The following is a 57671-nucleotide window of genomic DNA, read 5'->3' as shown; positions in this document are numbered from 1 at the left end:
CTCGATAGCCAATTTAACCAGTTTCGCGGCTGTGTGCTGTTGTCGGAATATACCTTCAGCGACAACTGGGCGTCCTATGAGATACATCCGGCCGGTGATGAAGTGTTGTATTTATTATCCGGCTGCTGTGAATTGCTGCTGGAACAACAGGGCCAGTTGCTGCGGATCCCTTTTGACACACCCGGGCAAGTGCAGGTGATCCCCAAAGGCTGCTGGCATAGCGCAGATATCATCCCTGGGGAAACCTGCCGCATCTTATTTGTCACGCCGGGTGAGGGCTCACAACAACGGCCGCGCTAATGTGTAATGTTAAGCATAAACGCTGGCAAAATTCGCCAGTCATTGTTGGCTACACTGCTAGAGACCGATGGTCACTAAGGGTGGGGCAGGCTGCTCACCTCGGACAGGCGCGGCGTGACAGTCTTAGCATTCATCGCCACTTGATTGATGAACCCGACAATATGGAAGCAAGATCAATGAAAAATTGGCAAAAATTCTGGCGGCTGGCGCTTTTTTACTGTTGTTCTGTGACTGCAGCGGATATCACAGCGGCGCAGGCGGTGAAAGTGACAACTCTGTCGACGATGCTGGCGGATGCCGGTCTTGGCGAATGGGGATATGCCGCGCTGGTCGAGGTGGATGGCCGGCGTATTTTATTTGATAGCGGCGCCAGCACTGATGTGGTGCTAAAGAATGCCAAAACGTTAGACATCGATTTATCGACCGTTGAAGATGTGGTGATTTCGCATTTTCACGGCGATCACACCGGCGGGCTGCTGACCCTGCGCCAGACCTTGCTTGCGACAAATCCCAAAGCATTGTCGCGTTTGCATGTCGGCGCCGGCATTTTAACGCCACGTTTTAACCTGCAGCACCAACAACGCAATAGTTTTATTGACCTCGCCAGCGCCTACCGGGCGACAGGCGGCCAGATCATTGAACATGCCGCACCCAGCCAAATATTACCCGGCGTCTGGTTCAGTGGGCCGGTTGCGCGCAAGTATGATGAAACCAACTGGAACCCCGGGTTGCTGGTGCAGCGCGATGGCAAATATGTCGCCGACAATTTGTCAGAAGACAGCTCGCTGTTTATTCCGACCAAAGACGGCACTGTGATTGTCACCGGTTGTGGCCATGCCGGCATTATGAATATCGCCGATGCTGCCAAACAGGTGACGAAATCCGCCGGTCTGCTGGCGGTGATCGGTGGTATTCATTTATACGCCAAACCGGACCCGGTGCTGGTGCGCACAGCGCAGCATTTAGCCGGCCTGCGCTATTTGGTGGGTGGGCATTGCACTGGTATCGAAGCCTTGTTCCGCCTGCGTGAACTGCTGGGGCTGAGCCGGAAAACTGCAGTGGTCGAAAGCGTAGGTACTAGCTTTACGCTCGGCAGTGGTATCAAGCCAGGGGATATCGCGGGCTGGGTCGGGCCGGACAGATGAATCCGGGCAGATAAAAAAATTTCACTTTTCTGCTTGGGTATTGTTGATTCTTAAACGTTTAAGATGTATACCTTGGCATCACTGTGGGTTCAAGACCTACAGACCACCGGGATCCCTGCAACAGAGCTTTGTTGGACTGCAGTGCTCCGGTTTTCGCAGCGCGAACGGAAGAGGCAGCCATGATCAAAAGCGATACCATGCAGTTAGAAGCCACAGCGCAACAAGCGCAGCAAAGGCAACTGAGTCAGGTCAAGTGGATGACTTGCCTGATGTTTTTTGTCTTTGCCATGACCACAGACGCCGTCGGTGTGATCATTCCCAAAGTGGTACAGCAGTTTAATTTAAGCCTGACCGAAGCCGCCGCCTTTCATTATGTGCCAATGGTGCTGATTGGCTTGTCGGGTTTATTGCTCGGCCGGCTGGCCGATTCGATTGGCCGCAAAACCGTGATTATGGCTGGCCTGGCGATTTACACCCTGGCCTGTATTGCCTTTGCCTTTGGCGATACCTTTTTGTTTTATTTAGGTTTATTAGGCGTTTCTGGCCTGGCGATTGGTTTATTTAAAACCGGCGCTTTGGCGCTGATTGGTGACATCAGTCCGGACAATCAGCAGCACACCCGGTTGATGAACCGCGTTGAAGGCTTTTTTGGTCTGGGCGCTATCGCCGGTCCGTTATTGGTCACTTTATTAATCAGTTATGAGCTGGACTGGACCCAGCTGTATCTGCTGGCCGGGCTGATTTGTGGTTTGTTGCTGGCTTTAGCGGCGATGCTGCAATACCCCGACTACGAACCGGCCTCACAGGAAGCGGATTTATGGCAAAGCCTGAAGCTGGTGCGCGACCCTTATGCGCTGGGTTTTTCGATTGCCATTGCCTGTTATGTCGCGGTCGAAGTGGCAGTGTTTGTCTGGCTGCCGACTTTGCTGCAAAGTTATCAGGGTGAATATCAGTATCTGGCGCTGCATGCCATTACCATCTTTTTTGTGCTGCGCACTTTAGGCCGTTTTCTCGCGGAATGGATTTTAAGCAAACTGGAGTGGAGCCTGGTGCTGGCATTGTTCAGCAGCGCGATTTTGCTTTGTTATGTCGCCAGCATGTTGGGTGGCGTCGATGTTGCGGTCTGGCTGATGCCATTGTCGGGGCTTTTTATGTCGATGATGTATCCGACCATTAATTCCAAAGGCATCAGTTGTTTCCCACGCGCTCAGCACGGTGCGGTCGCCGGCTTGTTGTTGGCGTTTACCGCGCTCGCTGCCGCAGTTGGCCCTTTGTTGATGGGCATTGTCGGCGACTTTTTTGGTGAAGTGCGTTACGGCTTTTACCTCGCGACCGGCATTGCCGGCGCATTATGCCTGCTGATGTGGCTCAATACTTTGTTAAAACCTGCGGCTGACCGGCTGGCGGCACAGGACCAATCCGGCTCTTCGGTTTCCCATTGATGTAAGCACTGCAGGCTCTGTGCCTGTCTTCCCTGTTGCGGCGGCCATTGGTCGCCGTTTTTTTTCTTGCATGCCCGCCAGCTTTGCGCGACAGTGGTTAAAATTTAGTTGCTGTTTGTCTTTGCTAGTCAGTGAAATCAAGGAGTTAAGATGACCGGAATTATTCTGCTGGTACTGCTCGGTGTTTTAGTGTTTGTGGTGATTGGCGTGTATAACCGCCTGGTGGCGCTGAAAAACCGCTGGCAAAATGCCTTTGCCCAGATTGAAGTGCAGTTAAAACGCCGTTACGACCTGATTCCTAATCTGGTGGAAACCGCCAAAGGTTATATGGCGCATGAACGCGAAACTTTAGAAGCGGTAATCGCGGCGCGCAACAGCGCTGTGTCTGGCCTCGCAGCCGCCGCCGCCGCGCCTACAGATGGTGCTGCTGTGCAGGCGTTGGCTGGTGCTGAAAACGCTGTGCAGCAGGCAATGAGCCGCTTCAGCGTGGTGATGGAAGCCTACCCGGATTTAAAAGCCAACCAGAATATGCTGCAACTGAGCGAAGAGCTCAGCAGCACCGAAAACCGCGTCGCTTTTGCCCGTCAGGCCTTTAATGATGCGGTGATGGACTACAACAGTTATAAACAAAGCTTCCCGGCCGTGGCCTTTGCCGGCAGTTTTGGCCATGCCAAAGATGCGACCTTGCTGGAATTTGCTGACAGCGCCGCCATTCAGGCCGCCCCAGTGATTAAATTCTGAGGCCACGCCGGTGGCGATGAACTTCTTTGAAGCGCAGCAACAAGCCCGCAGCCGCACCCGGCTGCTGGTGTTGTTGTTCTCTCTGGCAGTGTTGCTGCTGGTGGCGCTGACGGACTTCGTGGTGCTGATTGCTTTGGCATTTTTACAGGCTGATCAGGTTGACACCAATACCACCCCGCAATTTCCCTGGGGTTATCTGGCGGTCAGTAGTCTGGCGGTGGTCTCTGTGATTGGGGCTGTGGTGCTGTTTCGCCTGGCGCAATTAAAAAAAGGCGGCAAAGTGGTAGCCGAAGCGCTGGGCGGGCGGCGGCTGAAAAGCGACGAAACCGACCCCAAAGTACGGGTGCTGCAAAATGTGGTCAGTGAAATGGCCATCGCCGCCGGTGTGCCGGCGCCGCCGCTGTATGTGCTGCCAGACCAGAGTATCAATGCCTTTGCCGCCGGTTTTTCGCCAGCCGATGCGGTGATTGGCGTGACTGAGGGCACATTAAACTTACTCAGTCGTGACGAATTACAAGGCGTGATTGCACATGAATTCAGCCATATTCTGAACGGCGATATGCGGCTGAATTTACGCTTGCTGGCGCTTCTGCATGGCATTTTATTTATCAGTGAAGCCGGGCAACAGCTGCTGCAGGTGCGCAGTGGCGGCCGCGACCGCAACGGCGGTTTTCTGGTGGTGTTGGGGGTGGGCCTTAGTTTTATTATCATCGGTTACATTGGTGTGTTATTTGGCCAGCTGATTAAAGCGGCGGTGAGCCGCCAACGGGAATTTCTGGCCGACGCCAGCGCTGTGCAGTTCACCCGTAATCCGGCCGGTATTGGCGGCGCGTTAAAACGCATTGCCGCATTGCAGCAGGGGGGGCGGGTCAAACACCCGCAGGCCAGCGAGATGAGCCATTTGTTTTTTGCCGATGCGCTGTCGCGCTGGCAAATGGGCTTTATCGGCGGCTGGTTTGCTACGCACCCGCCGCTGACTGAACGGATTAAACGGATAGAACCACACTGGATTGGCGGTTTGCCGGATGCGACAACAGCCGCCACGCCGGCCGGTGCCAGCACTGACACCGGCAATGAAACGCCGGTGTCTAAACCTTTAGAGCAGCGCATGGCGCTATTGCAAGCGGCGTTGCTGGCTACGCAAACCGGTGCACAAAAAGCCGGCGCACAGCTGGCCGGAACTCAAACTGCCGGAGCTGCTGCTGTATTGCCGGGCGCGCCAGATGCTTTACTGGCACAAGACCTCACCATACAGCGCCGTCAGTTGCAGGCCGAATTCGACAGTCTGCCGGCCGCAGTGCGTCACGCCAGCCAGCATGAATTACCGGCGCAAGCGTTGTTATGTTGTTGCCTGATGAGTGAACAGGATTTACCCCGTCAGCTGAAACTGGTGCAGGGGCTGGGCATGCCGGGTTTACTCAGTGAAGTCGACCGGTTATTTGATTTGGTACAACCGCTGCAGGCTTTGACCCGGCTGACGCTGTTACAGCAACTGGTGCCAACCTTAAAACAGCTGAGTCAGAACAGATTTACTCACCTGCAACAGCTATGTCGCGCGCTGATTGACCTCGACGGCCATTGCGACACTTTTGAAGCCTTGGTCTGGTTGTGGCTTGATCATGTTATCGCCGCTGAATTTGAACCGGCAGCGCAGACCAAAGCGCGGCATGGCCGGCTGGCGCAAATATTGCCGGCGTTTTTGCCGCTGCTGCATTGGGTTAGTCAACAAGCCGCTGATGCAACAGCGCAACAACACAGCTGGCAGGCCGGTGTGCAGGCGCTGGGGCTAGACCCGACGTCCACCGTTCAACCGCAACCTCAGCCGCTCGGCAGCCTGCAGTTGCTGCCGCTGATTAACAGCACGCCGCTGCTAAAACAACAAATCTGGCTGGCGCTGCGCGCCGCAGTCGCCGCCGATGGTCAGTTGTTGTTAGATGAACTGCTGGTGCTGCAGGGCGTAGCGTTATTACTCGAGATCCCCATCGACAGCGCCCCGGCCGCCAGTGGATATTAATGCAAGGCATTGGCCTGCTGTGGCTTTAATTACGCCGCGCCACTAACTCCCGCACCTGAGCCGGCAGCAGCTGTTGCAACGCCGCTGACCAGCGGGCTTCATGGCGTTGCCACAACACACCCGCATAAATCACCGCAAAACCGATAGCGCACAGCACCAGCGGAAACCAGTTGCTGTCTTCGAACAAATCAAAGGCCAGATGGCTTAAATAAATCAGCACGCCAAGGCCACCAAACACGGCAAAAATACGGCGCACCAGTGCGACGCCAATCAACAACAAACCGATATTGATTGCGGCATAAATGGCTTTACCCAGTTCGCTGTCAGAATTCATTGCGCTCAGGCCGCCCCAAAAACTCAGCAAGCCGGACAGATACAACCAAAAGGCAAAATCTGCCGGCCGGCGGTTGCGTAAATCGACATAAAACGCCAGCGCTAACGTCAGCAAACCCCAGCCGACCGCCACCCATTTACGTTGTTGCCAGTCCGGGTCTAAGTCCTGTAACAGCAACGGGGCGAGGTCCATACCGAGATACCACAAGGTCACCGCGACCGGCAGTAATAAAAACGGCAGCCGGTAACGATACAGAGCTACCGCAGAAGTGAATAAAGTCGCCAGTTCCAGCCAGAGCCAGCGCGCGTCAATCCATTGATGGTAATGCTGGTAGTCGCGGTTATCCCACAGGCCATAACCCAGTAATAACCCAAACACCAGCAGCGGGGTCTGTACCAGCGCAAAAGTGGCAAAGATGCCGGTCAGTAACGGCTGTTGGCGGCCGCGTTGTTGTTCGGCCAGCATCAGGCCCAGTAACGCATAAAAAAATGCCAGCGCGGCGAGGCCCAGGCCGCCATAAAATTCATGGCTTAAGCTCATAAATAACGACATGGCAGCAATTGCCAGCACACCGCCAAAGTAATACAACAAATGCGCGGCTTTAAACTGCGCCACACCCTGCTGTTGCTGCTGCAAAAACTGCCAGAGCTGTAAGTCTTGCCCCTGCTGCAATATGCCGGCGGTAACGGCGGCTTGTAATTGTGTGGTGGTAATTTTCATCGGGCCTTCCTGGCTGCACTGATTTTGGAACAGTGGTTTTACTGAACTGTCGGTCAGTTTAAGTTACCACGCGGCAGATAATAATCCAGACTCAAATACCGGCCGCCGCCAAACCACAGCAGACACAGCAACATCACAAAATAGGTGGCGGCAAACTCGATACCATTATTCAGCACCACCAGATTGCCACTTTCAGTCAGCCAGTCGTAGTTACCGTGTTCCTGCAGTAAATCACGCGCGCGCTGCAGTTTTTCCGGCGCCGCCAGAATACGCTCTGAGTGCAAAAGAGTACCGTCGGCCAGCCAGCTGGACGCATCGCTAATCGCCAGCCAGCCGTTTTTAGCATGCACGGTTGCCATTGCAACCAGCATAGTGATCGCTAGCGTAAAAGCCGCGAGACGGGTAAATAAACCGAATAATAACAACAGGCTGCCGCCGATTTCAGCACCTATGGCCAGTGCAGCCAATAGCGTTGGAAAGGGCAGGCCAAGGCCATAATCAACGTCGCCAAACCAGGCCACAGTGTCGGCAAAATGCAGGTATTTATTCCAGCCGGCCTGTAGCAGCACCGGGGTTAAATAGAGGCGTAACAACAATAACGGCAAGCCTTCGGTATGGTGAAGACTTGCCTGCAGACGGGAATACCAGGCAAACATAAACAGGTCTCGGTGAGGGTTAAGTCCTCACAGAGACCTGTGTGTGGCGCAGATTCTTTCAGCTACGGGCTGAAAAAAATCATCAGAACTGTTCACTGACGTTCAGGCTGTCATAGGCCTGAACCTTGAGTTTGTTATTGGAAGTTAAATTGTTGCTGATACAGCTTTTCACCATTCAGGTTAAACACTTGTAAGCGCCATATCGCCGCTTGCTGATCAGGTGCCATGCTGAGCAAAGCATGCAGCTGCAGCCGGTCCGGCAAAGCTACAGCCATCGGCATATTTACCAGTTGCTGAGTCTGGCCGTTTGCTAACTGCCGCTCCCACCGCAGCAATATCCAGCCGGCTGGATGGGCCGAATCATCGGCACGGGCAATCTTCAGGGTGCTGCCAAATTCTGCTTTGCTTTTGAGCGGGTAAGTGTCGGCAGCGGCATATTTCACGCCAGTGCCGCTATATAAACCACTACGATACTCACTGACTTCAGCCGAGATATCCAAAGGCTTTGGCATGGTGTGTTGCAACATCTGGATCAGTCTTTTTCTTGCTTCTGGCGGTGGCGCAGCATCGATCAGCAGCTCAGCGACAATTTCCTGCATGGTCTGTTGCAATAATTTGCTGTGCTGGTCGTTTTCATGCTGATGATAGCGCCGCAGATGTTGCACTATTTGGTCCAGACAGCCGGTCCATTGTGCTTTCTGGGCAAAACCGCGGCAGGTCGCGCGCGCTAGGTATAAGATCGCGACATTGTTGGGTTCGAGCTTGGACGCCGCTTTGAAATGTTGATTGGCTTTTACGTGGTCTACTTTGAGGTATAAACCTGAGCTGTAGAGCGTGCCGAGCATGAATTCGGCGTCTGCGTTTTGTTGGACGCTGGCCATTTCTAAATGTTTGGTTGCCTCAGCAACATTTTTGGGCAGACCTTCGCCGGTCAGGGCGGCTTTAGCCAGCGCCACCATCGCAGCAGAATGCCCTGCCGCTGCCGCCTGTTGATAGAGTTTGATTGCCGCAGGTAAGTCTTTGGTCAGCGTATCACCGCTACTGAGTAACTGTGCCTGACGATACCATTGCTCGGCTTGCTCGGTTTGAGACAACCCGCCGCTGCCTGGTAGGTGTTTGTTGAGGAATTGTTCAATCAAACCAATCTGATGATGTTCTAAATTCCAGCGAGTATGGCCATGTCCGGTGTCTTGATAAAACATCTGCTCCACTGGTTTTCCGGCGCGTTTTAATGCATCCACCATGCGGTGGCTTTGCTCAAAACCGGCAATATCGTCTTCCATCCCGGCGATAATTAAGGCCGGAGCCTGCAGCATTGCAGCTTTGTAGACTGGGGAGCGTAACTTCAGATCGGCACTTTGCGGACCCACAACTTTTTCGACCCGTTTTTGTTGCTCCGGCTGTACTTTTAAATTGCTGGCATTAAATAACAATGGCAAATCATAAATACCGTAACCGGAGACCACACAACGATAAAATTGCGGCTGATGCATCGCCAACATCATCGCCGAATATCCGCCGTAGCTGTAGCCCATGGCGCAAGCGCGAGTGATACCATATTGCTGCCGGACTTGTTGCACGGCATGATTGATATCTTGTTCTATGCCCTCGCCGAGCTCCGCGACGCCACGCTGACTAAAGCTCTTGCCATAACCGGAGGACCCGCGAAAGTTGGTGCGAAGGACGGCGTAACCGCGACTGGCCAGAAATTGCACTGTCGGGTCAAATTCATCGGTATCCTGCACGCCAATAGGCCCGCCATGTGGCATCACAATCAACGGCGGTGGCATTTTTGCCGCGCCAGCCGGTAAAGTAAGCAGCGATTCAATAGCCATCCCATCGGCAGATTTGGCTTGTAATTTGATGGTGTCAGCCATTGAATAAGGTGCCAGTTCAGGCAAAAGGTCACCGATCAGCTGCGGTTTTTGCTTCGGTGTATAAAAATAATATTGGCCGGGGTTGCTGGCGGAAAACACCAGCAGCAAATGCCTGCCGGCGTCGCTGGCGACAACTTTCCATTGTTGTCCCTTAAACAGCCCAGTCAGTTGTTGCTGCAGTTGTTGCTGCTCGTCAGTAAAAAACTGCTGCTCCAGCCGGCCATGCGCCAGATAACTGACCGAGGCCAGTTTACCAGCGACAAAATCGGCACTGATCAAGTCATAACGGGGATGTTCAAACAGCAATTCACCGAATTGCTGGCTGACCAGATCAAAGCGATACAAGGCCATTTTGTCGCTGTTTTTATCGCTCAGCACGGCCAGGCTGGTGTCGTTGATAAACGCCAGCGGCAGGAAACTAAATTCGGCAGGGTTATACCGAAACAGCGGTTGCCATTTGGTTTGGTCCAGTGCGCGATACTGTAAATCAAACTGCTGCGCGTCCCGGTCCATCCGGATACTGATTAAGCGATTTGACGCCGTGTCATAATGCAGTCGAGTTGCCGCATCGGTATGTAACAGCCCTTTGATCCGTCCTGCCGGTGGAAACTTGCTCGCCAACAATTCGGCAATACTAAGTTGATACAACTGAAATTCAACCTCGTGCCGGCCCACGTTGGTGGCAAATAACAACTGTGTCGGCTGACCGGCCAATTGCCCGACCAGATAACCGTTAGCAGGGATGGCCGTCACAGTGGCTTTGATTCGGCCTTGTGTTTGTTCCAACCGCACAATCGAATGGATCCACAGGTTGCCGCGACCAGAGATGAGGTACAGATGCTGATCATCGAGCCAACGGTAGTGACGGATCCAGTCGGTTTGCGCCACCATGGCGATGAGTTGAAAGTTGTTACTTTTCTGGTCAAATAACGCCAGGCCTTTGCCGTCGGCAAAATTCACAAACAAGGATATATGCTGACCATTTGGTGAAAATTGTAGTTGAGACAGTGTGCTGTCCCGAAACAATTCTGCTGCAGGAATAGGTTTGGCATGGGCTGCATCCAACGCGGAGATGATCAGGATAAAAAGCGTCAGCAGCTTAATGAGTAACTTCATTTGGCGGCTCCCGGCGCTGCGACGTATTCAAAATAATGGTCACTGCCCGGGCCGGAATAACGCACCTGATAACTGCGCAGCAAGGCAGCATGCTCTTTTTCCAGATACTGCAAGGCCATAGACGCGCGATTCTCCAGTTCAGGCGCCTGGCCTTTCAATTGCAGCTCGCCGATGTAACTGATTTGGCCGGGATGGACGCTGAAATTCCAATAGCCGGGTTTTAATTGCAGCCGCCACCAATGGCTCAGTTTGACCGAGTCAATCTGATATTCGCCGGCGGGCAGGTCGACTAAAAGGTAATGGTTGCCTTTTGCCAGGTCGGCGGCGCCGAGGAAAATGCTTTTTTTGCCACTGATGTTCAGCTGTTCCAAATTGACCGAGCTGTCCACGCTCAGTAACAGATAGCCATTATTCACGGCTAAAGCGGTATTCGGCGCATGTTTGATCGTTCTGACTTGCTGGCTACAGGCAAACAATACCGATGTGCTCAGCAATAAGGCACACTTCCATATGGACATTATTCATTCCCTAATTAGGTAAAAAAGTATCTATTTTGTTGATTTCCTCAAAACTTTGCCCGTGAGTAATCAAAATTGCAAGGATTAAACATTGTGGCTGTGTTGTCCGCCGGATAAAGCGCAAGGGGCAGGTATGACGTCAGTGCTTGCGATGGCGCGTTGCGGGATTTGGCAGATTTCAGGTTGGGGGGGATTGCCGGGCGAGCATCATCGGGTCTCTGTAAGAGGAATAGCTCCTACAGAGACCCGGATCCAGCACCCGGCGTAAGTCAAATCAGAACTGATAACTGACGCTTAAGCTGTAATTGGCCGGCGCGCCGTAATAGGCCTGGGCCCAATACAGACTGTTGAGGTAAGTCTCGTCAGTGACGTTATTGGCGTTGGCCTGAATTTGCCATTGGCCGTTGATGTCATAACTGGCCATCAGGCCAAGCAAACCATAGGCCTTTTGCGTGGTGACAATGTCCTGACCGGCATTGGCGTACACCGCGGCTACTGTGCCTTGTTTGCGCGAAATCTCCGACTGCCAGCGATAATTCAGGCCAACGCGGGCACCTGGTAATTGCGGCAGCTGATACACGGCAGCAAACTTCGCCACACGCTCGGGTGTGTAGTCTTTGACTAACTCGTTGCCGTCGATGTCGATGCTGGTCAGCGAGCCGCTTAATTGCAACTGCTCGGTCAGACTACCGGCCAGTTCCAGTTCAAAGCCTTTGCTCTGAATGCCGTCGGCCGCTTTGTACACTTTGTACAGGCCAAGCTGTGGATCTGCCACGTCTTTTTCAAATACCGCCAGGTTCTGCTGGTCGATGTCAAACGCCGCAAACGACAGCAGCGCTTTGTCGTCGAACAGGCTGGCTTTAAGGCCGAGCTCCAGCGCTTTGCCGTCGATGGCCGGTAATAACTGACGGTTTTCATCACGCTCTTTTTGCATTTGGAAAATCGCCGTGTGGCTGGCGTACAGGCTGACTTGTGGCGTCAGTTCATACACAGCGCCGATGTAAGGCACCACACCGTCGTCGGCCATGGTCTGGTCGACACTATAAGAAGTACCGGCCACTTCGGCATCAATCCAGCGCGCGCCGGTGATAAGTTTCAGGCTGTCGGCTAAGTCCCAGCGCACTACGCTGTACAATGCTTTTTGGTCGGCGTCGACGTCGCTGCCACTTTGGCCGTCTTTAAAACTCGGCAGTGGTGTGTTGCCATCCCAGCTGGTCAGCGCCGGCATCGCCGGGAAACCCAGGCCAGTGCTGAAATCATACAAAGAAATGTCGGTGTATTCGCGGTCGGCGATATTGATGCCAGTGACTAATTCATGCTGACGGCCGCCGAGGCTGAATTTACCCTGCAGATAAACATCACCAAACTGGGTGTTTTCGTCTTTGCCATAAAAACTACCGTAACCGGTGCTGCCTAAACCTGTTGTCGGGTCAATGCCATTCGGCGCGCTGACATAGACATAAAACAAATCGCCGGCTTCTTCGACTTTCATCAGCTGATACGAGGTCACCAGCTTCCAGTCGTCATTGAGCTGATGCGCCAGTTCGACAAAAGAGCGGTTGTCTTTGACCTGCCAGTAGGACCAGTTGGCGGATGTACTGTCCGAGCGGTCGTAGTTGATGCGGCTGCCATCACCATAATGCAGCGTTAATGCGCCCCACATACCGCCGTTACCCTGGCTGTCCTGTGCGCTGTGGCCAAAGGTCAGCTGGGTGTTGTCGCCAAGGGCGGCGCTCGCCACCACGTAACCAACCGTTTTGTCGTGGTTATAGCGGTCAAGGTATGAATCTTTGTCTTCTTTGACCAGTACAGCGCGGGCATTCAGGCCTTCAGTTAAAGCGCCTTGTACATCGCCTTCAAGGCGCGTGTTGGCCCAGGAACCGTAGCTGGCCTTGACGTTGGCGGCGAAATCCGCGCCCGGGCGTTTGCGAATCATATTCACCGTGGCAGAAGGATTACCAACGCCGGACATTAAACCATTGGCGCCGCGGATAATTTCGATGCGCTCAAACAGCGCTGTGTCCAAATCACCTTCAATACCGCCGCCGGTGAACGGCAGGCCGAGGCCATCAACCTGAAAGTTAGTGATATCAAAACCGCGCGCGTTGTAATAAGTACGGTCGGTTTCAATGCGTTCCACATTGACGCCGGTCGCCTGATCCAGCGCCAGGTTGATGTTAGTCAGGCCAAAATCCTGCAGCTGTTCCGCTGACAAAATGCTGATGGCCTGCGGCGTGTCTTTTAAGGCTAAATCGAGTTTGGTGGCGCTGCTGTTCTGATTGACCAGATAGCCCTGAGTGCGGCTGCCGGTCACTTCAATCCGTTCGACATTGCGATCATCCGCCATGGCGCTGTCGTCGGCTGCCAGCAATTGCGGGCTTAAAAGTGCAGCGCTGATAGCAAGCGCCAGGGTCGTTGGGGATTTCATTGCGCCAAGCGCAGCGGGGTTCTGAAACTTGATAACAGCAGACTGAGACATGATAAAAACCTATGTTAACTACGCAAATAAGAATCATTATCACATTTGTTTTTACTAAATTCGACAATTTATTTTTCGAGTAATGATTAAGGTATTGTTTTTAAATAATATTATTTGATGTGATTTGCAAATCTTAACGCGAATAGTTCTCAGATATGTTTGAGCTGTGCTGAAAATTCAGGTACATTGCAGTTTTTTCGCGGTTGTTACCTTGTTCAAGGTTGCAGCCGTGAAGGTGACGTACCACAGATCAGCTGCAGGTAGGGCTCGATGAAAATCTCGCAAAAATTCTGGTTTCAGTTGCATGGCTGGTGTTCGTTACCGGTCTGGCTGATTTTTACAGCGGTCTGCCTGACCGGCACTATCGCGGTGTTAAGCCATGAACTGACCTGGTTATTTAACGAAAATGCCCGGGCTTATAATCCAGAGAACCTGCCGGCAAAACCACTGGCCGAACTGGTGGCTGCTGTGCAGCAGGCCGAGCCGTCTGCAGCTGTCACCTCAGTGATGGTGCTGGAGCCTTATCTGGTCACAGCGGTTGTGTTCACCACTGAAACCATGCCAGCGGCTATTGCTTATGTGAACCCCTACACCGGCGTAGTGCAGGAGATTAACCCCGGCATTAATTTCATCACTTTTATGCGCAGCTTACACGGCTGGTTATTGTTCCCGTGGCAGCATAGCTACAGCGTGGGGTATTACCTGGTCAGCGCTATGTCGCTGCTGATGCTCGGCGCTTTAATCACCGGCCTCATCATCTACAAGCGTTTCTGGCAGTCATTTACTGCGCCAAAGCTGCGGCTGCATCAGGGCAAAAAAACCGTGCTGGCGGATTTGCACCGGCTAGCGGGCGTCTGGTCGCTGTGGTTTTTATTGCTGATGTCGCTGACCGGTTTGTGGTATTTGATTCAGGCGGTGCTGTGGCACAACGATGTCGAGTTTTATTATGAAACCGAGCCGATGAGTGCCTTGTATGTGCCAAAACCGGGCGCGGAATCAACAGCGGCCCCAGCGATGATCCCGCTGGCGCAGGCGGTCGAACGGGCACAGCAATTTCTGCCTGAACTCAAACCAGCTTTTGTCATGATGCCGGAGCATCCGCGCGATTATTACCGCATCTCAGGTTATGGCGATTCAGTGTGGTTTGATCAGTATTCCTATAACGTCTGGATCAACCCCTGGACCGGCGAAGTGGCCGACAGCCGGGTGCCGGCACAAATGGGCGGGCTGGAAACCGTGATGTCGGTGGCGGACCCGCTGCATTACGGCACTATTGGCGGGCTTTGGACTAAGGCCATCTGGTTTGTATTTGGGCTTGTGGTCAGTGGCATGGCGATCACCGGTTTTATGATTTGGGGCAGCAGGACCATTCGTGGTGCTGCCGGTCGCGAAGCAAGGGCGCGCGTGGAACAAGCTATGGCAAACACGCAGCCAATTCAGACTTTATCTGGCGCAACCGACAACACCTTAGGAGCCAAGCAATGACGCAGCTAAATGCATTGAAGCAGTTTTGGGCCAGGCACAAATTTAAATTCAATGGTCTGGTGCTGGTGCTGCCATTCTGGTTTTTATATCAGTCGCTGAATCTGCAGTTCCCGCCGGCGCTGCCTAAAGCCCAGCTTGGGCCATATGAGGTCACGGCAATGCCGCTAAGTAGCGACGGCCCTTATGCCCATCACGGCGAATGGGTGAAAGATTATTACCTGCAGTGGTGTGCCGGTTGTGTCGAAAAAATCCGTCAGGGCTTTTTACTGGTCAGCGAGCAGGAGCCGGATTTAGCCAGTTTAAGCCGAGACCACAGCAGCCTGCTGCACGGCAATAAACACGGCCTGCACGTGCATGCGCGCACCCCGCAGCAACTCAAAACCGGCGACAAACTCTGGCTGATTATCGAAGACTGGCAAGGCCGGGTTTATAGCCACCATTGGGTGTTATAAGGCGCTTGCTCTGAGGTTGCGCTGCCGTTAATCTGTTGTTTCAGGAGAATAACAGCAGGGAAATCAGGGAGTTCAGATGCAAAAGCCAGTGGTTTTTATTGCCGGGGTGGTGGTTGGGGCTGTCGTAGCGGTTACCTTGTCAGCCTGGTGGGCGCCAACACAGGTTGTCACGGCAGAAGCGGCTCCCCCAGCTGCGAAACTTCCCGCTGGACAGCCTGATCTGACAGACGGCAACACAGCAACAGCGGCCACCTTACCCACAGTCCCTCAGCCCTCAGTTGCTACAACTGCCAATCACGAAGTCATCGAATTTACCCCGGCACAGCTGGATGAACTGGCGGAACAACGCCGGGAACGACAAGAACGGGCCAATCTCAGCAATATGCATCTGCGCTATCCGGCTGCTTATGCCGGAAAATATGCGGCTTTTCAGGGCAATGAGTTTTATGCCAACGCAGTTGAAAGCTTTGAAAGCGGTGAAATGACCAGTGATTGGGCCGAGAAAGCCCAGCAGGTTATCCAGCAATTTTTTGATCAGCGGCCACAAGAGTTTTCTGCCGTTCGGGTCGAATGCCGTGCCGCCATGTGTCGGATCGAGGGGCAGGCCATGTCACTTGAAGCCTACGATCGCTATTTCGACAATCCGAGAAATAACATTTGGCCGACACTGGGCATGAGTGCCTGGGGTGTGGGCCAGCATATGGTGCCAAATGACAGTTCAAATGCTTTTGTCTATTTCAAATACAAAAACGACGATGATTTCAAGCAGAAATAACCGCAGCAGACTGAAGCGCAGTCCGCGATAAAACACAAAAGGTTATTGTATTCTCGCGTTTAATTCTCAGGGATAGAAGAGTGTCGATGATGGGGAAGAACAAAATTGCCTGGCTGGCACTGACGGTCACGGTTGTAGCAGTAAGTTGGTTGTTGCAACCGCCTCAGACAGAAAATCTCCAGGCTGGTGTGCAGCAGCGGTCTGCGGGGCAATCAACAAAGCAGTCAGCTGGGCCGACAGAGCAAGCTAATACTGTCGTAAAAAACAACTCACACCAACTCAGCCCTTACGCGCACTGTGCTGAGACCGACACTCATCCTGTTGATAATCAACAAAATCTCTCCGAACAATTGCTGCCTTTGCTGCATGCCGGTAAAACACCTGCGGAGCTGCTGCAATACGATGTGACAGCAGCAATTTGGTACATGCAGTACGCAGAAAGTATCGCAGAGGCGATGCATATCATCGGCGCGACGGTTTTAGATATCCGCAAGCCGAGTGTACTGGACGCATTGGCTGAACGAATCAAGCAAGAACTGAGCGACAACCCGGCCGATTTTGCCCGCTCTCTGGTTGCGGCTGATGATTTTCAGGTATTTGTACCGGTTGGGCTCGGTACATTAAATGGCAGCACACTGATTTCACCCTCGCTGCTGTTTTTGCAGCTCAGTAATAGAATCCCGGCGCCTGAATTTCAACAGCTCATCGCCGGCAAAAGCTTTTCACCATTAGAAATTGCCGTGGCTATGCAATTGCGTTTGCCTGAAACCCATCTGTTGCAACTGGTGGCGCAAGGCCGTGATTTGGCGAAGTTTCCTGTTGGTTATCATCATTATCAGAGCAGAACCCCGGTCTGGAACCTGGCGGATATTGCCGCCATGCTGTGGCAGCCGGCGGTGTTAAAGGCGCTGAAGCAGCAAGATGTAGCGCCAACCCGCTTAGAAGGAGTGGTGACCGGGCTCGATTTCGCGTTATTTACTGAGCCGCCCCGCCACTTAGATGCTGAGAAGAATCCTGATCTGCTGCAGCAATTTAAACAAGCGCAGCGCGACACAGTTGCCTATTTACTGAACGAAGGTTATTGGGCGCATGGTTATCAAACCGCAGACGGTAGCTGGTTCTTTGGTAACAACTTTTTGAATGCCGGTCGCTTTCGTGCGGAAGACATTCTGGCGCTGTTACCCGCCGGCGCGCCTGCAACTATGTTCCGTCGGGTCGAAGTCAAGCCTCAGCCGGTGCCGGCAGGCACTGCGCTGGCAGACTGGGTTGCGAAACAAATTCAGCGAAAAGCGCAAGGCAAACAGGCGCGACAACAATGTCTGGCGCAGCAAAATCAGTTGCTGACGCAGGAAGCTTTGTTAAGCCGAAATGCCATTCAGGAACAAATTTTTTTATGGCGTGATGCTAAGCCGATGGACGAGCTGAGGTTAGCGCCATTACATCAACGCGACCCGGCCTGGTTGGCGTGGCACTGGCAAATGGGCGGGGCACCGCAACAAGATGCGGACGCGACGCTCAGAGACCGGTTGACAGATTTGTTACATGACCCGGTCGAGCTGATGGCGTTTTTGCAAAAAACTGAACTCGACAGTGGCACCACAGCCTGGTTGTTGATGGAAGTGATGACTAAACCGGAGTTGGTGCCGGCGTTTGAGCAGCGCTTTGCCGCCAAAGCACCCGCTTATCTGTATCCGGGATATGGTTTTAAGCCTGAACAAGATTTGAAAGTACTGCTGGAAGCTGGTTTTGAGCTCGGCATCGAGGATCTCTATGGCCGCAACCTGTTTCACTGGGCGTTTCGGACTTCGCCGGAGGCGGTGTTATTTTTGCTGACCCATGGCTTGTCGCCATTTGCTCAGGCCTTAGGCCCGGATGCGCTGGATCTGGCGCTGGAGCACAGTTATCTGCAACGCGAGTTACATCCGGCCTTGCCGCTCATTCTGTCGCAGCTGACCGACCCTGAACCTTCGCATCTGGCCCGACTGAAGCGCTTGCAGTTGTACCGGCCTGATTTGTATCAGGCCGTGCTGAAGCTCAAACCGGATTTAAAACTGCCGCCAGAAACCACGCCTAATGAACTGTTGGGCCCGCCGCAGCTGTAAAGCTGCTGCGGACAATGCGATTCTGGTCTTGTGGCTGCGGGTCTGTCGCACAGTGCAATAAAGCTTCGTGTAAATCGGCCTGCAGGTTGAGCAGGCTGGCGTAGAGCGCTGGCGGCAGTTTCGCTTGTTGCAGTGCGCAGCAGAACCAGCGCTGGGTTTGTTTCAGTAAGGCGCGGCTACGGCCGGGTTGGCCGGCAGCGCGATGGCAATTGGCTAAATTACGCACTGTGACGGCCAGACAACAACTGGGTAAACAGAGCTCATCGTCCGGCAGCTGCTGCAAAGTACCGGCTTCAGCTGCCGCGCCTAAAGTGCTTTCCAGCCAGACCGGCCAGACATCCGCCAGCGCCTGCTGATAACAATGCTGCGCCTGTGGCCAGTCCTGCGCGAAATACGCCTGATTGCCCAGTTCCATCCAATATTGCCAAATCTGCATGCGGCCTCCTTGTGCTGCTTCTAATGCGTGCGCAGCAGCACTCAGCCGCTGACAGCCTGAGTCGGAAACCACTGACAATGCTGATTGACCAGCAGAAACACTGTCACCATAGCGACTGTACCGAGCGGCGCGATTTTTTTGCGTAAGTTCATCCGGCATTCTCCCGAAAACGGCGATAATTGCAGTATAACTAAATGCGAATAGTTATCAATAACAAAAATAACTGAGCCTGAGCAAAAAAATTGCTGCAGCGGGCAGGGCAGCACTGGTGGTGTTTTGTGATATTATCACGTAAATCTACCCGCCACTGCTTCGGAGTTTTTATGCGCCATGAACGTATCCCGCTGATTTTATTGACTGGTTTTTTAGGTAGTGGCAAAACAACCTTATTAAATCAGCTGGTGCAGTTGCCGGAGTTCAGCCGCACCCTGGTTATCATCAACGAATTTGGTGAAACCAGCCTGGACCATCTGCTGGTCAGTAAAAGCAGCGACGAGCAGATTGTGGAGCTGTCGAGCGGTTGTATCTGCTGCACTATTCGCGGTGATTTAGCCAAAACCTTAAGCGACGCCACCTGGCGTTTTGCCCGCAACGGTGTGCGCCAGTTTGACCGGGTGGTGATTGAGACCACCGGCCTCGCCGAACCGACGCCTATTCTGCAAATCATCAGCAATACGCCAAAACTTTATGACAGCTACCGGATGCAGGGCACTGTGACTGTGGTCGATGCGGTGAATGGCGCGGGTACGCTGGCCACACACCCTGAAGCGCAAAAGCAGGTGGCGGTAGCGGATTTATTACTGCTGAGTAAAACTGACCTCGCGACAGAAACCCAACAAGCCGCCACGCGCGAAGCGATGGCGCAGCTGAACCCAACAGCGCTGGTGCAGCTGGTGCTGCAGGGCCAGACCCAGGTCAACGAGATTTTAGCGCTGGACCATGCCGAGCCAGTGCAATCGACGGCGCCGCTACAGCGCTGGCTGCCAACAGATCAGCTGAGCTTTGCGCCGGTCAGCGGTAAACAGGGTTTATTGCGGGCTGAGCAAACGAGCTCGGAGCCTGTTGATGTCAACCGCCATAATGACCGCATCCGCGCTTATTGTTATGTGCTGGAGCATCCGGTGACTGCAGCACAAATCGACCAGTGGCTGGATGCCCTGATGCCGGCACTGGGGCCTCAGCTGTTGCGCCTTAAAGCGATTTTAAATGTGGTGGGCTTCCCTGGACCGCTGGTGGTGCACGCGGTGCAACATCTGCTGCACCCGGCAGGTCTTCTGACCGAATGGCCGGATGCTGACCGGCGCTGTAAGCTGGTGTTTATCACTGACAACTTAAGCGCCGAGACTATCGAGCAAAGCCTGCAGTTTTTGCAATAAAAGCCCGGTTTATTTAGCCATCGGCGCCTGGCTGAGTTCACGGAACTGGCTGGGCGTCACGCCTTCCAGTCGTTTAAAGAAGGTGTTAAATACCGATTTGCTGTTAAAACCCACAGCAAAATAAATATCGGTGATGGTTTTCGCCGCCGGGCCTTGTTCAGCCAGCAACCGTTTGGCCTCGGCGATGCGATAACTGTTGATGTATTCATAAAAATTCTGCTGATAACGCTGCTTGATGGTCAACGAGACTTTTTTCGCCGGATAACCGGCCGCATCGGCCAGTTTATCCAGCGTAATATCCGGATTGGCGTAGAAGCGCTGCTGCGTCATCAGCTTGTCCAGCTGCACCGCAATCGCATCGTCGTACAACACCGTGGTTTCTTCTTTGGCTTCAAACAACGGCTGCTCACGCACCGGTTTGACGCCGACAAAAGAGGTAAAACGCAGAAAAATCAGAATATTCAGCGCGACAAAGTTCAGGTAGTAACTGGACAGCCCCACCACGTTCAGCAGGTCCATATTAAAATCGTTCGCCAGAAAACCATAAAGTTTCAGGCACACCAGCACAGTGTCCAGCGTAAAAATGGTCAGGAAACTTAGCAGCATCAGCTTTAACCAATACATATCAGTGGTTTTTAAATCGGCCTGCTCGTGGCGGATCTGTTCGCGATAACGCCACACCAGCAGAAAACACCACAGCACATAACCAGCGCGGACAAAACGCCCTAGCGTTTCGACATACAAATGCGGCGACGAATAAGCAATGTGCTGGCTGTGGATCAGCTGTGTCTGGCTTTGCTGGTCCAGCGCATAAAAATTCCACACCATATGCAGCAGATAAATCACCAGCGGCAGCAGATGCCAGCTGTGTTTGGGCCTTAGCTGCACGTCTTTGTACAGCAAGGCGCGGACAAAGAAATACAACAGCGGGCCGTCGAGGTAATAAGCAAAACTGAAGATAAAAAACAGGTCCGGTGAAATTTCCAATAACCAGATACGGAACTGCTTGCCCCAGAACATCAGCTCGTGCAACGGGATCAGGCAATGACATAACAAAAACGCCACCAGCAGCGCATTGCTGAGGCTGGGTTTTTTCGCTGAGGCAGCCAGCAACAACGCCAGCAGCAGACATTCAAAGGCCGTCAGCACCATCAGCAGGTCGTGGAAATTAAACAGAATGGTATCCATACAACTTCTTTTTGCAGGCGTTATTAAGGATGCACTAACGCAGTGCAGCGCTCTTTACTATGCGACAGCAGGCCGGAGCCAGCAAGCGAATTTTCGGTGACGCGCCCCGGACCTTGGTCTTATAGCGCTGGTGCTTGTTTCTGTTATGGTGTTTTTGGCAGCGCCAAACCTGTGGTGATGGCAAAAATATGCAACAGGTCAGAGCTGTCGAATTAAAAAATGATAAGAATTCATCTTATTGAAAAATAACAAAAAATAGCCATGCGAACACGTTTGAATAAAGTCGAACCTGAAAAATCTGCTTTTTTTTGCGGGTATGACCTGATTCAAACGACAAAACGCCAGCCTGGCGTTAAGCATGATGATGGCACTTTGGCTAAAGCCCTTCAGCGGGTTTTGGCCAGACACAATAACAGATGCAGTGCCGGCATCAGCAGGATAAGGAAGACACACCATGCAGAAAACCAGACTGAGCCGCGCCGTGGCGCAAGTGCTCGGCGTGGCCGTCGGCGTCAGCATGCTCCCGATGACAGGACATGCGCAACAAGCCAAAGCCAACGATACAAAAAACAACACTGACCAGATTGAAGTGATTTCGGTGACCGGTATCCGCCGCAGTATGGAAACCACCATCGACATCAAAAAAGCCGAGACCGCTATCGTTGAAGCGGTGTCAGCTGAAGACATCGGTAAATTACCGGACCAAAGTATCGCCGAATCCTTAACCCGTTTGTCTGGCCTGGCCGGTCAGCGCGTCAATGGCCGGGTGCAGGTGATTTCGATCCGCGGCCTGGCACCGGATTTCTCCACCACCACCTTAAATGGCCGGCAACAGGCCAGCGCCGGTGATAACCGCGCGGTGGAATACGACCAGTATCCGTCAGAGCTGATTAACGGCGCTGTGGTATATAAAAGCTCGGACGTCGGCATTGCCGGCATGGGTTTGTCCGGCACCGTCGACATGCGCACCATCCGGCCGCTGGCGCACGGCGAGCAGGCTGTGGTGTTTAACCTGCGCAGTGAAACCGGCTCTATCGACCAGCTGCATCCGGAAGTGTCGAAAAACGGCTGGCGCGGCAGTGCGTCTTACATCGACCAGTTTGCTGACGACACCATCGGCGTCGCCATCGGTTACGCCCACATGGACACACCGACTCAGGTGCAGCATTACAAAGCCTGGGAATGGAACACGGTCGACAACGCCTTAGCCGGCACCAGCAATGATGACGCGCTGGGTCTGGTCGGCCAGGAAGTCACCGCAGTAGCGCGTAATCAGGTGCGTGACGGTGTGATGGCAGTGCTGGAATACAAACCAAATGACAATTTCCACAGCATCGTCGATGCCTATTATTCCAAATTCTCACAGGATGAAGTGATGCGTGGCGCCATGTGGTTCACTAACCAATGGACCGGCGATGGCATGGAGTTTTTAAATCCGCAGTTTGATAACTTCGGCGGCACCAAAGTGGTCCGCAGCGGCGTGGCGACCAACTTAAGGCCGGTGCTGCGTAACGACCTGAATACCCGCGACGATGAACTCAAAGCGCTGGGCTGGAATAACAAATGGAAACTGGACCGCTGGACTATTGATGCCGACTTGTCTTATTCCGGCTCTGAGCGCGACGAACAGGTGCTGGAAACTTACGCCGGTTTAGCACCGACCGGCAGCTTTGACAACATCGGTTTTGAGTTACAACCAGAAGGTTTTCCGGTTTATACGCCGGGTACCGATTACACTGACGTTAACAAAGTGCAGCTGAGTGACCCGGCGCCATGGGGCGGCTGGGGCCATGACGGCGCGATCCGTTTCCCGCATGTCAAAGAAACCATTAAAGAAGCTGAGCTCAATGCGCGCTACGAATTAAGCGACGGCGCGTTCAGCAGTGTGGATATCGGTGCTAACTACACCAAACGGCAAAAAGACAAAGAAGTTGACGACAACGACCTGTTCCTGAAAAACAACAGAGCACCGGTCAAAGTCGACCCGTCGTTGCTGGTGTCGCCAACCTCGTTGAGTTTTGCCGGCATCAAAGGCGTGATTTCTTACGACATCATGCCAACGGTAAACCGCTATTACGACATTAAGCCTATTCTCGACACCAACCGCTGGAATAAAGCCTGGGGCGTCGAAGAAGAAGTACTAACCAGCTTTATCAAACTGAATATCGACACTGAGCTGTGGGGCAAACCACTGAAAGGCAATATCGGCAGCCAGTTTGTCCGCACCGATCAAAGCTCAAGCGGTTTCCTTGCCAGCGATTACAAACCGGGTAATCCATCCACGCTGACTCAGGTTGAAGCGGGTAAAACATATAACGACGTGCTGCCGGCGCTGAACCTGTCGATGGAAGTGCTGGATGACCAGTTTGTCCGGCTGGCGGCCGGTAAAACCATGGCCAGACCGCGGATGGACGAAATGCGCGCCAATATCACCGCCGGGGTCGGCGTGGATTCGCGGCGCTGGAGTGGCAACTCGGGTAACCCTGAACTGGAGCCGTGGCGTGCCAAAGCGCTGGATCTGACGTATGAAGTGTACCTCAATGACACCAGCTATATCGCCGGCGGCGCTTTCTACAAAAAGCTCGACAGTTATATCTACACACAAAACTTTGATTTTGATTTCAGCAACGCGCCGAATAACTCAACGGTGATCCCAATTAGCCCAATTGGCAATATGAGCCGGCCGGCCAACGGGGAAGGCGGTAGCCTGCGTGGCTATGAACTCAGTATGTCTTTGGATTTAGGCAGTTTTTATCTGCCGCTGAGCGGTTTTGGTTTTATCGGCAGCCAGTCATGGACCGATTCCAGCATCAAACCGGACGGCCCGAATACCTCAACCAAACTGCCGGGGTTATCCGACCGCGTGCGTGATTTAACGCTGTATTACGAGCGTGACGGCTTCTCGGCGCGGGTCAGCCAGCGTTATCGCTCAGCGTTTCGTGGCGAAGTGGTGCAGTTATTTGCCACCCGCGGTTACACCGAAGTGCTGGCCGACCGCCAGGTCGATGCGCAGCTCAGTTACAGCATCGACGACGGCACTTTTGCCGGCCTCACGCTGTTGCTGCAGGCCAATAACCTGACCAACTCGCCTTACACCACCCGGATGAATACGTTGCAGGAAGGCGGCGGTTATTTCCCGGAAGTGTATGAGGAATACGGCCGGCAATACCTGTTTGGCTTCAGCTACAAGCTGTAACGCCTGGCGGCGGCGTGCTGTTCTCCCAGAGCCACGCCGCCGCATTTTGTTGTTATTTACAGGAGGCCTGCTGTGCAACAGGGACCTATCCGCAAAATTGTGATTGTCGGCGGCGGCTCATCCGGCTGGATGAGTGCGGCCTTGTTATCGAAGTTATTACGTAACCGCGCCGGCGCGCCGCTGCAGATTTGTCTGGTTGAGTCGGAACAAATCGGCACTGTTGGCGTTGGTGAAGCCACAATTCCGGCGATCAAAGTGTTTAATCAGCTGTGTGGCATCGACGAGCGCGAGTTTATTCAGGCCACCGGCGCGACCTTTAAACTCGGCATTGATTTTGTTAATTGGGGACAAATCGGTGAGCGTTATTTTCATGCTTTTGGCGCTATAGGCCGCAGCTGGGAATGGCTCAGTTTTCATCAGTACTGGCTGGCGCTGCGCGAGGCCGGGCTGGCCTTGCCGTTTGACGACTATTGCATTGGCGCTGTGATGGCGCGCGAGCAGCGTTTTATGCAAGCTGACGCGAGCCGGCCGCTGTCGCCGGTCAGTCAAATCGCCTATGCCTATCATTTTGACGCCGGACTCTATGCGCAGTTTTTGCGCCGCCACAGCGAAGCACGTGGTGTGAGCCGTATCGTCGGCACTATCAGTGCAGTGACGCGCCATGCCCACAATGGCCATATTCACCAACTGGTGCTGGACGATGGCCGGATCATCGAAGGCGATTTGTTTCTCGACTGCTCCGGCAGCCGCGCTTTGTTACTGGGCCAGACGCTTGGCGTTGGCTACGACGACTGGTCGCACTGGCTGCCAAATAACAGCGCTTTGGCGGTGCCATCAGCGGCGTTGGCGGAGTTGCCGCCTTTTACCCGTTCAACGGCGCATCACAGCGGCTGGCAATGGCGTATTCCGCTGCAGCACCGCACCGGCAACGGCATGGTGTTCGCCAGTGGTTTTGTCAGTGACAGCACGGCTGAAGAGTTATTGTTAAGTTCGCTCGACACGCCAGCTTTGGCGGCGCCCAAGCTGATTCGTTTTACCACAGGTCAGCGTAAACAGATGTGGTGGGGCAACTGTGTGGCAATCGGCCTTGCCAGTGGTTTTCTCGAGCCGCTGGAATCGACCAGCCTGCATCTGGTGCAAACCGCCGTCACCCGGCTGGTGAATTTGTTTCCGGACTTGTCGTTTCAGCAGGCCAATATCGATCATTACAACAGCCTGGCCGCGACCGAAATGGCGCAGATCCGCGATTTTATTATCGCGCACTACAAAGTGACCCGGCGCAACGACAGCGAATACTGGCGTTATTGCCAGCGCATGGCGCTGCCGGACAGCCTGGCGCAGAAGCTGGAGATCTTTGCCGCTTATGGCCGGGTGCACCGGGTGGCGGATGAGCTGTTTCGCGAAGACAGCTGGGTGCAGGTGTTGCTGGGACAAGGCTTGTCGCCAGCGCGGCCCGACCCGTTATGCCAGCAAAAAAGCCTGGCCGAGATGCGGGATTTCGCCGAATCGACGGCGCAGGTCATTGCCGCGTGCACCGCACAAATGCCAACCCATACCGATTTTATCCGCAAAGTTGCGCCTTTTCGCGCCGAAGCACCGCTGCGCTGAAGCGGACACAGGAGTTTGATTTGAGAATGAAGTTTTCACGCCTTGCAGTGCTGACCGCTACGCTTGGCCTGGCTGCGCCGGCCGCTGTCGCGCAGACGCCGCAGCTATCTGGCCAATTACATGGCTGGCTCAGCCGGGCCGATCAGCAGCTGCTACTCGCTACAGATCCACAGCAGTTTTTACGCCCGGCAGCGCCGGCTGCGGCTGTGGTCAGTATCAACAGCCACGAGCGTTTTCAAACGATGCAGGGCTTTGGTTACACCCTGACCGGCGGCAGCGCCATGCATCTGATGGCCTTGCCCGCCGCCCAGCGCGCGGCGTTATTGCAGGAATTATTTGGCCCGCAAGGCATTGGTGTGTCTTATCTGCGCTTAAGCCTTGGCGCTTCAGATTTAGACCCGTTGCCTTTTAGTTACAACGACTTAGCGCCAGGAGAAACCGACCCGACGCTGAAAAAGTTTTCGTTGGCCCCGGATGAGCAACTGCTGATCCCGCTACTGAAACAAATTCTGGCCATCAGGCCGGATTTGCAGTTGCTCGCCAGCCCCTGGTCGCCGCCGGCCTGGATGAAAAGTAATCAAAACACAGTCGGTGGTGAATTGCTGGAGCAATATTACCCGGCTTATGCGCAATATTTTGTCCGTTATCTGCAAGGCATGGCGGCGCATGGCATTCGCATCGGCGCAGTGACAGTGCAAAACGAACCGCTGCATCCGGGCAATAATCCAAGCCTGCTGATGCATGCCTGGGATCAGGCCACTTTTGTCGGCAAGCATTTAGGTCCGGCGTTTGCGAAAGCTGGCCTTGCGACTGACATTCTGATTTATGACCACAACCCGGACCATGTTGAATATCCGCTGGCGGTGCTGAGTGACCCGGTCGCCCGGCGTTATATCAAAGGCTCGGCTTTTCATTTGTACAACGGCAGCATCACTGAGCTTTCGCGGCTAAAAGCGGCTTATCCGGATAAGGATATTTATTTTACAGAACAGTGGGTTGGCGCTAATTCCGATTTCGGCGGCACCCTGATGTGGCACACCGAACACTTGCTGATTGGCGCTGTCGAGCAACACGCCCGCACTGTGCTGGAGTGGAATCTGGCAGCCGATGCCGACTACAAACCTTATACGCCGGGCGGTTGTACCGAATGCCTCGGCGCCCTGACTATTACTGCAGCTAAAAACGCTGCTGAGGCCAACATTCAGCGCAATGTGGCTTATTACGTCATTGCCCACGCCGGCAAAATCGCGCCACCGGGCTCAGTGCGCATCGGCTCGAAAGACCCGCTGCCGCAGCTGTTACAGCTGGCTTATCAGCGGCCGGATGGCCGGGTGGCAGTGCTGTTACAAAACCAGGCCGACAGCGCGCAGACAGTCCGGCTGGCGCTGGACCAACGCGCCTATGACTGGTCATTACAATTACCGCCGCACAGCGTGCTGAGCCTGATCCTTCCCGCTGCTGCAGGAGCAAAATAATGCTGAAATTTCGTTTGAATACTCTTTCGGCGCTGCCGCTGCTGGGCGCTACTGTGTTGCTCAGTGCCTGTGCGCCGCAACCTGTGGCACCTGCCGCTCAATCGCCACAAACACCGCAGCAGGCGGTGCATCCGGCCTGGCCCAAGCTCAGCCCGGCGCGCAAGGCCGACCCGCAGTTGGAAGCGCGCATCGGGTCTATATTAAAAACCCTGACGCCGGCGCAAAAAGTGGCGCAAATCATCCAGCCGGACATCCGCTGGATGAGCGTGGACGACATGCGCCAATATGGTTTTGGCTCTTATTTAAACGGCGGCGGTGCCTTTCCCGGAGATAATAAAGCAGCCACGGCGGCGCAGTGGTTAGCGCTTGCTGAGCAGATGTATCAGGCTGGCCTCGATGCCAGCCTTGATGGTGCCGCCATTCCGCCGCTGTGGGGCACGGATGCCGTGCACGGCCACAACAACGTGCGCGGCGCGACGGTGTTTCCGCACAATATTGGCCTGGGTGCCAGCGGCAACGCTGAGTTGGTTGAAGCCATAGGCCGCGCCACTGCGGCAGAAGTGGCCGCCACCGGTATTCAATGGATCTTTGCGCCGACTGTGGCGGTGGCCCGCGACGACCGCTGGGGCCGCAGTTATGAAAGTTACAGTGAAGATCCGGCGCTGGTCCGCTTGTTAGGCGCGGCGCTGGTGCGTGGTATTCAGGGCGATGTGCAAAGCACCAACTGGCTGCAGGGCCCGGCACGCCTCGCCACTGCCAAACATTATCTCGGTGATGGCGGTACTGCCGGCGGTCGCGATCAGGGTAATACCACGCTGGACGAAGCCGAACTGGTGCGGCTGCACGCGCAGGGGTATCTCAGCACTTTAGACGCCGGTGTGCAGACGGTGATGGCGTCCTTTAACAGCATTCACGGCAGCAAAATGCATGGCAACCGTTATCTGCTGACCGATGTGCTGAAACAACAGCTCGGTTTTGACGGCATTGTGGTCGGTGACTGGAACGGTCATGGCCAGCTGCCGGGCTGCAGCAATCAGCGCTGCGCCGCCGCCATTAATGCCGGCATCGATATCATCATGGTGCCGGAAGACTGGAAAGCAATGTACCAGAATACGCTGGCGCAAGCTGAAGCTGGTGAGATAAGCAAGGCGCGGCTCGATGATGCAGTGCGGCGCATTCTGCGCGTGAAACTGCGCAGTGGGGTGTTTGAGCACAGCCCGGCGCAAATCGCCGGCGCGGGCGACCAACAGCTGATTGGTCATCCGGCACATCAGGCGTTAGCGCGTGATGCGGTGCGCCAGTCGCTGGTGCTGCTGAAAAACAATGCCGGGTTATTACCGCTGCCGCCGAAGTTGCGGGTCTTAGTGACTGGTGACGGTGCGGATTCAATCCCGAAACAAAGTGGCGGCTGGACAGTGTCCTGGCAGGGCACCGGCACCAGCAATGCCGATTTCCCGCAAGGCCGCACTATCTACAGTGGTATTGCTGCTCAGGTTAAAGCTGCTGGTGGCCAGACCGAGCTGAGCGCCGATGGCCATTATCAGCAGAAACCCGATGTGGCTATTGTGGTGATTGGCGAAAACCCCTATGCCGAATTTGATGGTGACGTGGCGAGCCTGGATTATCAGGCCGGCCAGAATCAGGACGAAGCGCTGCTCAAACGCTTAAAAGCGGACGGCATCAAAGTGGTGACGGTGTTTTTATCCGGCAGGCCTTTGTGGGTCAATCCGGAGCTGAATGCCTCTGATGCTTTTGTCGCGGCCTGGTTGCCGGGCACCGCTGGAGACGCCGTGGCTGAGCTGTTATTTCGCAAGCCGGACGGCACTGTGCAAGCTGATTTTCGCGGCAAACTGCCGTTTAGCTGGCCTAAAACGCCGGACAGTTTGCCGCTGAATGCCGGCGATGCAGCCAGTGCAGATAAGGTGCTGTTTAGTCTTGGTTATGGTTTGCGCTATCAGCCAGAGGCTGCGGGCGCCGCGCCGGGACTTCTAGCCCAGCAAGACTTGCCGCAGCTCGATGAAACCAGCATGGCGAGTGTCAAAGCCAGCAGCCAACTTGCACTGTTTGAACGCCGCCCGGCTGCGGGTCTGCATTTACAACTGCTAGGCGCTGATGCTGTGGCCACAGAAGTGACAGCCAATAAAGCGGCAACGACTGACGGCAGCCTGCTGCTGAGCGCCGTCAACTGGCAAAAACAAGAAGACGCTTTGGCGCTTCACTGGCAACAAGGCGGGGCTATGTTGCAGCTCCATAGCAGCGACCCATTGGATTTAAGCCGTTATGGCCAGCTGGTGTTTGACCTGAAATGGCAACAGGCACCGGCGCAGGCCGTGACGCTGGCGATGTCCTGTGGCAGTGGTTGTGGCGGGCAGTTGGATTTGAGCCCGCTACTGGCAGCTAAAGCCGCCGGGCAATGGCAAAAAATCACTGTGGATTTATCTTGTTTCGCCAAAGCAGGCGCTGCGCTTAATCACTTGTACCAGCCGTTTGTGCTGCAAAGTGAAGGCCGGGTTGCGCTGAGTCTGGCCAATATCCGCGTCACACCGGCGACGGCAGCTGCAGATATCAGCTGTGCTGGTGACTAGCTGATATTGCACAACTGACGCGGCCGGCCGGATTATTCTGGCTGGCCGCTTTTTTCTGCCGCTGCTTTTAACGCCTCATAACCGCCGGCGTTATGTACATTGGTAAAACCCAGCTTTTTCAGCTCAGCTTCGGCGAGGCCAGAACGACGGCCGGAGCGGCAATACAGCTGGATCTCAGCATTTTTGTCCTGCGTCACAGCGCTAATTTTCGCCGCAATCTCGGTGTGTGGAATATTCAGCGCATCTTTTAAATGGCCGGCCTGAAATTCTTCCGCGCTGCGTACATCGATCCAGATTTTCTCTGCGGCTAAAGCCAGTGGCGCGGCACACACCGCCAGACCAAGCAGCGCTGCTTTGCACCACATATTGAACTGTTTCATTTTCAGGCTCCGGTTATATTAGAAATTTGTACCATACGTCTGATTGTACAAGGCCGTCAGCTCAGCGTGAAGGTCCGGCGCAAACCATTGTAAATGCGCATCCAGATAAGCCCGCTGCTGGCTGACATTGCTGATGGCCTGGTCGAGGCTGGTCAGTAGTAGCCGGCCTTGTGGTGTGTCCGAGCAGATGATGTGGCCTGGTAACAGGGCGGGCGATTCCTGCAACGCAAAACTTTGTACGGCGGGCGGCTTTGGCAACTGCGCCAGATAGTGTTCGACCACATTGGGGTATTCAATCAGCAGGTCAATCCGGCCCAGGCTGAACATCTGCAACAAACCGCCGGCATTATCCGGTCCGCTGCGGGAAAATAAATTGCGCTGATGGGCGGCTTGTTTCAGTAAAGGGTCGAGTTGGTCGCCATAGCTGCGGTCGGTGTTGAAACCCAGCTTAAATCGCTGATGCGCCGATAGCAGCCGCTGCAGACTGAGTGGTTTGTTACTGGCTTGCTGCGCCAGCCAGGACCTGAGCCCGGATGACTGCAGCACATAAAGCCGCAGCCCCGGAAAGATCACCTGTGGTTGCAGACTGATAATGCCCCAACTGCGCCGCTCCGGCAGCGGCAATTTATTCCCGACACAGACATTGGGCCTGTGTTGCAGCAACTTCGCTGCCTGCGCGGTCGTCGCTTGCTGCCGGCTGATTTTAATCCCCTGTAACTGCGGTTCCAGCAGCCGGAAGGTAGTTTCATTGATATCCAGCACCTGCAGCGCCAGATTCGGCGCGTGCTCGGTCAGCCAGAGTAGTTCCGGTGCGGAGCTGGCCTGTGCTGCGGCTGGCAGACTCAGACCGCACAACAATATAAAGCTGCACCAAAAGGTTTTGCTGCGCATCAGTTCGGTGCCCGAAGTGATTGGACCTGATTCACTATAACTAAAGTGACAGTGTTTGCGAATGATTCGTGGTACTCACTTTACAGGTGAATAAATCTCAGCTGTAGTTAGATCGGCAACACATATACTGGCGAAGAAAAGCCGGGCCCCGCCACTCAGTAAGGAGAGCTGATGAAAAACCTGCTGCAAAACCTGCCGATGCATCGCAAACTGTTGTTATTGCTGTTTTTCCCTTCCGTGTTGTTATTGTGGTTCGCCAGTCAGAGTTTGCTGCAACAATGGCAGCAATATCAGAATGCGGCTCAGGTGCGTGCCGCGATCAGTGATCATCTGTTGCTGGGGCAGCTGGTCAACGCGTTGCAGGTCGAGCGTGGCAGCAGCGGTATTTTCATCAGCAGTAAAGGCGCACGTTTTAGCGCTGAAGTGACAAAAGCCCGTACTGGCAGTGACGAGCGGCTGGCCGCGCTGACCGGGGCGCAGCGTGCGGCGCTCAGCGAACTCATCGAGGCCTTGCCCGGCTTGCGTCGTCAAATCGATAGTTTCAGCCTGGACGCCACCACCGCCGCTGCCGGCTACACGCGGTTTATCACACAGTTACTGCAGCGAAATGACCAGGCCGTGCAAACTCTGACCGACCTGACGCTGGCGCGTCAGTTGGCAACTTTAAATGACTGGATTGAACTGATTGAACGGGCCGGTCGTGAACGGGCTATGGTGAGTCTGGTCTTTAGTCAGGACCAGGCGGAGCCGGCGCTCATCAGCCGCATCGCCCAAAACCAGGGCGCCTTTGTGGTGTTCAGCAGCCGTCTGGCGCAACACAGTGCCGACGCCAAAGCCTTATTAGCACAAGCCGACAGTGCTGAGTATCAGGCGTTGCAGCCGCTGGTGCTGCGAAGCGCCAGCGGGCAAAAGTTTGGCCAGGACGCTGCCAACTGGTTCAGCGTCGCCAGCAAACGCATGGCGCTGTTGATTAGCCATCAACAGGGATTAATGCAACAAATCGGCGACGCCGCCGCCACGCAGCAGGCAGCCGCCCGGGCCAGTCTGTTGCAGGCCGCCGTGTTGCTGTTACTGGCTGTGTTGGTGGTCGCTGGTTTCAGCCTTGCCATTCACCGCAATATTCAACAGGCGATGCGGCAAATCCGCACGTTAATGCAACAACTAACCGGCCGTGACCTGACCGCGCGTAGCCAGTATCAGGGCCAGGACGAATTTGGCCAAATCGCGGCCGGCATGAACCAGCTTGCCGAAGAGCTGCAGCAGGTGATGCGGGAGATTTATTTCGCTACCCAGCAGGTGGCCACCGCTGCGGAACAAGCTTCAGCCGTGACACGCGAAACCAGCGCCGGCGTGGCGCAGCAACAGCAGGACACCGAAATGGCGGCTACTGCGATGCATGAAATGAGCGCGACTGTACATGATGTGGCGCTCAGCACTGCTGCCGCCGCGGAACAGGCACATGACGTGCAGCAAAAGGCCGGTCAGGGCCAGCAACAGCTGAGCCAGACCATTGCGCTTATTCAACAACTGCGCGGGCAGGTGCAGCATACCAGCCAGGAGATTGTGGCGCTGAATGAACACAGCCAGACCATCAATCAGGTGCTGGATGTGATCCGCGGTATTGCTGATCAAACCAACCTGCTGGCGCTGAACGCTGCCATCGAAGCCGCCCGCGCCGGCGAACAAGGCCGCGGTTTTGCCGTGGTCGCCGACGAAGTGCGCCACCTGGCCAAACGTACGCAACAATCAACCTTTGATATCCAGAAAATGATTGAAACCCTGCAGCAAGGCGCGGCAGCGGCCAATCAGGCGATGCAACAAAGCCTGCAGCAGGCTGACCGCGGCGCAGCGGTGATCCAGACCACCGGCGAACTGCTGGCGGACGTCGTGCACGGCGTGGCACTAATCAACGACAAAACAGTGCAAATCGCCTCGGCGGCGGAAGAGCAAAGCACAGTCGCCGAGCAGATTAACGAAAACATCACCCGCATCAGCGACATCTCGCAGCACACCAGTTCCGGCGCCGAAGAGACCGCCGTCACCGCCGCCGAACTGGCAAAGCTGGCCGAGCAGTTACAGGCGATGATCAACCGCTTCCGCCTCGCGGCGTGAAGCGGTGCAGTTGGCGCTTGTCGGAGGGGTATTTCGGCAGTTGTTCAAATTTTGGCTAATCGATTGATAAATTTTAATAAAGCCGAAAAACCAACGATTTTGCGGCTGGACAAGCGCCAACAGGCACAATACAATGCCCACCGTCGCGCACCCGTAGCTCAGCTGGATAGAGCGCTGCCCTCCGGAGGCAGAGGTCTCAGGTTCGAATCCTGACGGGTGCGCCATATAAATCAACCACTTAGAGGCAACTCAAGTGGTTTTTTTTGTCGTTTTAAGCATAAAGTGAACTTTCTTAAGCATAACTTGAACTTTTGTCATTTTCTGCCACGCTTATGTAACTTTGTTACGAAAGTGACCGGACGTGCAGAAAAGAAAAATCACTAAGTCTGCAGTAACCAATATCTTCAGGTTTGTCTCCTGCCACAAGCCCGACCCAATCACCGTCGAAGGTTATAACGAATTCATCGCTTGCCATTACTTTGAGTTTTCCACTCAGGTCATCGATTTCGAAGCCCAACCTCAGCGTTTTGCCTTTCCGCAAGAAAACGGCAACCGGCCACTTATCTACACTCCTGACTTTTTAGTTCGGCTACACGACCAACAGGAAGTATATTTCGAAATAAAACCCCACAGCATCACTCTCACCGATAAGTTTAGGCAAAAGTGGCAGTTGCTACAAAAGGCATTTGGCGAAAGAGATCTTAGCTTAGAGCTGGTAACTGACAGGCAACTGATGCGTGGCCAGATGGCAGAAAACCTGAAGCTGATTCATCGGTATATGACACGTGAAGATGTCACTGAACAGCAACAACAGATTCTCTTGTTTCTTGCTAAAGGCCCGCAGTCTCTAAGTGATATCGCCTTTGACATTCATGTATCCGAAAACATCACTAAAACCTTACTGTTGAATCTTGCGGCTAAGAAGTTGGTATCGTTTCCACTTTATGCTGAACTGGCATCTGATAGTGTCTTTGCGGGGGTCAATCATGGTTAAAGTATTCGAGCAGCTTTTCCCGGTACCGGCAGACGTGACCCATGATATTGCCAAAGAAGCGTTTCTTGAGGAAGTCAGACAGTGCCTGGATGAAACGGATGCCTATGAACATCTAGACGCTTTGCCAGAACGAGAGCGCGCACAAGCTGTGTTTCGGTGGAGAGTGCTCAGCAAAGTCACTGAGCTATGCAATGGTGTTTTTTCAGAGCAGCGCATTAAGCGCATTTACGTCGAACTAGAGTCTGAGTTTGCCGCACAAACGCCTTCAATCTCCACGATCAGGCGCTGGGCTAAGATTTATCAAGAGTCCGGAAGATCAATCAAGGCGTTAGCTCCCAACAGTAGTGAGCGAGGCAATAAAACTAAAAGATTAAATCCAGAGATGGAAGACCTCATCCAACAAGCCCTAGACAGGATTAAAGACGTTGAAGCGGGTGCTGTTTCCAGTGCCTACAGTTATCTCCAACATTTGGTATTTCAGTTTAACCAAAGGTCAGGTTTAAAACTCAGCACTCCCTCACTTCAGACATTCAGGTCACGGTTTAAGAAAATTTCGCCATACGAGATGGCGGTAAAGCAGAAAGGTAAATTTAAGGCCAACAAAGAGTTCAAACACATTGGTGAAATGGTAAAAACTAACCGTCTTCTGGAACGAGTAGAAATTGACCACACCAAGCTCGATTTTTTTGTGGTCGAAAAAGACAGTTTAATCCCACTTGGTCGGCCTTGGCTGACAACGCTATGTGATGTGCATTCGTCTTCTGGTCTGGGGTTTTATGTTGGATTCACACCGCCAAGTTTTGTGTCTGTGGCAAGAGCTTTGAAGCATGCCCTTTTACCCAAAGATTACATATTAATCAGATATCCAGATGTTAAAAATCCTTGGATCTGCTTCGGTAAGCCTGAACTTATTGTTTCGGACAACGGAAAAGAGTTCGACGATAAGGATTTTAAATTGGTGTTAGGAAAGCTGCTGATTAATTCCGGCAAGAATCCAACAGCAACGCCTTATCTGAAACCAATTATCGAACGACACTTCGGGAAACTGAATTCTGAATTACTGCGAGCACAGCCCGGACATACTTTGGCATCACTAAAAGGCTCTGCGGATTATGATCCGGCAAAAAATGCTGTTCTTGATCTGGATAGATTACTGCACATTATTCATATCTGGATTTGTGATGTTCATCAAGCGCGCCCAAATGCTAAAGGTGACCGCATTCCTAATCTTACTTGGAAGAAAGCGTTAGGACAGTTTGCTCCTGTTCAATCTGATTACGATGTTGGAGATTTGAATCTGACGTTCTGCCGGACTTTTAGTGGCCAGTTGCGGAGGGATGGGGTGACATTCAAGCACCTTCGGTACTCCAGTCATGCATTGGCTGAGCTTCGGGCACGAGTCGGGGATCATCAGGTTGTTTTTAAAGTAGACCCGGAGAATATTGGGTACATGTATGTTTCCAATCAATTGACCAAAAGTTTTTTGAAAGTCCCAGCCGTTAAATTTAAGTACGCTTCAGCCGTGACGCTTCATCAGCACAAGGTCAACTGCATAGCTGCCAGGCAAGAGGTTGGGGATAGTTATAATGATGAAGATATTTTAGAAGCCAATAGCCGCATTCATCAGTTGATTGACGAGGCATTCTCGGCAAAAGCACGGTCATCAAGACGTACAGGTCGAACTTCTAAAGCAGCAAGGTATGTTGAAGATTCAAAGCTAGCAAAAGCTTTGGCTTCAGAGAGGCAAGACGAACCGGAGACCCTAACCTCTGACTCAAGTGAAGTAGATAAATCGAAGAACAGCCCACACAAACCTATAGATACCACTGGCTGGGAGTTTATTTAACATGGACGTCAAGCTCAACGAAGAAGAAATTAACGCTAAATTAGCCAAGTTTCGCTCAACCTATATTGCAAGCCCATTTCTTAAGTCTGTCCTGAACGAACTAGATGAATGTCGTAAACTGTCGAAACTTGGCGGTGACCCTGAATGTATGATTGTTACCGGTGATACCGGATCAGGTAAAACTTCGCTGCTCAATAAGTACCTTGAGTTACATGCAAGGCAGGAATTATATAAAGGCACTTTTATTCCTGTGCTGTCCACTACATTGCCTGGTAAGGCCAACTCCGTCGCTCTCTTTCAGCAAATTCTTGCTGATTTAGGCCATCCGTTTCCGTTTGAATCAAGTAATGAGGTGCAACTACGTAAACAGATCAAAGAACTTGCGTATAACTGCCGGCTAGAACTCATAATTGTCGATGAGTTCCAGCATCTGATTGAGAGAAAAAGTCTGACAATACTAAAGGAAACCGCAAACTCTATTAAAAGCCTAATAGTCGATATAAAAATTCCAATGGCTATTTTTGGTATGCCCTATAGTTCCGTAATTCTGGATAGCGTGAGTCAGTTATCCAGCCGCTTTGAACGTCGTAGAAAGCTGGGACCATTTCGTATCAGTATTGCCAAAGACAAGGAGGAGTACTTAGCATTTTTAACAAAGCTTGAGGAGCTGATGGATTTACCTGAACCCTCTAACCTTGCCTCTGAAAATTTATGCGCTCGGTTGTATGCCTACTCGAATGGAAACTTTAAAAAGTTAAAAAATTTGCTTGGTGAGGCTTATCGTGCAGCACTCGAAAATGGTGAGCTTTATGTAAGCAATCAAAGGCTTACTGAGGCGGCATTCAAACGTAACTCAGAGCTTACAAAAAACAACAACCCATTTTTGCTGAAAAAGGAACAGTTAACAATCTTAGAACCTGGGGAATATGTTGGCTGGGACGACTATAAACGCGAGGGAGAAATAGATGGTCGGTTTAAAGACAAGCCAAAGAAACTTTCTTTTTCTGATGTGTTTTGAAAAGAGGTTTACTTATCGATCCTAGAGAGAGGACGTCCTCAACGGAAGAATGTCAGTAACAGAGCCGCTTAAAGACCAGTTTTTAGCTGTATTAGCTCATATCTGCTCTTGCAGTTTAGTCGAGAGGTTTTAACCTGACTTGACAGTCAGCTATGAGCGAATTGCGGTTGTCCGTCACTGGCTATTTGCTGACATTCGTTTTTTCGAGAACGGGGCATGAAACGCCCAAATTTAGCGCAGAAAGCCACGAAGCGTGGTTGACGTCGCAGCCAGCACTGTTTGCGGGCGAGAAAGTTTTTTGTTAGCTGCCACTGTTTAGCATTTGATTAGCAATAGCCAGACAACCAAGAGACAGACATATTGTTGATCCCGCAGGGACTTTAAGGGCAGTATCTGTGGATTGTGAAGCGCTTGTCACAGACCGTTGAGTTATTACGCCAACAACTTCCCCCTTCCTGTTAACGACTGGCCCACCACTTGCGCCCGGATGCATTCCATTGTCTGCGTAAAAGCTGGCTGTCTCGACTGAAAGATCCAAAGCCGAATTAGTTGATACCAGCTTTCTAATATTCCCAACTACAGAGCGTTTTATTAAAGGTCCCATCATGTCAGCAAGATAGCCTTGATTCATTGCTGCCTTAAATTCTTTCACCCCTTCACAACTATTACTCATTAATTTATCGAGACCAAATGACATTGTTAACTCCTCGGGATATCCAGCAAGAAAAACTTCTTCTCCAAGATCTGGATACTCTGATGAAGTAACAAGGTGTGGAAATATAGTGTCAGTGCTTTTCTTAGGATGTATTACAGCTATATCAAGTTGGAGACTATCAATAAAACCTTGGCATTTAATAGTAAAACCACAAAAAACATTTCTGTATTCAAGTACTTCAATGCCTGGAAACTTAACTAAAATTTTAACATTAGGGTCTTCTATATCTTTAGTTAATAGTGGAAATCTTCCAGTTACAACATGCCCAGCTGTAACGACTTGTCCCTGATCATTTAGAGAGAATCCTGTCCCTTCACTAATTTTTTCATCATCCAAAAAGACAGTTATGTAGCAACACGCTTTTCCTATCTGCTCGTAAAGGTCTTTATACATATAGGATATCCATCGATGTTGCAGTGGCAGATGATGTAAAGAGCAAGTGATACTCCTTGTTTGCTTATTTAAGATTCCCATTATCCTAAAATCTAAAACTAGTGCTATCTACTATCGCGTCTTTTGCGTGATTAAAAGCAACTTTAGAAGTTCTACCGCCAAGATACATCGACAAAAAATAAGTTTGAGCAAACTGTGAAGCTATCGCACCGTGTACAGAATGGAATGGTGCAGCTATATCTTCGCAAATTGCGGTTTTGGAAAATGGTTTAGAAAACTTCTGCTGCCCTGTTTTACAACATAAAAACAAAAAATGCTTTTTGGGAGCGCCTCTTACCCTGAGAGAATTCCCTAACTCAGTTGCAGTAATCCACTCGTCGACACCAAAGTAGATAGCATCGCTTCGACCGTGCCCTATAAATACAACATGACTTATTTCAGACTGTTCCTCTTTCCAGAATTTTGTAAGTTCAGCCAGTGAACGAACTTTAATTCCTATGGCTTCATCTTCTGCAAGAAGTAATCTCAAATGATGAAGTGTTGTTTTGTAAAGAGGGTCGATCAAAAGCAGCTCACTCTTATAATCGCCTAACGCAACCACAAGCGCTTTAATGTGCTTTCTTGCAAATGACACAGATATCCAATCAGAGGTTGCTCCATTAGGAAGGTCAACTTTAATCTTACTGGGCCCTCGATCAACCACCGTTGTACAGTAAAAAGAAGAAAAGCCATCTTGGTCTAAACCTATTTTGGAGCGAGGTACATAGACCTTGTCCCCAATATTTTTTTCATTTGCCAAATTCTTCATCCATAAAAGCTCACGCCGTGTTAAGTAGTGAGCAATGCTACCAACGAACTTAACCATACCACCGTATACACGAAACCCAACGATGACATGAAAAATGCCATGCTTTGGGAATATGTCTTAAACGCTTTGTTACGTGACTTGTGAAGCAGAGCTAAATACTACGTAATCTGGGTCATTTTTGTCATCAATGATCTCTTTCTTCGTACGGAAATTTATGTTGTCCAATCGGATTAAGTTCTCAATATTTGGTGCTAGCTGACCACTCTTATCCATTTCTACGTTAGTGATAAAGAAAGTACCAAAACGCTCATAGAAGTACTTAAATAAAGACATACTTCTGTCATCACTTGGGTTCATTTCGTGATGACGGCTAATCGTCACCATCAGTGACTCGTCAGGAACCATGCCTAACTGTTCCATCTTTTTGATAACAACTTTCCAATTAGAGCCAAAATGTACTTTGTAATCTTGGGGAGCGGCCTCAGATATCTGCTCGACAACACTAAGTCGTATCTCACCAGATTTGTCGTAAGCACCAATCTGCTTTTTCAAACGTCGGAAAATTTCTGCGCCAGCCTTATTGTTATCATAAACGAAACCAAGAATGGGTGGGTTTCTAAAGTCCATATCAGCAACCACAGACATTGCTTTCCATTGAGCTTTGTTCCATAAGTCAATATCTACGACTGAACTAATGAACATACTCTTGCGTTCTTTCGATTCTAGCGCTGGCGCTTCAATTGTCTCAGTATGGACTTCGCCTAAAGCAGGACGTCTAGATTGATTTAGCCCAAGTAGTCTATTCCTCAGCTTCATTTTTTGCGCTTCTTCTGAGATACAATAGTGAGTATATGGTTGCAGAGGTAATGGGATAGAATCTAGCGAGCTTCTATTGAAAACAATAGGGATGAATTTATCGTTCTGAGTGTTCAAATTGTAAAGCTGCTGAAGGATTAGATTAGTTTCCCACTTTACGCCTCCGCCCTCAGATTTACCTGAGAAGTCATTAGCACGCTCGTAGAAAAGTGGAGTGCATACGATCAAAACATAATTAGCTTCTTGTATTTGACGCATCATCCATTTTGGCCAGCCTTCAACTGGGGCTTCTTCATATTGGTCGATCTCAGCATCAATACCTTGGCTACGGAGGTAATTTGAGAATTCAAGCACTGAGTCTGATAGTTGTTCAGATTCATGCGCATAGCTGATAAATACTTTATTAGTCATATAATAACCACAACAAGGTAAAGGAGAATTGCATCACCTTACTAAAAACTCACGAGTTATTCTTTATTTTATTCAATCACATAACGCTAATATTTTTGTCGCTCAGAAACTGTTTGTTAGGTGCTTTCACACAGTAGCACTGCAACTGCCCGATCCTGCAGCCTTGTACTTACTTTTAAATTGCAGCAGCGTTACCTCTTGAAAGTAAGTTCTGTCTTGCAGAGGACCTCTTCCTGTCTTTAGTGTTTCCTGTAACTTTTCATACAGCTCGAAGAAAGACAACATTTCAACTAGATCGCATAAGTTTACTGCCCAGAACCTCTGAGCTCTCATTCCGATCGTGATAGATAAAACGCTTTTTGCGTCAAATACAACCCAAGATAGACACCGGTAGGTGCCTTCATTATCCACGCCGATCCAATAGGACGGAACCATTTGGCCGATTACTTTCTGCTTGTGGAGCTTTTGGAACGCGAGCTGGACATCGAGGGATATCCAATAAGGCCACTTAGTTCCTGGCCTGGTTTCATCCCTCAGGATGAAGGCCATATCAAAATCTTCGTCATAAGGGACGAGTCCTTTTTTCTGCGCTTGTCCAAAGGCATCGGCTAGGAACCATGCCTCAACAAAGTATGTAAGAAGATCTAAGCCCCGATATTTCTTCGACAAGTAGTTGGCATTGACCCTGAGCAAACCGTGGGAGAACCGCTCACACAACGTATTCTTCAAAGTATCCCGTCTTCGCTGCTCCGCACTACTCTTGTGAAGCGGGCCATCAAACTCAACGCTAAAAAGTGGCTGGAAGTCCGCATCTGCAACTAAGAAATCGAAGTGAGAGCGCAATGCGTAGCTGAATTGCTCTTTAGGTATACCGCTTTGATTTATTTCGAAGACATCCGCAAGGCGGACTTTTGGAAAAACACGCGCACCATTGCGCTCACAGGGACCTTTCAACGCCCCGTAAGTAATTTCTTCATAACGATTTAGGAGGCGTTGATTCATGCTTCTTGTACCTACTGCCCCAGCGAGCGAAGAGAGAGCCTTGAGTGGTTTGTTAGCTTTACAACCAGTTGTAAATAAGATCACCATACCCCCAAATGACTGTGCCAATAGCGCCCATGGAAAAAATAGAAAGCTCATGCTTAATAGCAAAAGTTGGTTCTGAACGCCATTGAGCTTTACCGGCTCTTCTGCGATAAAAGTCATCCCTTTCAGAACGCAAATCACCGTCACCGAAATCGATTAAAGTTTCGTTCACCATACGGTTAAAATTTAAAAATAGAAATTGAATGAAAATACTTAGGAATACCAATAGAGAGCCACATCTTTGAAACCAAATATCATCTGGTTCACTTGTGAAGTTATTGAAACCTAGAAATAAAATTGGCACGTACAAAGCTTCAAAGAAAAATATCCATCTTAAAAAGCTCGTATAATTTTTTTTAAAGTCAGATCGAGTTACTACGATTCTGCCATTGTGAAGATTCAAATTAAACTCCCTGTAAAGCTAACTATCAAATTTAGCGCGGGAAAACGCGCATGCGTTTTGCCGTCGCAGCCCATGCGAAGCATGGGCGATTAAGATTTGCTTGTTAGGGCTGTACAGCAAACTGCCATTTATCTCTATTTGCATAGAACACCCAATTTAATTCCACAGGAACAACGTAAACAAAGAGAATGGTCGTTGTTTCCTGAAACTCTTTAAAATTCATCCAATTTAGAACGAATGACTGCTCTAGACGATTACTTATTCCTGAAGCTTTGTTAACCCGTTCAAACGTCTCGAAAGCAAAAACCTTTTCTCCGATATACGGACTAAAACAAAGGTTAAATTCATTTTCTGTAAGCCAACCATGCGACACAGAAATAATTGAATCGACTAATTTCCAGTCAGAGTTAGTAGGCCGCAAATCTAAATCTTGTTCCGTGCGAACGATCTTCGTTAAACAAGAAAAATCCATCTGCCAACCTCGTAAGCCCTAACAATTTCATCAAAAGGAAAAACCACGCTTATAAGTAGGGGCAACCCATTTTAGTTTTTTAACATCCGAGAACGCTAACGTAAAAATACATCAATCTCAAGGCTTTAGCTGTAAGCCGCCTTGCGGCGGTAAGCACAAAGCAGGGGCAAACTCGCCAAGTGATTTTGCATCATATATTTAACATATTTGCATTCACCGTACTGGTCACTGCAAGCTGGCCAATAACTAAAAACAGCCACGAATAGCGCTCGAATTTTTAGCCTGCGGGCATTGAGAGAACAGCTCGAAAATTTCGAGATCCATGATAGCTTCGGTTTCAACAACGTCCGCTTTCAGTGAAAAGCGGTGTGATTCGATCATCGCTATAGGCATCGTCCACAAATGCCACTATCCCTATCTTTATGACAGATGTAAATATTGCATAAAGTAAAACAGCATCTATGCTTGATTTACAAAGGGATTTCGATGATTTTTGAGTATATTTTGCGCTATCTGATTCGCCCCAAGTCTCATTCAGACGAAAGCCTTGAGTTCTTCATGCTGCGGATTGCCAGGGGCAATGGCTACTCCGATTTCTCGACTTTTATGGAGTCTTTAAAAAGCAGTGTTACCAGCTCTTTTGCGGGACGGTTTGAATCCTTTTTACCCCAGGATATGGCGAGTGCTAACCTGCATCATGCACAGATATCCAGTCGGCGGCGTATTGATATGCTGCGCCAATTTGCGGAACTCACTGGCTGCACATTATCTGAGTTGCTGGATATCTGCCTGGCCCGAGGTGCGGTTACGTTTTCAAAAAAGCGTGTGAGCCTTTACCGGCAGGGTGTCAATGTTCCGCTGGAAGAGTTGCGACAACTGGATGAAATTCCCATATGTCCTTTGTGTATTAAAGAAACCGGGTATGGTCGGCAACTTTGGCATTTTCATTCATATGCGTCCTGCCATCAGCATGGCATTTTACTGATGCAACACTGTCGTTGTGGTGCATCTTTGAAGATGTTCGAGCAGACTTTTTCTGACAGTTGCTATCAATGCGGAGCGTCTTTGCTTGAGCAAGTTGAACATGCACCTGAATCGCAGCTCATTCTATCGGCCTGGCTGGCCGGTGAAGTAACAGAGCATCTGCCAGACGTTGGGCTCAGCCATCGATGGGGCCTTATCCATTGGTTCAGGTTGTATATCGCCCCCGCCAATTGCAAAGCTGAATACTCAATTCTTAGCTACTTTAAAGCTTGGCCAGGCATCTTGTTTGAAAAACTAAAGTCAGATTATGCAAAAGCTACTGAGCTTGCAGTGTTACCTGCAGATGAAATGACTTTTCAGGACGTTTTCGGTCAGCTCCTGTCTGTGTCGTGTCGGCTACCGGGCTCGGCACTCTCAGACAACATTGTGCTTAGAAGCATTGTTCGATTTTTGTCTGAGGAAGTGATCGATAAAGGTAGTCCACTCGGTGATTTAGCTATCAACAGCATTGAAGCTGCAGTTCTGCTTAACACGACCACCGAGCAGATAGCGTCGCTGTATGACCAAGGCATTCTGCAAACTAAGCATCAGCTTAAAGGCAGCCAAATTGCGACTGTGATTTCCCCTATATTTCGTTTATCCGACGTGCTCTGCTGCTGGCTGACGTCTTATCAAAGTGAGACATCAAACAGACGATATCTGGTTTCAAGGTGGTAACCCGGATGCATTTAAAGGATCTGCTACAACAACCGGATGTGCGGACTAGAAATACTGAACTGAAACGTGCCTTTAATGCCCTGAGTGACGTTGTCTGTATTGATGGCTCAGAGGTTCAAGCCATCCATATTCTGGTTAACCTGACGGTAAAACTCACTGCTGAACTTGATGTTACCTCGCAAGCAGAGGCACGCCGCTTGCTACGCTCTGAAGAGTGGTTAAGTAAATGCGTCGCGACCATCAGGTTCAGGCATACGCATAACCTAAAGTACCCAGATTACAAAAACCGCGGCGTATTGCGACTTGAATCTCTCGGTACGCTCCCCACAGGCTATATTTCGTCTCAGCTTTGTAAAGACCGGACCAGGCTGGGTTGGGCCCATAATTCTGCGGATATCAATTACCAGATATTTTTCTGTGCAGTCTTTAACTGGCGCGGCTCGGATTGCTGTATTGCAGACCTGATATGCCAAAAGAATACGATTTTCCGAGACATGCTTCTTGAAGCAGGGATGTATAAAAAGGATTTTCTGATGGTCTCGAAAGAGCTGCAGAAAATTGCTCCCAAGCAGACCATGCTTGAGCTGGGTCCGGAGTTACGTCAAATCAGGTTGCCATATCGCAACGCCTATTGTGCGCTGACCCCGGTGCCATCTCATGTCCTACAGCGCGAAATACATCTGGCATTAAAGATCGAGCGGATTCACCGGTGCGTGATTGCTCATACCCGAGCTGCCAGTGTAGGCGATTTGGCAGCTTCGGCTGCTGGCAAGGTTTTTACGTTCAGGACCGTGCCGCAGAAGCTGCGGATATGGCATACCGCGAAGCCCAAGTATGAATTGCCTGACTCGGAGTTATTCGCCTTAGTGCAGCTCACGAAGACTGAGCAGATGTTGTTAGCGGCCAACAATCGCAGGCGTCTGGTTGAAGACTGGAAGCGCGACGCACTGAATTACATTGATACCTGGAAGAAGGCATACAACATTCAGGGTGGGCTCGCTGTAAGCACTATCGTTGAACGGTTTAATGCCCACCTGAGCAAGACAAAGCTTGGCAGCAAGCTGGCCTATAATCCAGACGTTACCAAGCTACTCAATCTGTTGATTGATGATGCGCTACCTAGATCTGAAAACTCAACAGAGTTTAGTGAGCATCAGTATCTTCTATTACCGAGCATCAGGGTTTCTGGCGCATCGGCACTGAGTTCTGCATACACTGTAGGTGTCCCATCTTTGATGGGGATTTGGGGTTTCCTGCATGCGTTTGAGCGCAAAGTTCAACGCTTGGCAAACTGCAAGGCGTTTCAAATTGAGAGTTTCGCGGTGTGTTTACACGAGTTTGTCTTGGACAACCGCGGACTAACCAGAGAGACAAATCTGGACGGCAAAAAGCTCGTTGTTCCAGCAGTGTTGCCAACTCGTTATTGTGATTTGGTTGTAAGTTTTGTTTTAAAAATCCATGAATCTCAGCAGCAACTTGCGCCTGAACAATTGATTTCATGCTTGCCGAATTCACTGTGTCAGGGAGCTGTGCATATCAAAGTTGATGGGCTACAGCATATTCTTTGGCGGGATTCCTTTTATAAAACGGCTCAGAACATACCTGGAAAAAGAGGCCGTTGGTTGGTACCAGACTTGAGTTTTATTCCCAGTGATATGCAGTCTTTAGCTGCAGAGCCAAATCTACTGCTCTCAACTGTTGGTTACCAACTGTTGGAGACTCCGACGGAGAAAACTGGTGCTGTCGATGAGTTGCCACATGCTTTCGCTGAACCTGTACTCGGCAGTGTGCGCCAAAGCTATGCCAGTGCTGATGCAGTGGATAGTGAATTTTTCTGGAAGCTTGCGGTACTTCCAAATGCCTTTTTATTAGGGACTGAGGGAACTGAACATGAAGCTGCCCCAACGATTTAGCTACCGCCGTTCGCTATCACCCAGCGTGGGCGTTTTTACCTATCTGAGCAAACAAGGCAGCGAAAAACCGCTGCCTGTTAAAACAGTGAAGATCCTCGGTCAAAAGGAAGGCGTGACAGAAGGGTTTGATAACGCAATGACTCCTAAAGCTACCGCTACAGCAAAAAAACTTGGAGAAGGAAACCCTCATACCATTGAATATTGCCATGTGCCCTATGATGCGACCAAGCTGTTTTGCCGGTTTTCATTGACCGTGAATGCAAACTCAATGGTGCCTGAAGTTTGCAGCGACGTCGGTGTCAGAGAGTCAATGTCAGCGTTTGTACAGGCATATAAAACTGCTGAAGGGTTTAGGTATCTTGCAAAACGTTATTTGTCCCAGATCTTCTCAGGTGCCTGGCTATGGCGAAATCAGTATTCGCTTAGCACTACCATCAGAGTTCGTACTCATACCGGCCGACATTTGGTTGCTGAAAATGTACAGGCATATATAGGGCAAAAGGGCTGGCAGCAGACATTAGCTGGTTGGGCTGAATTGGTCGAAGAATTTAACGAAGCACTGACAAATCCCAATAAATTTCTACTGTGTGAAGTCGAGGCTGAGATTGTTCCAGTGACTTGCCAGGAAGTTTATCCAAGTCAGGCGTTCAGTGAGCGGGAAGACGCTGATGCTGTCGGCCGGATTTTCCAGAAAACTATGGCAGATGGTCTCGAAACGCCGATTTTGGGGGCATACAAAATCGGGGCAGCTCTCGCCCAGATTGACGACTGGTTTGATGATGCGGTTGAACCCCTGCGAGTAGGTCAATACGGTGTTGATAAGAAGACTGGCACAGCATTTCGGACTCCCGAACAAGGACGGGATTTTTTCAGTATTATCAGTCAAGTTGAACAACTTGCCGAGGACATTAAAAAAACTAAACAGCCCAACGACAACGCTCACTTTCTGGCTGCAAACCTGATTAAAGGTGGTTTATTTCAAAAAGGAGCCGCCAGTTGAGCCGGTATTTTTTCTATATTCGCTATTTGCCCGAGATCGTGAATTGCGAGTTCCTGGCTGGCAAATGTATCCGTATTCTGCATGCTTATCAGACGAAGTTTAAACTACGCAACATCGGCGTGACCTTTCCTGAATGGGAGCAAGACAGTATTGGACGCACCATCGCCTTTGTGTCCAAATCGCAAGGTGTATTGGTCATTCTCAGCCAGCAGAATTACTTTGTCCGAATGGCGGAAGAGGGATATTTCCAAGTTGGTGCTGTTCAGCTGGTACCTGATGGTCAAGAGCATTGTGAGTTTATTTATTACCGGGAAAGGCGGCTTGAAAAAGCAACTCCATCAGCTAAACGAAGGATGTTGAAGCGTTTGCAATTAAGAGCTGCTAAGGCAGGTGTTGAGTATGTACATAAGCCTGAGGTGAGCGAGTGCATTGAAGTGCCTTTCGTTCACCAGCTACCGAGTGGTAGCTCCAGTGGCGCAGATTTTTTGCTTTTTGTCGGGCGCATGGAATGCGAGCAACAAAAGCCCGCAGACTTCAACAGTTATGGATTGGGAAACCGACCAGAACAACAGGGATCAGTACCCTGTCTGAGACCTATTATTTTTGATGAAAAATAAGTCATTGATTTTATTTGTATAAACACTCTGGCGATAATTTATGGTTTGTTAGTGGGTTTTTAGGTAATAAACTGATTTTAAATGAATTTATAGTAATTTGTTTTAGGTGGTCCGCCGTATAGGCGGCTTAGAAAATGGAAGAAACAAGTGTAGTTGGGCATTGCATGTGGTCCGCCGTATAGGCGGCTTAGAAAAACCACATTGTTGAACGATTAGAACCTGAACTGTGGTCCGCCGTATAGGCGGCTTAGAAAGTTAACCAACAGGTAGTAGGCCAGTCGTCATCCTGATCCGCCGTATAGGTGGTTTAAAAACCGGATGCATAAGTTACAGGTTCAAATCCTGAATTCCGCCGAAAGGCGGCAGCTTGTTCTTTAGAGATGGCTATAAGTGAAAGCCAAACGCATCACTTGTCTTTTCTAGGGGCGATTTGTAGTTTTAGGTCAACGTTTTTGTCCCGATATTGCTATATTGAGCGTACAAAGTTTATTCTGAAAACATCTTAGTTTGGGGACTGTTCTCAAGGCATCTCATCTAGATGGTTGCAGTCACTCGGCTTTCATTGTCACATGGAGATGTTACCTTGAGTTTTTGCCTAACGGATATGGGGCTAGCTTATCGCAAAGCCAAAGTAGATCTTTATTACTCATCTCACCCCTGCTTGACCGCTATCGCTGATTACGAAGAAAAGCTTCAGCAAAACCTTAGTGAATTGCTAATTAAAATAACTGCCACGGATGAAAGTTGGGTCACGACTCCTAAATTCTTAGGTACCTGGACTTTAACTACCAAGTCGGTTAGTGCTGATGCGTGGGATAAACACCTCGAGGATAATGGCCACGGACTGATTTTCTCATCTCCGGCTGAAGAATGGGACTATCTTTGCCAAGAATTAAAAGCAAAACAAGGAGTAAAGCCACCAGTAGCTCAATTCAGAGTTATGGCAGCTTGTAGTTTAGACTTTCACGTTTTATCAACGTTATGGCTTTTAAAAGTAGGATATTTGTTTGACGCGAAGTTAACTAAATGCGCTTATGGTAACAGGCTACGTCGCACACAAGATGGCAAATCAATAAACCCGCTTTCCTTGGGTTCTTTTGCACCTTACCTGAAACCATTTAGAGATTGGCGTGATAATGGTATTAAGGCCATGCAAACCGCCTTAACTGAACAGAAAAAAATTGTAGCGTTGACAGCAGATGTCAGTTCGTTCTACCACGAACTAAACCCCGGCTTTATGCTCAATAACGAATTTATTGAGAACGTATTAGACATCTCTCTGGATGCAGATCAACAGAAATTACATCGGCTATTTATTAATGCGCTCAAGTCTTGGGCACTGCAGACTCCTTTAAAAAAAGGCTTACCCGTCGGTTTACCAGCATCAGCTGTAATTGCAAACGTAGCGCTGGTAGAGATGGACCGTTTTATAGAGCAACAAGTAATGCCTTTATATTACGGACGCTATGTAGATGACATCTTATTAGTAATGCAAAACGGCGCAAACTTTCGTTCTACTGCTGAAGTATGGGAGTGGTTATTTAGCCGATCATATGGAAAGTTAGGCTGGGTAGATAAAGCCGAAAATAAGGAAATTGCATTTTCTCCAAGCTATTTGGAAGATAGCAAAATACGTTTTTCAAATAGTAAAAATAAGGTGTTTCTGCTTTCAGGTGAACCAGGGCGGGCTTTAGTCGAAGCAATTAAACATCAAATTTATGCCAGAGCTAGTGAGTGGCGAGCAATGCCAAGAATACCTCTAAGCGCGGAGTACGTAGGGACGGATTTGCTTGCCGCTACTCAAAGTGATGGGGAAGCCGCTGATAATCTCCGTAAAGCTGATAGCTTGACGATGCGACGTGCAGGGTTCGCTATCAAACTTCGTGATTTTGAAGCTTACGAACGTGATTTGCCACCAGCAACTTGGCACGCTCATCGTAAAGCTTTCTTTTGTGCGTTTATTGATCATGTTTTAGTCCTCCCTACATTCTTCGACTTATCCGTGTATTTACCACGGGTTTTAAAACTTGCTACGGCGTGCGAGGATTTTGCGGCTTTGCGTAAAATATTGGAGGCTGTTACAACCGTCTGTATCTTGCTCAATAAATCATGCTCGATAGATATAAAGGCTAGCGAGGAGGTTAAATTACTGCCTGATGCAGAAATTCTCATGCGTTGGCGCGTCCAGTTTTTTAAGTCTGTATGCGAGAATATTGCAGCAGCATTTCCACCACGGTTATCAAAACTCGGCAAGCAAGCCTGGCAAAGCAACATGGCCGATTATCGCCCATCACTGGATAAAGAATCGAAGGCGAATTGGCCACAATCCGAAAGGGTTTTTCAGCAGCTGCAAGCTCGTTTGTTTTTCTTTGATCTGGCACATATGCCATTTCGCTTTATTGGTCTGCCCAAAGAGATGATTTCACAGAGGGGAATTCCTGCTCGAAAAGCAGTGATTAACTATTCACCAACACATGAACTCTTACCTGATGATATTAAAATTGGCGCGGCTGAGCTTAGCAGTTGGATTAAGTTCAGAACTATCCCAACCGGATTGATATTCGCTACACGGCCTTTTAACTTACCTGAACTCTTTATTCTAGACAGTAAAGCATACAAACCAGATGGCCATAACGCCCTACGTAGGGTAGTACTCGCAACTCGTGGTTTTCAACTAAACGAAAAATCACCATGTTTCGATCAGAAAGGTGTATTGCAGATCCCTGATGGCAACATTCCCGAGAAGTATGCGGTGGCGGTTTCTAGTTGGAAAACCAGCATGGAGAGTTGGACTGCTGCAGTAACGAAAGGCACAGACCCTGACGCATTGAGATATGCAAGGTTAAACCGATTATTGGATACGGTAATCAGTGAGCCACGACAAAGTCGTTATCTAGTTCTCCCAGAACTTTCGCTGCCAGCGCATTGGTTTATACGTATCGCCCGCAAGCTACAAGGCCGGGGAATTTCGCTTATTAGTGGGATCGAGTATCTACACTCACCCAAGTCTTTAGTTCGTAATCAGATCTGGGTATCAATGACACATGATGGTCTTGGTTTTCCTTCATTGATGATTTATCGGCAAGATAAACAACGGCCAGCATTACATGAAGAACAAGAACTACAGAGATTAGCCGGCCTTAGCCTCAAGCCTGTGCAACACTGGAGTGAGCCTCCGATCATACAGCACGGCAATTTCCGTTTCGCCTTGTTGGTATGTAGTGAGCTTACCAATATTCAGTATCGGTCGGCGTTACGTGGCAAAATTGATGCTTTGTTTGTACCTGAGTGGAACCAAGATACTGAAACCTTTAATGCACTAGTTGAATCCGCTGCATTAGATATTCATGCATACATTATCCAGTGTAATGATAGACAGTATGGCGATAGCCGGATTCGAGCTCCATATAAAGACAGCTGGATGCGAGATATTTTAAGGGTTAAAGGTGGTATCACTGATTATTGTGTCATTGGAGAAATTGACGTTAAATCACTTCGCAAGTTTCAAAGTAGTCATAGATCCCCATCTGGGCCTTTTAAGCCGGTACCTGATGGTTTTCAAATTGACCATAGTCGAAAAGATTTGCCTTCTTAAGTTTATTTTGAGGAAAGTGGTTAATCGATGTATGCATTATTATCTTGTGAATGTTTTCACTGTAAGTAATGTTAACTACAGATGATAATGATACGATGATTGGTGTGGGATAAGTGTGGCTTCGTAATTAGGTGGATACTAATGGCTCGTTCCAGAAAGCAGAATAAATTACATAAGAATCCGCCGAATTTTGACGGTAAGGCTATTACAAGATACGTTTCGCTTAAAAAATTGTTCGCCTTCTTCGTTGGGTCTGGTTTATTAGTTGTACTTTACGGGGCTACGTACCAACATTTTGTAGGCAACGTTTCTTTAGAGTTTATACAATCAGTTGGAAGAGCATATGAATTTCAGTTTAAAAACGATACGCCTTCAGATCGTACCCTTAAAACATTTCGCATCGAACTTCCCAGAGTTCAAAGGGTTGTCTTCAAGATATCGGATAACTTGCCACTACATGTCAACAGCGATGGGCAACTAACGCTACCTGGAGGCAATCTGAGTTACGTCCCTGCGACAGAGTTTAAAGAGCTTGATGGTCAAAGACTTCAAGCAAACTCATCATTAAAGTTCAGGATTCCTCCACTTTCGAGCCGCTCTTGGATGGTGCCAGAAGCCACCATTGTAGATGTTCATTACGAACTCGAATCTTCTAATTCTGCTCTTTGGGCACTCGAAGAGTTTCTAAGTGTTATTGGCATTCAATCCAGCATTCGAACAAACCGTTACTTAGTCGTTGATAACTATTGGACCTTATCTCAGTCTACTTCCATTGACGAAGCCATTCGAATATTTTGCCGTGATAATGAAGACATGAGTAAATCAAGCACATGCTCTAATGTACATTGACTCATTTCACGAGTAAAACTCTGGCCGGACTTTCAATTTTTGAGAGAGTTTGAATTAATATAATTGGTTTTTAGTTTGGTGTCGGTGTTTGCCGGTAAAAACTTTGTAGTTTTCAGTTATGCATGGCTTTTTCAAATACTATTTGGATTGCAGCAGTCGTCTATCAACCTCTAGTTGATCGAGTATAAAGCGCATGGTTTGTAGCAGTGTGCCATCGAAAGCTATACAGGACTCCAACGCAGAATACGTGTTATTCCTCACATCGGGAGCAAAGTTGCGCAGACTCTGCAATATAGGAATAAGTAAGTCAATGTCAGAAACAATGGAATTTGTATACTTGTTCATCATCTGTGAGTATGCGAGCCAGATAGCGCGCTTATTATCATCTCTTATATACAGCACGGACGAAGACGCTGGAGTGTTGATGCATTGATAAAGAAACCATCTCCCTACAATCTCTGGCACTGTAAGTTTCTGGTAATACTGCTGGGTTGCCTCCAAAATATCCAGTACAACTATCGGGTCTATAGGTCGTATTAGCTGCGCTGCCTGCAAAATTTTCAGCACTATTATTACGATCTCGTTGTCGGAACCGTTTCCCAAGATAATTTTGTTAAAGAGGTGACCGAATGGCGTTCCTGTAAAATCCACGTACACACGTTGAGGCAAGCAATGTTCCAATATAGTGGCTGCGTAATCAATACGAATATTGATCCCAATAATAGCTGGTAATTGACTATACATACCGATTAACTGAGCCTGCACAACACCATCAATTTGGCCTTTCCGGTACAGATACTCAATAACATTAACGCTATTACCCGAAGGGACAGAACCATGTAAGTGCGATACGGCCCAGACGAGGTTTTGATCATCGCAGATGAACATCGCGCCGGTCTGTTTGACTGCGTCCGCGTACAAATCGAATGCTAAAGCATTACTCAAACCAGTTGTAGGCTCGATAATAGTAATTTTGGGTAAAATGGCGTGCAAGGATTTGAGGATGTCTTCGGCTTCAATAGTACTCCATGAACCTTCCCAAATGTTATGCGCATCCCGAATAGCATTAAAAGTGGATTGTAGTATGTAACAGCGGTCAGTGGCGATTAAAGCGGCATCCAATGCCCCAATCTCATAGAGAATAAGCAAAGATGTCTCGTCGAAAAGCAAGTGCAAGCCAACGCGGGTTTGCTGTTCAAAGGATACCCACGTAAGCTGCGGCGCATGTTTGATTTTAAATTCCAGGTTCTCAGCAGGAGTTGTTTGTGCTTTATGCCAAAGCGCAAAAATGTCTTTAATGCCTAACATGAGCCGAGTTCGCACGACAAAAGGTGCTAGGAGCGATCCATCGCGAATAGCCTGTGTGTTGATTTCGCTCTGTCTTATCTGGTCGTCGGTAGTACCTGATATTTGTTGAAGCTGCCTAAGTAGTTCTTCCGGGGTGACATCAACGTGTAACATTTTTTTCCACAGAATTGGTGAATCAGGGAACTGTTCTGTGTAAGTTCTGAGGCGCGCTTGAAACTCAGCTTTTGTTTCAGCGGTATCTAAGTGACAACTACTGACGGTCAATGAGAGCATCAAGAAGCTACCTTCTTCCCGCATACTGTTTTGGTCTACGAGTCTGCCATATTCGGCCAATGCAAATTTGAGGTCTTCACGATATGCTTTGGATTGAACATAAACCATCAGTAATCGGCTTAATACCTCGACTCTCAATTGCCGTGTGGTAGCCTTTGCATAGAGTGTTTTAATTTCACCAATCACATCCTCCAACAATCCCAAACTCATGCTGATTTCAATGTAAAACTGCAATGCTTCGCTCGAAAGCTGAACAAGCTCAAGATCTTTTTTCAACACGGAAAGTGACTCCCCCAAGCGGCCTTGTGCCTTCAAACTAGCCGCTAAGATGAGAGACCAAGTTATACCGTTATCACCGGTGCCAACTTTCTTGGTCGCAATTCCCTCTGCACTTTCCCAATCCTTTGTAGTTAAAAAGCTGTGTGCTCTGGTCAAGTAGTGCTCAGGTGAAAGCTCTTTGTGTAATAAAATGAAATCACTCAACGATATGATGATATTTGCAGATTCTTCATCCTGTGCGTCAAGGTTTTCCAGAAGGCATTGGGCGATTGGTAATGGTTTTCCTGTACTGCAATACACATTATGCAGATGTAACAGATGCTCTTTCCGTTGGGCTGGATTGTCTTTGCATAGCTTCTCGCATTCGAGTATTGCAAGGCAGGTTCTGCCTTCCTCTGATGATTCCAATAATGCTGAGTATCGCCGTGCGACCTTATGTTCTAAAAGCTCAGATGCCCACTGCACGCCCATAGCTACAGCAGATAGTGCGCTTGGATTACTCAAATCAAATAACTTGTCCTCACTACTCATCAGTAGCTTAAGAGCATCTTTCTTTCGGCCCATCATATAAGTGCTTATGATAAGTAAATAGAGGTCAAAACCATCGGGTGCTATGAGTCGCTGGATGACATTGATTACGTCCGCAAAACGATTCAGGTGCCATAGTACTCGGCTGTAATTCCGGGTCAGCGCTTGGTCTTTAGAACGTTCTCGATAGAATGGCTCTATATGCTGAGCCAGTTCGCTCAGTCGGTCAAAGTAACCACAAACTGGCAAGCTCACAGTGATGAGTTGGTCAATATTTGGAAGATGTGGCAGTTCCAAGGATAGGGCCCAGGCCCGGCTAATATGCGTCATTGCTCTATTCATCTTGGACGCATTGTAAGTTGCCAGTCCGTGTACGGGCACCAACAGCATTTCGCTTGTATCTTCAGCAAAGTGAACGAAGTAAAGTCGTCGGGCAGCTACTACATGGAATATGTATTCATCATGAATATTATGAAAGGAAAGCTGGTCTGCCTTCGCGAGCAGGGCATCAGCGTCGAGAAACCTTTCGCCAACACATAAGATAACAAGTCTTCCTGCTATACGCTCTGAGTATTGAGTCTCCATCAAAGTAAGAGCATCATCAACCTGCCCGAGAAGTGCCATGCATTTCGCTTTGAGAAAACAGCTTTGGTAAGACTGTGTGTCTGAGGCATCTATAATATATTGCAAGATCTCAGGAGGAAGTTCTTCTTCATTATCGAATAATGATTCAAGATAAGCCAATTTGTAACGCTGGCGTTCACAGGCCTGATGGGCGTGTAAATAGTGAGTTTTAGCCCCATCTTGGTTTCCTTGATAAGAGAGCAGACGAGCCATTTGAAAGTGATACTCCGCGCACTCGTTTGAGGTTAGACCGGATAATTGTTGTGAAATTAAGGAAAGAGCATGGTCTGCCAGAACAATCTTGTTAGAAGACAGCAAGTTCCAACTGTTCTCAAGTGCTGCAGCATTCGATCCTTCAGGACTGTGCACCCAAGGTGCGTCTATTGGATTTGCCATGCTGTCCAAGTAAATTGGCTTTTGTTCAAGGCCTCTGGTAATCATGTCGATGGCTGGCGTGAGTGGCATGTTGATGTCAGACAGTTGCTTTTTAAGCCCGGAAACGGCTAACTGTTCGGTAAACCTGTTCTGGAAGTATCCGAACAAATCCAGTGTGCTAGTGACCAAATTATTGGTTGGTATTTTAACCGAAACGGTATTCTGACCTTCTTTGCCGGCAAGTTCTAAGAAAAAAGCATCCTCCAAGATCAGATAATAAATTGGGCATTTATACCAAGCTCCGCCATGATCTTTCAGGTCCACCATTGCCAAAATGACGGCCGGTTCTGTTGCGCGGTAATACATGATGGTCGATAGCTTAATGTCAACGGTGATGAATTTTTTGTCTGCACTATAGACGGGGTTCATGGTGCCTTTGAGCTGGAGATAGAAATTAAAGGAAACTTCATCATTTGTGTTTTTGATTTGCATTAGGTAATCAATACCAAAATCCGTGTCACCAGAGGCCGGAGTGTGGATCCATGAAACGGGTATTTGGCTCAATAAAGATCGCTCTGCGAGTCGACCTATTTCCTGACTACTGCTCTCTGTGGGTAATTGATTCAAAAACAAGTCCTTAATTTGTTTTGCTCGCTGTGCAATCAAGCGGGTTACGGGGCGTCTGTAGTCTCTACCTATACAACGATATGCTAGCTGATATAGCTAAGCAACTTGGTAACCGTTAATACATGCTATTGCTATCAATTGAGCAGACATTTAACAGTAGGACGGTTTCATACCCTACCAGCACCCTATCGTTGACAATAAAGGTATAAGATCACTATCGTGGCTGCTTAGTTTCTAATTATTCTAGTTAGTGTAAGGAATTAAACTTGAGTATTAAGTCTGGTCCAAAGCGAAAGAATGAAGATGGCACACCAGATAGACGGCAGTGTGTTACTCCCGAGAAACAGAATGACCATCCTGATTTAAATACCTAAATGTACAAAAAAGATGAATAAGCGATTTAACAATAAAGTATAGGCTCGTTTGGGCGTTATATTAGAGGAATGCTTTACGTATTAGCAGTGTTTTATGCAAAATTACCTTTTATGGTGTTCTTCAAACTGAAGCAGATATTACGAAAATATAGTGGCGATAGGGAGCAATAAATGAACCAGAACTACCAAAACAGGTTATGCCTTTTTCTGGACATTTTGGGTTTTTCGGCACTGGTGAAAGATGAAGAGTGCAGTCTTGTTCATCAAATTATTCTGAAGATTAAGCGAGAACTTAAATCTAGTAAAGACTACATGGAGAAGATTGGTAGCAACCCTATTGCTACTACGTTTAGTGATTGCATTGTGCTGTCAATTGAAGTCAAAAACTCAGATGTTGAGCAAGCATCAAACATTTTAGTCAGCGCCACGGTGAAAATGCTGCAAGACATTTACCTAAATCAGGCTGTCGCATTAAGAGGGGGGATGGCTTACGGGAAGTTATATCATAAAGCTGATGGCGTGTTTGGTCCTGCGATGATTAAAGCGTATGAGCTAGAGAGCCAGTTTGCTGACTGGCCAAGAGTTATCTTTGATAGAAGTGTTATCGAATATTTCAGCGATAAAAATGGTTTACAAAGTATTGGCTTTACCAATTATGGTGATGGCTTTTGGGGTGTAGATTGCTTAAACCGCATTGAGGATGTTCTAAATCTTGAGCGACTGTACCTACTTGAACGTGAGCCAGCTAAAGAATATTTAGGAAAACTGCATAACATGGTTGATATTACCCAAATCAAGTTGAAGCAGCACTATGGAAATCCGAAAGTGTATTCCAAGTATCTAAAGCTGAATGTACGTATGCAGTCACTACTTAAGAAATATGATCAAATCCCAGTCCCTATTTGACTTCTTCCTCAGATTTAAGCTTGCCTATGAGCTCTTCACGCGAGCAGATTGGTAATCTAGCTCATCTGGGCAGTATGTTACTTTCATTTATGATCTAACAATTACAGGAATAGCGAAGGCTACTGGATAAAAGTTCAATTTATGGTTAAAATTTCAAAGTCCAATTTATGGTTGAGTTATTGATAAGTGTTTGATTTTATTTGAACGTGTAAGTTCATGTTATGAATTAAACGACATTTATAGCACCCTGTCGGATGAGAACCTGTTGTTCGACAGCGGTTTGCCTGGAGCAAACCGGAACGGCGCAGCCGGCCCGTCAGGGCGAGTATCAGGAAGA

41 protein-coding genes, 1 tRNA gene and 1 CRISPR repeat array (1 of these 43 running past the window's edge) are annotated in these 57671 nt (G+C 49.8%); of the genes, 26 read left to right on the top strand and 16 right to left on the bottom strand.

Annotated features, from left to right (window positions below):
• The 5 genes from ABNT34_RS00635 to ABNT34_RS00615 all read left to right on the top strand — a co-directional run.
• Positions 1-300, top strand: the 3' portion of a protein-coding gene (locus tag ABNT34_RS00635) for a cupin domain-containing protein (protein ID WP_348727838.1). Its footprint begins 108 nt before the window's first position; only the last 300 of its 408 coding nucleotides appear in the window; its start codon lies beyond the left edge, outside the window; the stop codon is at positions 298-300.
• 176 nt (positions 301-476) lie between these two features.
• Positions 477-1445, top strand: a complete 969-nt coding sequence (locus tag ABNT34_RS00630) for an MBL fold metallo-hydrolase (protein WP_348727836.1) — start codon at positions 477-479, stop codon at positions 1443-1445.
• A 179-nt stretch (positions 1446-1624) separates the two neighbouring features.
• Positions 1625-2887: an MFS transporter gene (locus ABNT34_RS00625; RefSeq protein ID WP_348727834.1), complete on the top strand. Its 1263-nt coding sequence runs from the start codon at positions 1625-1627 to the stop codon at positions 2885-2887.
• Between the two features lie 150 nt (positions 2888-3037).
• Positions 3038-3628, top strand: a complete 591-nt coding sequence (locus ABNT34_RS00620) for a LemA family protein (RefSeq protein ID WP_348727832.1) — start codon at positions 3038-3040, stop codon at positions 3626-3628.
• Between the two features lie 16 nt (positions 3629-3644).
• Positions 3645-5642 carry a M48 family metallopeptidase gene (locus ABNT34_RS00615; RefSeq protein ID WP_348727830.1) on the top strand — a complete coding sequence of 666 codons (1998 nt, stop codon included), beginning with the start codon at positions 3645-3647 and terminating at the stop codon, positions 5640-5642.
• 25 nt (positions 5643-5667) lie between these two features.
• Here ABNT34_RS00615 and ABNT34_RS00610 read toward each other — a convergent pair whose 3' ends face one another.
• The 5 genes from ABNT34_RS00610 to ABNT34_RS00590 all read right to left on the bottom strand — a co-directional run bounded on the left by ABNT34_RS00610 (position 5668) and on the right by ABNT34_RS00590 (position 13342).
• Complete coding sequence (locus ABNT34_RS00610) at positions 5668-6696, bottom strand: DUF2157 domain-containing protein (RefSeq protein ID WP_348727828.1); 1029 nt, start codon at positions 6694-6696, stop codon at positions 5668-5670.
• Between the two features lie 53 nt (positions 6697-6749).
• Positions 6750-7352, bottom strand: coding sequence for a DoxX family protein (locus tag ABNT34_RS00605; RefSeq protein ID WP_348727826.1), 603 nt, complete (start codon positions 7350-7352; stop codon positions 6750-6752).
• A gap of 134 nt (positions 7353-7486) precedes the next feature.
• Positions 7487-10345 carry an alpha/beta fold hydrolase gene (locus ABNT34_RS00600; protein ID WP_348727824.1) on the bottom strand — a complete coding sequence of 953 codons (2859 nt, stop codon included), beginning with the start codon at positions 10343-10345 and terminating at the stop codon, positions 7487-7489.
• The gene (locus ABNT34_RS00595) at positions 10342-10863 is read right to left on the bottom strand and encodes a hypothetical protein (protein WP_348727822.1); all 522 of its coding nucleotides are present in this window, start codon (positions 10861-10863) and stop codon (positions 10342-10344) included. Before ABNT34_RS00595 ends, ABNT34_RS00600 begins: the two co-directional genes overlap by 4 nt.
• A 274-nt stretch (positions 10864-11137) precedes the next feature.
• A complete protein-coding gene (locus ABNT34_RS00590) occupies positions 11138-13342 on the bottom strand; it encodes a TonB-dependent siderophore receptor (protein WP_348727820.1) in 2205 nt (734 codons plus the stop codon).
• A gap of 270 nt (positions 13343-13612) precedes the next feature.
• On the opposite strand from ABNT34_RS00590, the gene ABNT34_RS00585 reads away from it, so the two are divergent.
• The 4 genes from ABNT34_RS00585 to ABNT34_RS00570 all read left to right on the top strand — a co-directional run bounded on the left by ABNT34_RS00585 (position 13613) and on the right by ABNT34_RS00570 (position 18156).
• Positions 13613-14827 carry a PepSY-associated TM helix domain-containing protein gene (locus ABNT34_RS00585; RefSeq protein ID WP_348727818.1) on the top strand — a complete coding sequence of 405 codons (1215 nt, stop codon included), beginning with the start codon at positions 13613-13615 and terminating at the stop codon, positions 14825-14827.
• Positions 14824-15279, top strand: a complete 456-nt coding sequence (locus ABNT34_RS00580) for a hypothetical protein (RefSeq protein WP_348727816.1) — start codon at positions 14824-14826, stop codon at positions 15277-15279. Before ABNT34_RS00585 ends, ABNT34_RS00580 begins: the two co-directional genes overlap by 4 nt.
• A gap of 76 nt (positions 15280-15355) precedes the next feature.
• The gene (locus tag ABNT34_RS00575) at positions 15356-16054 is read left to right on the top strand and encodes a hypothetical protein (RefSeq protein ID WP_348727815.1); all 699 of its coding nucleotides are present in this window, start codon (positions 15356-15358) and stop codon (positions 16052-16054) included.
• Positions 16055-16479: 425 nt separating this feature from the next.
• Positions 16480-18156, top strand: a complete 1677-nt coding sequence (locus ABNT34_RS00570) for a hypothetical protein (protein ID WP_348727813.1) — start codon at positions 16480-16482, stop codon at positions 18154-18156.
• On the opposite strand, the gene ABNT34_RS00565 is transcribed toward ABNT34_RS00570, so the two are convergent.
• Positions 18125-18592, bottom strand: a complete 468-nt coding sequence (locus tag ABNT34_RS00565) for a hypothetical protein (RefSeq protein WP_348727812.1) — start codon at positions 18590-18592, stop codon at positions 18125-18127. The genes ABNT34_RS00570 and ABNT34_RS00565 overlap by 32 nt on opposite strands.
• 323 nt (positions 18593-18915) lie before the next feature.
• On the opposite strand from ABNT34_RS00565, the gene ABNT34_RS00560 reads away from it, so the two are divergent.
• The gene (locus ABNT34_RS00560; RefSeq protein WP_348727810.1) at positions 18916-19968 is read left to right on the top strand and encodes a GTP-binding protein; all 1053 of its coding nucleotides are present in this window, start codon (positions 18916-18918) and stop codon (positions 19966-19968) included.
• Positions 19969-19977: 9 nt separating this feature from the next.
• Here the strand turns inward: ABNT34_RS00560 and ABNT34_RS00555 are convergent, their stop codons facing one another.
• Entirely contained in the window at positions 19978-21156 is a 1179-nt protein-coding gene (locus ABNT34_RS00555; protein ID WP_348727808.1) for a helix-turn-helix domain-containing protein, read from the bottom strand.
• Positions 21157-21610: 454 nt separating this feature from the next.
• Between ABNT34_RS00555 and ABNT34_RS00550 the strand changes: the two genes are divergently transcribed.
• From ABNT34_RS00550 to ABNT34_RS00535, 4 genes are all read left to right on the top strand, one after another.
• Entirely contained in the window at positions 21611-24352 is a 2742-nt protein-coding gene (locus tag ABNT34_RS00550) for a TonB-dependent receptor (protein ID WP_348727806.1), read from the top strand.
• Positions 24353-24424: 72 nt separating this feature from the next.
• On the top strand, positions 24425-25960 hold the full coding sequence (locus tag ABNT34_RS00545; protein ID WP_348727804.1) for a tryptophan halogenase family protein: 1536 nt from the start codon (positions 24425-24427) through the stop codon (positions 25958-25960).
• 26 nt (positions 25961-25986) lie between these two features.
• Complete coding sequence (locus ABNT34_RS00540) at positions 25987-27435, top strand: glycoside hydrolase family 30 beta sandwich domain-containing protein (protein WP_348727851.1); 1449 nt, start codon at positions 25987-25989, stop codon at positions 27433-27435.
• The gene (locus ABNT34_RS00535; protein ID WP_348727802.1) at positions 27435-30020 is read left to right on the top strand and encodes a glycoside hydrolase family 3 N-terminal domain-containing protein; all 2586 of its coding nucleotides are present in this window, start codon (positions 27435-27437) and stop codon (positions 30018-30020) included. Before ABNT34_RS00540 ends, ABNT34_RS00535 begins: the two co-directional genes overlap by 1 nt.
• 32 nt (positions 30021-30052) lie before the next feature.
• On the opposite strand, the gene ABNT34_RS00530 is transcribed toward ABNT34_RS00535, so the two are convergent.
• Positions 30053-30400, bottom strand: a complete 348-nt coding sequence (locus ABNT34_RS00530; RefSeq protein ID WP_348727800.1) for a rhodanese-like domain-containing protein — start codon at positions 30398-30400, stop codon at positions 30053-30055.
• 18 nt (positions 30401-30418) lie between these two features.
• A complete protein-coding gene (locus ABNT34_RS00525; RefSeq protein WP_348727798.1) occupies positions 30419-31291 on the bottom strand; it encodes a hypothetical protein in 873 nt (290 codons plus the stop codon).
• 171 nt (positions 31292-31462) lie between these two features.
• On the opposite strand from ABNT34_RS00525, the gene ABNT34_RS00520 reads away from it, so the two are divergent.
• The 5 genes from ABNT34_RS00520 to ABNT34_RS00500 all read left to right on the top strand — a co-directional run bounded on the left by ABNT34_RS00520 (position 31463) and on the right by ABNT34_RS00500 (position 37261).
• Complete coding sequence (locus ABNT34_RS00520) at positions 31463-33403, top strand: methyl-accepting chemotaxis protein (RefSeq protein ID WP_348727796.1); 1941 nt, start codon at positions 31463-31465, stop codon at positions 33401-33403.
• A gap of 147 nt (positions 33404-33550) precedes the next feature.
• Positions 33551-33627: transfer RNA gene (locus tag ABNT34_RS00515), tRNA-Arg, on the top strand.
• A 137-nt stretch (positions 33628-33764) separates the two neighbouring features.
• Positions 33765-34397 (top strand): Tn7 transposase TnsA N-terminal domain-containing protein, encoded by a 633-nt coding sequence (locus ABNT34_RS00510; protein WP_348727794.1) that lies wholly within the window; start codon positions 33765-33767, stop codon positions 34395-34397.
• Positions 34390-36243: a Mu transposase C-terminal domain-containing protein gene (locus tag ABNT34_RS00505; protein WP_348727793.1), complete on the top strand. Its 1854-nt coding sequence runs from the start codon at positions 34390-34392 to the stop codon at positions 36241-36243. Before ABNT34_RS00510 ends, ABNT34_RS00505 begins: the two co-directional genes overlap by 8 nt.
• Before the next feature lies 1 nt (position 36244).
• Entirely contained in the window at positions 36245-37261 is a 1017-nt protein-coding gene (locus tag ABNT34_RS00500) for a TniB family NTP-binding protein (RefSeq protein WP_348727791.1), read from the top strand.
• Between the two features lie 301 nt (positions 37262-37562).
• On the opposite strand, the gene ABNT34_RS00495 is transcribed toward ABNT34_RS00500, so the two are convergent.
• The 6 genes from ABNT34_RS00495 to ABNT34_RS00470 all read right to left on the bottom strand — a co-directional run bounded on the left by ABNT34_RS00495 (position 37563) and on the right by ABNT34_RS00470 (position 42365).
• A complete protein-coding gene (locus ABNT34_RS00495; RefSeq protein WP_348727789.1) occupies positions 37563-38369 on the bottom strand; it encodes a serine protease in 807 nt (268 codons plus the stop codon).
• Between the two features lie 85 nt (positions 38370-38454).
• Complete coding sequence (locus tag ABNT34_RS00490; RefSeq protein WP_348727787.1) at positions 38455-39234, bottom strand: hypothetical protein; 780 nt, start codon at positions 39232-39234, stop codon at positions 38455-38457.
• Between the two features lie 72 nt (positions 39235-39306).
• Positions 39307-40404 carry an SEFIR domain-containing protein gene (locus ABNT34_RS00485; RefSeq protein ID WP_348727785.1) on the bottom strand — a complete coding sequence of 366 codons (1098 nt, stop codon included), beginning with the start codon at positions 40402-40404 and terminating at the stop codon, positions 39307-39309.
• A gap of 126 nt (positions 40405-40530) precedes the next feature.
• A complete protein-coding gene (locus ABNT34_RS00480) occupies positions 40531-41406 on the bottom strand; it encodes a DUF2726 domain-containing protein (RefSeq protein WP_348727783.1) in 876 nt (291 codons plus the stop codon).
• Between the two features lie 58 nt (positions 41407-41464).
• A complete protein-coding gene (locus ABNT34_RS00475; RefSeq protein ID WP_348727781.1) occupies positions 41465-41893 on the bottom strand; it encodes a hypothetical protein in 429 nt (142 codons plus the stop codon).
• Positions 41894-41996: 103 nt separating this feature from the next.
• On the bottom strand, positions 41997-42365 hold the full coding sequence (locus tag ABNT34_RS00470) for a hypothetical protein (protein WP_348727779.1): 369 nt from the start codon (positions 42363-42365) through the stop codon (positions 41997-41999).
• A 486-nt stretch (positions 42366-42851) separates the two neighbouring features.
• Here ABNT34_RS00470 and ABNT34_RS00465 point away from each other — a divergent pair, with 486 nt between their 5' ends.
• The 6 genes from ABNT34_RS00465 (at position 42852) to ABNT34_RS00440 (ending at position 52040) form a co-directional block, all read left to right on the top strand.
• Complete coding sequence (locus tag ABNT34_RS00465) at positions 42852-44066, top strand: TniQ family protein (protein ID WP_348727777.1); 1215 nt, start codon at positions 42852-42854, stop codon at positions 44064-44066.
• A gap of 5 nt (positions 44067-44071) precedes the next feature.
• Positions 44072-45979 carry a type I-F CRISPR-associated protein Csy2 gene (locus tag ABNT34_RS00460; protein ID WP_348727776.1) on the top strand — a complete coding sequence of 636 codons (1908 nt, stop codon included), beginning with the start codon at positions 44072-44074 and terminating at the stop codon, positions 45977-45979.
• Entirely contained in the window at positions 45957-46979 is a 1023-nt protein-coding gene (csy3, locus tag ABNT34_RS00455; protein ID WP_348727774.1) for a type I-F CRISPR-associated protein Csy3, read from the top strand. The genes ABNT34_RS00460 and csy3 overlap by 23 nt, the downstream gene beginning before the upstream one ends.
• On the top strand, positions 46976-47596 hold the full coding sequence (gene cas6f / locus ABNT34_RS00450; protein ID WP_348727772.1) for a type I-F CRISPR-associated endoribonuclease Cas6/Csy4: 621 nt from the start codon (positions 46976-46978) through the stop codon (positions 47594-47596). The genes csy3 and cas6f overlap by 4 nt, the downstream gene beginning before the upstream one ends.
• A gap of 105 nt (positions 47597-47701) precedes the next feature.
• Positions 47702-47910: a CRISPR direct-repeat array (repeat unit 28 nt; unit sequence GTGGTCCGCCGTATAGGCGGCTTAGAAA).
• A 224-nt stretch (positions 47911-48134) separates the two neighbouring features.
• Positions 48135-51191 (top strand): RNA-directed DNA polymerase, encoded by a 3057-nt coding sequence (locus ABNT34_RS00445; RefSeq protein WP_348727770.1) that lies wholly within the window; start codon positions 48135-48137, stop codon positions 51189-51191.
• Between the two features lie 141 nt (positions 51192-51332).
• Positions 51333-52040 (top strand): hypothetical protein, encoded by a 708-nt coding sequence (locus tag ABNT34_RS00440; protein WP_348727768.1) that lies wholly within the window; start codon positions 51333-51335, stop codon positions 52038-52040.
• A 138-nt stretch (positions 52041-52178) separates the two neighbouring features.
• Here the strand turns inward: ABNT34_RS00440 and ABNT34_RS00435 are convergent, their stop codons facing one another.
• Positions 52179-56054: a DUF4365 domain-containing protein gene (locus tag ABNT34_RS00435; RefSeq protein ID WP_348727766.1), complete on the bottom strand. Its 3876-nt coding sequence runs from the start codon at positions 56052-56054 to the stop codon at positions 52179-52181.
• Positions 56055-56599: 545 nt separating this feature from the next.
• Here ABNT34_RS00435 and ABNT34_RS00430 point away from each other — a divergent pair.
• Positions 56600-57334, top strand: coding sequence for a hypothetical protein (locus ABNT34_RS00430; protein ID WP_348727764.1), 735 nt, complete (start codon positions 56600-56602; stop codon positions 57332-57334).
• The last annotated feature ends 337 nt before the right edge of the window (positions 57335-57671 follow it).

It is taken from the genome of Rheinheimera texasensis (genome assembly GCF_964031785.1).
Lineage (GTDB): Bacteria > Pseudomonadota > Gammaproteobacteria > Enterobacterales > Alteromonadaceae > Pararheinheimera > Pararheinheimera texasensis_A.
Note: the sequence above shows the minus strand (reverse complement) of the source record. Positions and strands in the feature narration are given on the sequence as shown.

Excerpts from the sequence above, each read along its gene's own strand:
- ABNT34_RS00630 (WP_348727836.1), top strand. The coding sequence starts at position 477 with ATGAAAAATTGGCAAAAATTCTGGCGGCTGGCGCTTTTTTACTGTTGT.
- ABNT34_RS00625 (WP_348727834.1), top strand. The coding sequence starts at position 1,625 with ATGATCAAAAGCGATACCATGCAGTTAGAAGCCACAGCGCAACAAGCG.
- ABNT34_RS00620 (WP_348727832.1), top strand. The coding sequence starts at position 3,038 with ATGACCGGAATTATTCTGCTGGTACTGCTCGGTGTTTTAGTGTTTGTG.
- ABNT34_RS00615 (WP_348727830.1), top strand. The coding sequence starts at position 3,645 with ATGAACTTCTTTGAAGCGCAGCAACAAGCCCGCAGCCGCACCCGGCTG.
- ABNT34_RS00610 (WP_348727828.1), bottom strand. The coding sequence starts at position 6,696 with ATGAAAATTACCACCACACAATTACAAGCCGCCGTTACCGCCGGCATA.
- ABNT34_RS00605 (WP_348727826.1), bottom strand. The coding sequence starts at position 7,352 with ATGTTTGCCTGGTATTCCCGTCTGCAGGCAAGTCTTCACCATACCGAA.
- ABNT34_RS00600 (WP_348727824.1), bottom strand. The coding sequence starts at position 10,345 with ATGAAGTTACTCATTAAGCTGCTGACGCTTTTTATCCTGATCATCTCC.
- ABNT34_RS00595 (WP_348727822.1), bottom strand. The coding sequence starts at position 10,863 with ATGTCCATATGGAAGTGTGCCTTATTGCTGAGCACATCGGTATTGTTT.
- ABNT34_RS00590 (WP_348727820.1), bottom strand. The coding sequence starts at position 13,342 with ATGTCTCAGTCTGCTGTTATCAAGTTTCAGAACCCCGCTGCGCTTGGC.
- ABNT34_RS00585 (WP_348727818.1), top strand. The coding sequence starts at position 13,613 with ATGAAAATCTCGCAAAAATTCTGGTTTCAGTTGCATGGCTGGTGTTCG.
- ABNT34_RS00580 (WP_348727816.1), top strand. The coding sequence starts at position 14,824 with ATGACGCAGCTAAATGCATTGAAGCAGTTTTGGGCCAGGCACAAATTT.
- ABNT34_RS00575 (WP_348727815.1), top strand. The coding sequence starts at position 15,356 with ATGCAAAAGCCAGTGGTTTTTATTGCCGGGGTGGTGGTTGGGGCTGTC.
- ABNT34_RS00570 (WP_348727813.1), top strand. The coding sequence starts at position 16,480 with ATGCAGTACGCAGAAAGTATCGCAGAGGCGATGCATATCATCGGCGCG.
- ABNT34_RS00565 (WP_348727812.1), bottom strand. The coding sequence starts at position 18,592 with ATGCAGATTTGGCAATATTGGATGGAACTGGGCAATCAGGCGTATTTC.
- ABNT34_RS00560 (WP_348727810.1), top strand. The coding sequence starts at position 18,916 with ATGCGCCATGAACGTATCCCGCTGATTTTATTGACTGGTTTTTTAGGT.
- ABNT34_RS00555 (WP_348727808.1), bottom strand. The coding sequence starts at position 21,156 with ATGGATACCATTCTGTTTAATTTCCACGACCTGCTGATGGTGCTGACG.
- ABNT34_RS00550 (WP_348727806.1), top strand. The coding sequence starts at position 21,611 with ATGCAGAAAACCAGACTGAGCCGCGCCGTGGCGCAAGTGCTCGGCGTG.
- ABNT34_RS00540 (WP_348727851.1), top strand. The coding sequence starts at position 25,987 with ATGAAGTTTTCACGCCTTGCAGTGCTGACCGCTACGCTTGGCCTGGCT.
- ABNT34_RS00535 (WP_348727802.1), top strand. The coding sequence starts at position 27,435 with ATGCTGAAATTTCGTTTGAATACTCTTTCGGCGCTGCCGCTGCTGGGC.
- ABNT34_RS00530 (WP_348727800.1), bottom strand. The coding sequence starts at position 30,400 with ATGAAACAGTTCAATATGTGGTGCAAAGCAGCGCTGCTTGGTCTGGCG.
- ABNT34_RS00525 (WP_348727798.1), bottom strand. The coding sequence starts at position 31,291 with ATGCGCAGCAAAACCTTTTGGTGCAGCTTTATATTGTTGTGCGGTCTG.
- ABNT34_RS00520 (WP_348727796.1), top strand. The coding sequence starts at position 31,463 with ATGAAAAACCTGCTGCAAAACCTGCCGATGCATCGCAAACTGTTGTTA.
- ABNT34_RS00505 (WP_348727793.1), top strand. The coding sequence starts at position 34,390 with ATGGTTAAAGTATTCGAGCAGCTTTTCCCGGTACCGGCAGACGTGACC.
- ABNT34_RS00500 (WP_348727791.1), top strand. The coding sequence starts at position 36,245 with ATGGACGTCAAGCTCAACGAAGAAGAAATTAACGCTAAATTAGCCAAG.
- ABNT34_RS00495 (WP_348727789.1), bottom strand. The coding sequence starts at position 38,369 with ATGTATAAAGACCTTTACGAGCAGATAGGAAAAGCGTGTTGCTACATA.
- ABNT34_RS00490 (WP_348727787.1), bottom strand. The coding sequence starts at position 39,234 with ATGGTTAAGTTCGTTGGTAGCATTGCTCACTACTTAACACGGCGTGAG.
- ABNT34_RS00485 (WP_348727785.1), bottom strand. The coding sequence starts at position 40,404 with ATGACTAATAAAGTATTTATCAGCTATGCGCATGAATCTGAACAACTA.
- ABNT34_RS00480 (WP_348727783.1), bottom strand. The coding sequence starts at position 41,406 with ATGAATCAACGCCTCCTAAATCGTTATGAAGAAATTACTTACGGGGCG.
- ABNT34_RS00470 (WP_348727779.1), bottom strand. The coding sequence starts at position 42,365 with ATGGATTTTTCTTGTTTAACGAAGATCGTTCGCACGGAACAAGATTTA.
- ABNT34_RS00465 (WP_348727777.1), top strand. The coding sequence starts at position 42,852 with ATGATTTTTGAGTATATTTTGCGCTATCTGATTCGCCCCAAGTCTCAT.
- ABNT34_RS00460 (WP_348727776.1), top strand. The coding sequence starts at position 44,072 with ATGCATTTAAAGGATCTGCTACAACAACCGGATGTGCGGACTAGAAAT.
- csy3 (WP_348727774.1), top strand. The coding sequence starts at position 45,957 with ATGAAGCTGCCCCAACGATTTAGCTACCGCCGTTCGCTATCACCCAGC.
- ABNT34_RS00445 (WP_348727770.1), top strand. The coding sequence starts at position 48,135 with ATGGTTGCAGTCACTCGGCTTTCATTGTCACATGGAGATGTTACCTTG.
- ABNT34_RS00440 (WP_348727768.1), top strand. The coding sequence starts at position 51,333 with ATGGCTCGTTCCAGAAAGCAGAATAAATTACATAAGAATCCGCCGAAT.
- ABNT34_RS00430 (WP_348727764.1), top strand. The coding sequence starts at position 56,600 with ATGAACCAGAACTACCAAAACAGGTTATGCCTTTTTCTGGACATTTTG.